Here is a 57,671-nt window from a genome sequence, read left to right as displayed (position 1 = left end):
AGGTGGTCCGGTCGAACCACGTCGTCGGCACCGTTCCACATGAAGTAGGGGGCTCGGGCCTTCGCGAGCACCCGGTTCCAGTTCCAGGGGACTCCACGGTTCTCGGTGCTGCGCAGGACGACGAACCGTGGGTCGTCCTGCGCGAACTTCTCGGCGATCGTCAGAGTGCCGTCGGTCGAGCCGTTGTCGGACACGATGACCTCGATGTCAGCGAGGTTCTGCTCCTGCAACGCGACGAGAGTCCGCTCCAGGAAGCGTTCGCCATTGTAGACGGGGACTCCCACGGAGACGGACGGCACAGCGTGCAGCCGGGGGGACTCGGGATCCACGGAGAGCTCCATCGGTCGCGGGCAGGTGGTCGACACTCACGAGCCTAGGGCAGCGACCTCCTCCGGACACCACGGTGACCGGGCGAAATACCGACCGTCCGATGTTCTTCCGGGGCTCGCTCCGGCAGAATCGACAGGTGAACCGTCGTCGCCGCCCTCACCTTGGAGAGAGAGTGATCGAACATCCTCCCGGCGCATCCGTGACACCGCGCGTGAGCGTGGTCGTCGCGACGGACCGAGGAGGTCCCTACCTCGCCGAGGCGCTCGAGTCCATCGATCGGCAGACCTTTCGCGAGGTGGAGACGATCCTGGTGGACGACGGCTCGAAGGCACCCGACGAACTCCGGGCCATCACGGACCAGTTCCCCGACGTGCGAGTGCTCCGCCAGCAGAACGCCGGAGTCTCGGTCGCACGCAACTACGGGGTCTCCGTGTCCAAGGGCGACCTCCTCGTCTTCCTCGACGACGACGACCGCTGGGAACCCGAACGCATCGCGCGCCAGGTCACCGCCCTCGATGCCGATCCTGGAGCAGTGCTGTCGTACTGCGGGATGCGGACGATCGACGCGGACGGTCACGAGCTCCTCGCTGCCGACCAGCGCCAGGTCAGCGACATCCACGAGGTGCTTCGCCGCACGACCGGGATCATCCTCCCGAACGTCATGATCCGCCGGGAGACGTTCCTGCGGATCGGTGGCTTCCACCCATCGTTCCGTCGCGCCCAGGACCTCGACCTGGTCCTCAAGGCCGCGCTCGAGGGCGACTTCCTGTTCGTCGACGAGACGCTCGTGGACTACCGGTTCCACGGAGCGAACAACACACGGCGCCACCGTGAACTGTGCCGCAGCATCGACCACGTCGTCAGCCTGCACCTGTGGAACGCTCGGGAGCGAGGACGCGACGACCTCGTACCGGACTACGAGGCGAGCCTCGAGGCGAACGACCGGTTCGCGGCGTGGAGCTCGGCCCGGGCAGCCAGACGGCTCCTCGCCGAGCGCCGACCCGGTCCAGCACTCGGCGAACTCGCCTGGGCTGCCCGGTTCGCACCGGGCGCACCCGTGTCGTGGGTTCGTCAGAGGCTCGGGCGGACCGGGCGCCGGACACCGACTGTCTGACCTGACCGGCCGCCCGAACGGTCCCGGTTCCATCTCTCGAGGAGGTCGTCGAGCTCGCGAAGCTCGTCCTGGGCGCTCGCTTCGAACCGCAGCGTGGTCGAAGAGACCTTCGACCGCACTCCTTCCAGCTCCATGACGACGCGCTCGACGAGCGTCGTGAGCGCCTGCCCGTCCAAGCCACGCGCCTCGATGACCAGGTCGGACAGCTCCGCCTCGCCCATCAGGCTGCGGACCTTGACCCGGTCTGCCACCGCGACGACCCCCGTGCGGGCGAGAAACGCTGCAACCAGGCTGTGGAACCTCGAGCAGACGACCACGTCGACATCAACGAGCAGGTTGACCGTCTCGTGCAGTGCAGGGGTCCCCCAGACGTCCAGGCGACGTCGGGTCTCCTCCACGCCCACGCGCTCCTCCACGGCGTTGACGAGCGCATCCACGACCGGGCCGTCCGCACGGTCCCCCCCGAAGACCGCGACCGTCCCTGTCGGGATCAGTTGTGCGACGAGCGTCGCGAGCGCCTGCACGTACTCCGTCCCGGCGAGCTCCTCGGCGCCTCCTGGTCCGAGCCAGGGAAAGCGCATCACCCCGATCGCTACACGCGGCTGGTCCCGCTCGACAGGTGGGGCGTGGTCCGGCAGGGCCGTCGCGAAAACGAGGTCGGTGGTGACACGGTCGTCGTCCTGCGCACCGTGCATGCCGACGAGGGCATCCTTGCTCGCCGCGTCACGGAAGGAGCGATACTCCGCATGTCGCAGGGAGCGGACGACGAGAAATCGCTGTACGGAGCGGTCCATCGACGTACCACCGATCGCGACGGTCGCGAAATGGTGACGGCGATGGCTGCTGGTCAGGGCCAGGAGGTAGAAGCCCACGGCTCCGATCAACCCCCCGGCCGCGGCCGTCGCCTCCGCCTCGAAGATGCCCCCACCGGTGATGACCATGGCATCGAACTGCCGAGCGATCGTCCAGTCGTGGCCGAGCTGACGCACCGACTGCCAGCGTCGATGGACAGCGCGACCGACCCTCGTCCGCCCGCGCTCCTCGACGGGCTCTCCGAGCGTCATGAGCGGCAGGTGATCAATGGAGGTCGACGGAGTGGTCTCGTCGGCGTACGACACGAGTACGACCTCGACGTCGTCGTGATGGCTGCGTACGTGCTCCGCCACGACACGTGCCGTCGCGTCGTTCCCGATGTTCCCGGTGCCGAAACCTCCATAGAGCCCGACCTTCAGCGGTTCGTTCCCGCCGACCTTCGACCGTCGTGCCATCGCATCACTCTCCGAGGGTGAGAACTGCCTTCCGGATGACGAAGCCCTCCGCGTACTGCTGGCGACACTCGACGCCACGCAGACGCATCAGGCCGAGAAAGGTCTCGGCGTCCCACCAGTCGCGGTCCACCTGGGACGGGTACGACGTGGTGAGGAGGGAGACCTTGCGCCGTGCGTTCTCCGCACTGACGGGCACGTAGTGGGTGACACGGCCGAGGTCGCCGTCCCACTTGGGGATCTCGTACTCGAGGACGAGCGCGTCGCGCCACGCGGTAGGAACGAGCTCGGCCACGAGCCGATGGTCCTGGTGCGAGTCGGTCTTGCTGGGACACAGGACGAGGTCCGGCCGCAGCGACGACGCGAGCTCCTCGATCGCTGCCTTCACCTCGCCCCAGTGCGCGGGCAGGCGGCCGTCCGGCAGGTCCCAGAACCTGACCTCGGAACCGGGGACGAACGCCTCGGCGGCCGCTGCGGCCTCGAGTCGGCGTTCGGGCGATCCGGTGAGCATCACGAAGGTTGCACGGACGTCCCGGGTGGCGGCGAGCTCGAGGAGCGTGCCTCCGCACGCGATCTCGATGTCGTCCGGGTGCGCCCCGACGCACAGGACCTCCAACGGGCCCGCGGGGAGCGAGAGCTCGATCAACGCCGCCTCCCCGACCCGATCGTCGTGACGTCCCCGACCTCGACCACGGGCACGACTCGACCGGGCTCACGGTCCGTCCCGTCCCACACGGCCCAGGGACTCTCGCCCGTCCGATAGAGCTCTTCCAGGTGCGACCGTTCCTTGAGCGTGTCCATGGGGGCCCAGAAGCCGTCGTAGCGCACGGCACGGAAGCGACCGTCCTTGGCGGCGCGTACGCAGCCGTCCATGACCAGGTCCTCGCCCTCGTTCAGGTAGTCGAAGATCCCCTGACGCAGCACGAAGAAGCCACCGTTGATCCGCATCTCCATGTCGGCGACCGGCTCGATCCCGGTGAGGTTCCCCGTCAGGTCGATCTTCACGACGTGGAACGAGTCCTGAGGGTCGACCGCGAGGAGCGTCCCGACGGCGTCGGTCGTGAGGAAGTCGTCGACGATCTGGTCCATGGGGGCGTCCGTCAGGACGTCCCCATAGTTGGCCAGGAACACCTCGTCGTCGTCGAGGTACCTGCGCACGCGCCGCAGGCGCTCTCCGATCGCGGTGTCCATCCCGGTGTCCACGAACGTGATCCGCCAGTCGCTGATGTCGCTCGACAGCAGCTCGATCTCCTGCCCACCCTTCGAGAGCACGAAGTCGTTGGAGTGAGTCTCCTGGTAGTTGAGGAAGTAGTCCTTGACGGCCCGGGCGCCGTAGCCGAGACAGAGGATGAACTCGGTGTGACCGAAGTGCGCGTAGTACCGCATGATGTGCCAGAGCACCGGGCGCGAGCCGATGGGCATCATCGGCTTGGGCAGGGAGTCGGTCCCGGAACGCATGCGCATCCCGAGCCCTCCGCAGAACAGCACGACCTTCATGGCGTCACCCCTCCTGTCGGTCCGCGTCGCCCGCGGACGTGTCCGGCAGGCGCCGCGGTGCGGCGTACTCGCGCATCGCGGGCGCCACGGGACGTCCCCGCAGCAACCCGTCCGTCGTGCCGGCGTCGACGGCTCGTGCGTAGACGGCGAGCGCCCCGCGCGCCGCGTCGACCGTCAGGTCGAGGTCCTCGTCGGTGTGGGCCGCGGAGATGACGAGCGACTGTCCCAGCACGCCCCGCTCGAGCATCTCCTGGATGAAGAGGGTGCGGAACGCCTGCGAGGGGTTGCCCTCGTGGTCCCTCGTACCGAAGACGAGGCACGACGGGCGTCCCATGATCGTCACGTGGTCGGCGAGGCCCGCCTCCGAGGCAGCCGACACGAGCGCGTCGCGAAGCTTGGCTCCTTGCGACTCCATGAGCCCGACGACGTCACGCTCGGCGTAGGCGTCCGCAACGGCGAGATAGGCGGCGAGACCTGTCGTCTCGGCGCCGTGGGTCGTGGACAGGAGGAAGGGACGGGACCCGTCGGTGTTGAGGCCGCCCTGATCCATGAGGTCTCGGCGGCCGGCGAGCGCCGACACCGAGAAACCGTTGCCGAGCGCCTTGCCCCAGGTCGACAGGTCCGGACGGACTCCGTAGACGGACTGAGCGCCCCCGGCAGCCCATCGCATCCCCGTGATCATCTCGTCGAACACGAGCACGAACCCGTGGAGGTCGGCGAGCTGGCGCAGCCCCTCGAGAAATCCTGGTGCAGGTTCTGCGGTGGCGGTCGCCTGCTCGAGGATCAGTGCGGCGATCTGCCCGGGATGGGCGTCGAGCAGCGCACGGACCGAGTCGAGGTCGTTGTACCGGAAGGACACCGTGAGGTCGCGCTGGGCCTGCGGGATACCGGCCGTCATCTGGGTGGTGCCGATGAACCAGTCGTCGGTCGAGAAGAACGGCTGGGTGCCGCAGACCGCGACGAGGTCGCGCCCGGTCGCGGACCGTGCGAGCTTGATGGCCGCGGTCGTGACGTCGGAGCCGTTCTTCGCGAACTTGACCATGTCGGCGCCCGGCACCTGCTCGAGGAAGCGTTCGGCGGCCCGCAGCTCCCACACCGTGGGCCGCGAGAAGTTCACGCCGTCGCGCGCTGCTGCGGAGACCGCCTCGACGACGGGAGCGAAGCCGTACCCCAGCGTCACCGCACGCAGGCCCATGCCGTACTCGACGAACCAGTTCCCGTCGAGGTCCTCGACCCGGGCCCCCACGCCCCGGGCGATGACGGGTGCCATGTTCTCGGGGTACTGGTCAGACCCTCGCGCGTAGGTGTGCGCCCCGCCGGGAACGAGCTCGTGGAGCCTTCGCTGGGCCTCTGCGGACCGGACGAACGATCGACGAGATGCGGCACCGGACGGGGCGAGCGCGGCGTGGGCGGGGTAGGACATCTTTGGCTCTTCCTGAGGTTGCGGTCGTGCGGGCGTCTTCGGTGGAGGACCAGCTGACGGCGGTTGCGGCACCGCTCTCCGGTGGAGGGCTGTCCTGCGTGATGCGCCACGGCGTCGACGGTCCAAGTGTCCCCGCCCTGCGGCAGGCAGGGAAGCCGACCGGGCCGTTTTCATCCGCGCCCGATTCATCCGCTCCCCCTGTGCCGCACGGGACGCAGCAGCCCTACGCTGAGCGGATGGAGATCATCGAGACGTCAATCCCCGGCCTCATCGTGTTCCAACCGACCCCCCACCGCGATGCCCGCGGCTACTTCTCCCGGACCCTCGACGTGAACATCCTGGCCGACGCCGGGATCGACCCGGCAGGTTTCAAGCAGGAGAACCAGTCGCGCTCCTACCAGGGAGTCGTCCGTGGACTGCACGGTCGCACGAACAAGGGGGAGGCAAAGCTCGTCCGGTGCGCCCACGGCGCGGTCCTGGACATCGCGATCGACGCCCGGCCCGGGTCGCCGACGTTCGGCCGCATGGAGACGTTCCTGCTCGACGACCAGGTCTGCCGCCAGGTCTACATCCCTCGCGGGTTCCTGCACGGGTATCAGGCGCTCACCTCGGTGACCGACTTCGTCTACCGGATCGACGACTTCTACGGTCCCGACGAGGACGTCACGGTGAACTATCTCGACCCCGAGCTCGCCGTCCCGTGGCCCGCGCCGATCACCGTGGTGAGCGACCGGGACAAGGAGGGCATGTCCTGGGCCGCCTTCCAGGAGACGCTCGGCGTCTGAGGCACGTGCCCAGGCACGACGAGAGGGGCTCGACCCCGTTCCCGGTCGAGCCCCTCTCGTCGAAGGGATCGGACGTCACGCCACGGGTTCGACCTCACGCGGCATCGGGTCGAGGACGACCCATCGCCCGCAGTTCGCCTCGATCTCGGGGAGCGCCTTGCGGACCTCGTCGAGCAGGTCCGGCACGAAGAGCAGGACGCGATCGGGTCGCAGCCCGACCAGGTCGGCGGGCGAGACGATCGGGATGCGGTTGCCAGGCATGGTCCGCCCGTGCTTGGCGACCGACGCGTCGGCCACGGCCACGACCTGCTCCTTCTCTATGTGCGCCGAGCGGAGCAGCGCCGAGGTGCGTGAGGCCGCGCCGTACCCCGCGACGACCAGACCCTCGGCCGTCGTCCCGCGCAGGTACTCCTCGATCGCGGCGACCGACTCCGACAGTGCGGTCCCGAGCGTCGCGACGTACGCCGGGTCGGTGATCCCCTCCGCAAGCTCACGCTCGACCATCGCCGTCACGTCGGCCGTCTGGGCTCCGAAGCGGGACCCCTCCTTGGCGAAGGCGAGCATCACAGTCCCGCCGTAGAGCGGGTACTCCCACGCGCCCACGGCGACGAGGCCGACCTCCTTGCCCATCTCGACGAGGGCAGGCGTCGAGTAGTACGCGAAGTGCCCGTGCCGCAACGCGTTCCAGATCCCGGAGCGGACGATCGCCGCGACCGTGTGGTACTGCATGAGCAGCACCCCGTCGTCGGTCAGGTGCCCGGCGCGCTCGAGCAGCGCGGCCTTCTGGTCGGCGTCGTGCATCATGCCGAAGATGTCGACGAGCAGCTCGGCCTCACCCTCCGAGACCTCGACCATGTCGCGGGCCGCGAGCTGGTCCACCCAGGAGCCGCCGTGCGGGCTCGGGTACTCCAGGACGCGGGCCCCCGGCCGGACGAACCCCGCCGCCTCGGCCTGCGCCACCGCCGCCTCGGCCTGCGCCACGAGGGCTGCCGGCTCGACGCCGCGCGGCTCCTGCGGGGTCGTGGGGTCGGTCTCGAGCTGGACGAGGCCGGTGCCGGTCCCGATCACCATCCGCAGCGGGTGCTCGGGGTCCGGCGTGGGGTCGTCGGGCAGGGGGAAGAGGTCGGCAGGCGGCTGGTCACCCAGGTCGAGGACGACGTAGCCCCCCTCGGCCCCCGACCAACGGTCGCGCCAGGAAGGGTCGGGCAAGGGGAGGCTGGTGGCCTCTGCGGTGCTGGTCGCGTCACTCATGCGGGCTCCTCGATGGGTCGTCGTGTGCGGGATGTCAGGGGGTGCGCAGGGTCGCGAGGTCGAGGCGTCCCGCGGAGGCGAGCTCCTGGATCTTGCGCAGGCGGACGAAACGCGGTCCCTCGAAGTCGTCGGTCGTCAGCCCGCGCTCGCCGGCGTCGCGCCAGATCTCCCGGATGCCGTCGGGCACCGTCCACTGCGGGGCGAAGGCGGGCAGCACGGAGCGGATCTTCGTGAAGTCGACCTGATAGTTGCGGGCATCCGGACCGGCCCCGGCGGCGAAGGACACCGGCGCCCCGGTGATCTCGCTGACCTGCTCGGCGATGGTGCGGATCTGGACGACGTCCTCGTCCCGCCCGACGTTGAACGCCTGGTCGTGGACGGCCTCGCGCGGCGCCTCGAGCACCGCGAGGAAGGCTCGCGAGATGTCCTCGACGTGCACGAGCGGACGCCACGGCGACCCGTCGGACTGGAGCCGGACCTGGCCCTGGGTGAACGCCGTCCCGGTGAGGTTGTTCACCACGATGTCGGCCCGCAGGCGCGGCGACGAGCCGTAGGCCGTCGCGTTGCGCAGGTAGCTCGGGGAGAACGAGGCGTCCGCGAGCGGGGAGATCCCCTGCTCCGCCATGACCTTGCTCTCACCGTAGGGGGTGACCGGGTTGAAGTCGCCGTCCTCGGCGACGGGGGCATCGCCTCCTGCCCCGTAGAGGGAGCACGACGACGAGAAGAGGAACCGCTCGACACCCGCGGCCTTGGCCGCGCGCGCCATGTGCACCGCGCCCTCGGCGTTGACGGAGTACGTCGCCCCGGGGTTGAGGTGACCGATCGGGTCGTTGGAGATCGCCGCAAGGTGGACCACCGCGTCGAAGCCCTCGAGGTCGGCCGGGACCACGTCGCGGATGTCGCCGGTGCGTTGCTCGTACCCACCGGGCTGGGGGCCGAAGTCGCACCCGTCATACCACCCGGCATCGAGGCCGACGACCTCGTGCCCCGCCTCCTGGAGGAACGGGACGAGGACCGCTCCGATGTATCCACGGTCTCCGTCAACCAGTACGCGCATGATGGTCCTTCTCAGCCAGGGGCAGGGTGGGTAGGTTCGCTGTCGAAGATACTCGCTCCCCCGACGCCTCAGCACTGCAGGAGCGGGTGGAATCCGCCCCGGGTGATCTTCCGGCCATCGGTGCATCAACCGGCGGACCGTGCGGGAGAATCGCACGCATGAAGGTCCTCCGTGTCTCCCACAGCGCCGTCGTCGACGCCTGGCGCGGGCGGGAGCGTGGCCTGCGGGCTCGTGGGGTCGACGTCCACCTCCTGAGCGCCCGGACCTGGGACGAGGGCGGCGCACAGGTCGATCTGGTGCGCCGACCCGGCGAGAAGGTCCTGGGCCTGCGGACGATCGGCACCCACCCAGCGCTCTTCCTCTACGATCCCCTCCCGCTGTGGCGCGCGCTCGGCGAGACCTGGGACGTGGTCGACGTCCACGAGGAACCCTTCGCGCTCGCCACGGCCGAGTTCCTCGTCCTGCGAGCGCTGCGGCGGATGACGGGGACGCGTCCTGCGCCCTACGTCCTGTACTCGGCGCAGAACCTCACCAAGCGCTACCCCTGGCCGTTCAGATGGCTCGAGTCGCGCGCGCTGCGAGGGGCAGCCGCGATCTCGGTGTGCAACGAGGAGGCAGGACGCGTAGCTCGCGCCAAGGGCATGCGGGGAGCCGTCGAGGTGATCCCCCTCGGCGTCGACGTCGAGCACTTCTCGCCCGAGCCGGCGGACGAGCACGCACCTGGGCATGCCGACCACGGGACGCGCGCTCCGTCGTCGGGCCGTGTCGTGGTCGGATACGCCGGGCGGCTCGCCTCGCACAAGGGCGTCGACGTCCTCCTGCGCGCCGTCGCCGACGACGACCGCCTGGCGCTGCGCGTCGCCGGAGCGGGACCCGACGGCGACGCGCTCCGTGCGACGGCCGGCCGGCTGGGAGACCGGGTCACGTTCCTCGGGACGCTCGACGAAGCCGCGCTACCCGACTTCTACCGCGGGCTGGACGTGCTCGCGGTGCCCTCCCTCGACACACCCGGATGGATCGAGCAGTTCGGTCGCGTAGCCGTCGAGGCGATGGCGTGCGGGACTCCCGTCGTGGCGAGCGACTCCGGCGCGCTGCCGGACGTCGTCGGCGGCGCAGGTCTGCTCGTTCCCCCGGGCGACCCCGACGCCTTGCGTCGAGCCCTGCTCCGCGTGGGAACCGACCCGGAGCTCGCAACGACCCTGCGGGACGAGGGCCTCGGGCGGGCCGCTTCCTGCAGCTGGTCGGAGGTCGCCCACCGCTACCACCGGATGTACACCAACATCCTCGCCGAGGCCGCCCGGCCCGGCACGGTCACGGAGCAGACGACCGACGACGTCGCGCCGCCCGAGGTCGTGGTCGTCGCCTACGGCTCCCCCGAGCTGCTGGCCGACGCCTTGGCGCCGCTCGCCGGAAAGTTCGAGGTGACCGTCGTCGACAACTCCTCGATGCAGGAGATCCGCGAGATCACTGCGCTCGCCGGGGCGACCTACCTCGACCCCGGACGCAACGGTGGCTTCGCAGCAGGGGTCAACCATGCGCTCGAGCACCGGCGGTCGCCCGGGTCGGACGTGCTGCTGCTCAACCCCGACGCGGTGGTCACTCCCGAGGACGTCGCCGCGCTCCAGCTCGGGATGCACGCCGACCCGCGCGCCGCGAGCGCCGGCCCTCGACAGGTGGACGGCGACGGGACCGAGGCTCGTGTCACGTGGCCCTACCCCTCACCGCTCGCCACGTGGGTCGAGGCAGCAGGTCTCGGGAGGCTACGGCCGACGCCTCCCGACCGCTCGTTCGTCATCGGGTCCGTGCTCCTGCTCCGTGCTCAGGCCCTCGCGGAGGTCGGCGGCTTCGACGAACGGTTCTTCCTCTACGCCGAGGAGACGGACTGGGCCTATCGCGCGACGCTCGCCGGGTGGCGCCACCTCCTCGTCCCCGGTGCTCGCGCGCTGCACCTGGGAGGCGCGACGAGCAGCGACCCGGCCCGCCGCGAGACCCACTTCCACGCCTCCCAGGAGCGCTACCTGCGCAAGCACTTCGGTGTGCTCGGCTGGCAGACGGCCAGGGTCGCCGCACTGCTCGGGTCGGCGGGGCGTGCCCTCGTGCTCCAGGGCCCCGCACAGCACGCCGCACGCCGACGCGTGCGCCTCTACGCGCGCGGCCCGGTGCACTCCGAGTCCACGCTCCCGGCGGTCCCACGATGAGGCTCCGGCAGATACGGCACGGGTCGGCGGTCCTCGTCGGAGGATTGGCTCTCGTCGCAGTGCTGGCCATCGTCGGCGTCCTCGTCCCGGCCACGGGTCCTGTCGCGCTCGGCGCTGCGGTCGTCCTGCTCGCGATCGGGCTCACGGTGTACGAGCCCGTCGCGGTCCCCATCCTCGCGATGCCCGCGCTGGTGATCGTCGAGCGGGTCGGGGGCGGGGGGGTCGACCTCTCGCTCAGCGACTTCGCGCTCTTCGGCGCCTTCTGGTTCGCCCTGTTCTTCGCCCCACGCCCGTTCTCGGGCCCCATGCGGTCGCTGCTCTGGTTGTCGGCGCTCTACCAGGTCGCGACGCTCTTCACTGTCATCGCGAACCCCTATGTCGCCAACACCGTCGAGTGGTTCCACGCCTGGCTCTCGGTGGGTGGCGCCCTCGTGGTCGGCTGGGCGGTCGGCCGCGCCGGCAGGGCCCGAGTCGGCCTGACGCTGTTCCTCGTCCCGTGCCTGGGGATCGCCGTCCTCACGTGCATCACGGCGTTGCAGCAGCTCGCCGCGGGCAACACCGGAGCCGTCTATCTCGAGTGGCCCTTCGGGATGCACAAGAACTTCATCGGGTGCGTCCTCGCGTTCGCCGCCCTCGTCGCGTACGCCCGGCCGTGGTGGGTGGGCTGGCCCCGCTGGTTCGCGCTCGCGTCGTTCTGGCTGTGCAGCCTCGCCGTCCTCGCCTCCCAGGCGCGTCAGGCTCTGGTCGGGCTCGCGATCGGTCTGATCCTCGTGACCCTGCGGGCCGACCCGGACCGCAAGCGGTCCAAGCTGATCCTCCTCGCGGTGATCCCGGCGATCTACTTCGTCGTCCTCGTGGTGCGTGAGCAGCTCTCCGAGAACAACCAGTTCAACTCCGCCTACCAGCGGCTCGCCTGGTACCAGCAGGCGCTCGAGGTGTGGCGCCAGAACGAGGCCTTCGGCGTGGGCCTGAGGTGGTGGACCGCGGGACGGACCGAGTACTTCTTCCAACCGCCGAACGCCGAGCTCGAGGTGCTCTCCTCCGCCGGGCTCGTGGGGCTCGTCGGCTTCCTGGTGCTGTTCTTCGGGTCCTTCGTCGTCCTGTGGCGGATGAATCCCCGCTTCGGCACGTTGGCCTTCTCGATCCTCCTCATGCGTTTCATCCAGGGTCAGTTCGACCTCTTCTGGTCCTCGGTCGTCGTCTCGGTCCCCTTCCTGATCGTCGGGCTGTGCGTCGGGGCAGAGGCCTACGCCCGAAGACAGCAGGAAGCGCGGGACCTCACCGGGGACGCCCTTCCCAACCCGGACCACCTGCGGTCGGTCGAAGAGATGAGGAGCGTGTGAAGATCCTGCAGATCGCCCCGGTGATCGGTCCGGGCACGGGCGTCGGGGCCGTGGCCCACCACCTGGAGCAGGAGTGGCGCGCAGCCGGGCACCAGGTCGGGCGGTTCACCATGGACGACGCTCGTGGATCGTGGCTCCCCGAGCCTGGTCCTGGCCTGCGCGGGAAGCTGGCGCTCATGGCACGGGTGGTCTGGTTCTCGACGGTGGGCAGCGTCCTCGCGCACAGGGTGCTGCGCCGTCACCCGGACGCCGTCGCGCTCTGTCACAACGACGTCCTGGCGGGGGACGTCTACGTCAACCACGGCATCCTGCAGGCCGCGATGCGCTCACGGGGCAGCTACAGGCTCCGCATGCTCCGTAATCCCATGCACCTCTTCGTGGCGGCACGCGACACCTTGCGGTACCGGTCGGCGATCCACCGGGTCGTCGTCAACCTCGTCGACGAGGAGGACTCGGCGCTCCGGGCCACCTACCCGAGCCTGCGACCCCGGACCGTCACGATCGGCAACGGGGTCGACGTCGAGCGGTACCGGCCGCCGACGGCCGCGGGGCGCGCCGCGGCACGTCGTCACCTGGGTCTCGCGGACGACGACGTCGCACTGCTCTTCGTGGGGCACGAGTTCGAGCGCAAGGGCCTTCCCGCGGTGATGCACGCGCTGTGTCAACTGCCGTCACGGTTCCGCCTCGTCGTCGTCGGTGGTGCTGCGGACATGGTGGAGGACGCCGCGCGCGCGGCAGACCACCTGGGCCTCTCCGGCCGCGTCATCCTCCTCGGGCAGGTTCCCGATCCTCGCGAGGCCTTTCACGCGTGCGACGTCTTCACGTTCCCGAGCGCCTACGAGTCCTACGGGCTCGTGGTCCTCGAAGCGCTCGCCTGCGGGTTGCCGGTCGTCGCGACGCCCGTCGGCTGCGTGCCCGAGGTCGTTCACGACGGCGTCGACGGCTACGTGACCTCGCCCGCCCCGGAAGCGCTCGCTCGAGCGGTCGGTGACCTCGCCGGCCTGGACCGCGGTGCGCTCGCCGCCGCGGCGCGAGCGGTGGCAGAGGCGCACTCCTGGCACGAGGTGTCGCAGTCGTACCTCCGTCTGTTCGAGTCCCTCCGCACCTCGGGCATGGCGAGCGCGACCGTCAGTACCAGCCCCGCGCCGCGGCGCACGACGAAGGAGACTGCGTGAGGATCGTCCACGCCATCCGGTCCGACGGGTTCGCCGGGGTCGAGCGGCACGTGGCCCGCCTGGCCGGCGAGCAGGCTCGGCGGGGCGACACGGTGCTCGTCGTCGGAGGCAGACAGGAGGCCATGGCGGCCGCGCTGGAGCACACCGGGGTCCGCAGGCTCCCTGCCGCACGCACGATCGACGTTGCCCGGGCGATCCGTTCCGCGTGCCGCGCCGCCGATGTGGTCCATACCCACATGACCGCAGCCGAGGTCGGCGCGACCCTTGCTGGTGCATCCATCCGGCGGCTCCCCCCTGTCGTCACGACGCGCCACTTCGCCGGCCCGCGTGGCAGCGGTCCGAGCTCCGCGCTCGTCGCAGCGGTCGGCCGCCACCGGGTCGACGTGCAGATCGCCATCAGCCGCTACGTCGCGGAGTCGGTCGACGGCCCGAGCGTCGTCGTCCACCCCGGAGTCCTCGACCAGCCGGCGGGGCTGAGCGTGTCCGACCGGCGCCGCACGATCGTGATGCTCCAACGGCTCGAACCCGAGAAGCGGACCGGTGCAGGAATGCACGCGTTCGCCGCCTCGGGGCTCGCTGCGCACGGCTGGTCCCTCGAGATCGCGGGCGACGGCTCGGAGCGTGGGGAGCTCGAGGTCCTGGCGGGCCAGCTGGGGATCGCGACGGCTGTCACGTTCCTCGGCCATCAGCGCGACACCGAGCCGCTTCTCAGGACGGCCTCGATCCTGCTCGCTCCCTGCGACGTGGAAGGCCTCGGGCTGAGCGTCCTGGAGGCGATGTCCTACGGGCTCCCCGTCGTGGCCTCTGCGGCCGGTGGCCACCTCGAGACCCTCGAGGGTCTCGACCCGCTCGCGCTCTTCCCGCCCGGGGACGTGGAGTCCGCGGGGACACGGCTGCGGTCGCTCGCGCGGGACCCGAGCCGTCGCGAGGCCTACGCGAGCGCCGCCCGATCCGCCCAGCGCACCCGTTTCACCGTCGAGGCACAAGCCTCGGCGACCGCTGCTGTCTATCGGAGCGTCCTGTGAGTCGGTACCTGCCCCTCCGGCCGCACCGACCACGTGACCCGGACGGCAACGAGATCGTGGTGGTCTCGCTCGAGGCGTGGGACGACCACTGGCGGCGCAACCAGTACCTCGTCGCCGGTCTGCTCCGCGCGGACCCCACGCTCCGGGTGCTCTTCGTCGAGCCGGCCACGGACCCCCTGCACGAGCTCCGACGGGGGTTCCTCCCTCGCCCGGGCAAGGGCCTGCGCCGGGCCACGGATCTCGAGGGCGTGGACCCCGACCGCCTGTGGCTCTATCAGCCGACCAAGATCCTGCCTCGCAGGATCGACCCGGTGGTCGACGGCAGGCTCGCGGCGCTCACGCGTCGTGCCGCACGTCGCGCCGGCCTCACGCACCCTGTGCTGTGGATCAACGACCCGGCGGCGGCGAACCTGCTCGACCTGACCTCCTGGCCCGCGCTCTACGACGTGACGGACGACTGGCTGGCGGCGAACCGGACGTCCGAGGAACTTCGGCGGCTCGCAGCCGACGAGCGGACGCTGCTCGTCGGCTGCGGTGAGGTCGTCGTGTGCTCCGAGCACCTCGCACGGTCCAAGGGAGCAGATCGCGCGGTCACGCTCATCACCAACGCGGTGGACCTCGACCGCTACCGTCGCCCGGTCCCTCGACCGCCCGACCTGCCTGCCGGCCCCGTGGCCCTCTACCTCGGCACGGTCCACCACGACAGGTTCGACGTCCCGACGCTGCTGAGGACCGCACGAGAGCTCGACGGCACGGGGACGGTCGTCCTGGTCGGCCCGCTCGTCGACCTCAGCACGGAGGAGGTCCGTGCCCTGCGGGCTGCCGGGGTCCGGCTGCTCGGTTCACGGCCCTGGTCTGCCGTTCCCGGTTACCTGCAGCACGCGACGGTGCTCCTGGTCCCGCACCTCGTCAACGACTTCACCGACAGCCTGGACCCGATCAAGCTCTACGAGTACCGTGCCGTCGGGCGACCCGTAGTCGCGACGCCGGTCGCAGGCTTCCGGGACACGACCGATCCGCAGGTGACGGTCGCGGCTGCCGCCGACTTCGCCTCCGCCGTGCGAGAGATCCTCTCGGCCCCGGGGACCGGGGCCGAGGACCGGCTTGCGGACGTCGCAGAGGACGTCCCGACGTGGGAGGGACAGACCCGCCGCATGGCGGAGGTCATCGAACGCCTGCGGTCACCCGTTCCCACACGTCGCTGAGCGTGCCGGCCGTCGATGCCACGGAGAACCTGGTGGTCGCGGACAGGTGGGCTCGGTCAGCCCGACGTCCCGCAGCGACCGGGTCGTCGAGGACCGCGACGACGGCTGCCGCGAGTCCTGCAACGTCGCCCGGGGCCACGAGGAGGCCCAGATCGGACTCGTGGACCGTCCCAGGTGCCGGTACGTCCGTCACCGCGCCGTCCGGGTCGAGGATCTCAGGGACGCCGCCCGCAGCGGTGGCCACCACCGGCACACCCCGGACCATCGCCTCGACGACGACCTGTCCGAAGGGCTCGGGGACAGGAGACGCGTGCACGAGGACGGTCAGCCCGTCGATCTCGGCGCGAGGATCCTCCGCGAAGCCCGTCCAGGTCACTGCCTCGTCGACCCCGAGACGTCGTGCCTCGGCACACACGCTCTCCACATAGCCCTCGGCCCCGAAGAACGGTGCTCCGACGAACCTGAACCGCGCCTCGGGGTGCCGCTCGAGGACGGTCGCTGCGGCGCGGACGAGCTCGAGCTGCCCCTTGGTCGGCGCGTACCGGCCGACCAGGCCGACCACCGGGGGGCGCGGGGCGCGGTGCACCGCCTCGCCGGTCGCCTGGTCGGGCGTGAACCCCGGGTACGCGATCGTCACCGGACCCGGCAGCGTCGCCGCGGTGGCGCGCGAGTTCACCACGACGGCGTCCGCGAGGCGTGAGAGCGCCCGGACCGCTGTCACGAGGTGCCGGGCGAGGTAGTCCTCGCTGATGCGGTCGTGCACGTGCCAGACGAGGGGGCGTCGGGCCACGCGGGCAGGCACGATCCCGAGCAGGTCCGCCTTGAGCGACGTGGTGTGCACGACGTCGGGCCGCAGCTCCCGCACCCTGCGCGCCAGCCGCACCTCGAAGGCTAGGAGCCGCGCGACGCTCTTCGCGTGGGCCGGTGCGGCCCTCGCCACCGTGGCCCGGTCGAGCTCGTTGAGGTCCGGGTCGAGCGGCAGGACCTCGACACGTACCCCGAGGCTCTCGAGCCTGTCCCGCAGCGGACCGTCGGCGAAGAGGAGGACGCGGACGTCGACGTCGGGCCCGAGCGCCTCGCACGTCCTGACGAGGGCGAGCTCGGCTCCCCCCAGCGCCCCGGTGTGGTCGAGGACGAGGACTCTCAACGGCCTGGCCGGGGTCCCGGGAACGTCGGAGCGACGGCCCCTCGTCACCAGCGGAAAGGCAGCCGGCGGGTACCGCTCTGCTGCTCCTCGTCGGTCGCCGGGCGGTGCTCGGTCTGGTCGGCGACGACGGTCGGCACCTTGCTCCACTCGGGCGAGAGGAGCGGACGGCCCTGCCCTGGTGCCTGTCCTTGCCCGCCCGAGTGACTCGTCGGGGGGCTCGCCGAAGCCCCGGCGTCGACCGGGGGCGCGGCCCGCCGTGCACGTCGGTCGTCGGCGTCCGGTGTCGTGGCCTGAGCGTGGTCGCCGACCGTCGGGGCAACCGGCTCGTCCACGTCCAGGCCGGGCGAGGGGCGCGCGACGTCGATCGCGGCGGCGCGCTCGGCCGGACCTCGCAGGCCGGTGCGCGCTCTGTCATCCTGCGCCGAGCGGGCTGCGGGGCGGCCGTCGTCTGTGTCCACGGTCGAGGTCGGTACGGCAGAGGCCGACCCCTCGACCGCTCCAGCGGCGCGCCCGTGCGCCTCGGGGAGCGACTCCGGCAGGGTGGTCGCGCCCTCCTCGGCCGGATCGGAGGACCTCTGCGTCGTCCCGGCCTCGGGAGCGCTCTGGGTCTCCCGGGGAGCGGCCGCCGTGCGCTCGGCAGGAGACGCGTCGGGCGTCCCTGCCACCGCCGCAGAAGCCTCGACGCCGTAGGTCGACGCGTACAGCATCCGACGATCCCCCTTGACCCCCGCCAGGGCGAGGCCTGCGAGGGGGACGTTGTTGATCCGGAGCCTTTCCGCGGCCTCGGTCAGTACCGCACGGTCGGTCTGGCCGGCAGCCGCCAGCAGGACGACACCGTTCGCGTACCCACCCAGGATCGTCGCGTCGGCCGCGGCGAGGACAGGCGGCGCGTCGATGACGACCACGTCGGCCTGACCACGAAGGTCGTCGACGAGCTGCCTCGCTTCGGCCGTGGCCAGGTAGTCGGCGGGGTCGAGCTCCTCGACCGGCACCGGGAAGACGTGGAGATTGTGGACCGCAGTGGGACGCAGCTCGTTCTCGCCGCCGACCCAGTCGACGGGGGGCGGGAGGATCCGGTCGAGCTGGGGCCGACGCAGGTCGCCCGAGACCGCGATGGTCCGCCGCCCGCTGAGTGCGAACGACGCGGCGAGGTTGGCCGCGATGAAGGAGCGCGGAGCGTGGGGGTCCACGGCCGTGACGACCACGACGATCCGCGCCGTGTCACCGAGCGAGACCTGGACCGCCGTGCGGAGCTCTCGGATGGACTCGGTGAACGGCGTCGCGACGCGGCTGGAGATCGGCAGGGTGCCGGAACGGTGGAACTCCTTGTCTGCGGCACGCACCTCGTACAGCTCGGCGAGGACAGGAGCATCGGCGAGACGTGCGGCCTCCGGCGCCGTCCGGACACGGAGGTCGAGGCCCCGGCGGGCGAACGCGATACCGATCCCCGCGACGAGGCCTGCCAGCAAGGCGATCGCCAGGACGAGGGGGGTCCCGAGCCCGAGCGGCTCGGCCGACGTCGCAGGGGTCGCCACGACCCCAGGGGTTGCGATCGAGCTCAGGGTGTTGTTCTGGGTGATGAGGCTCTTGTACTCCGTGACGATCGCGTCCTGCTCGGCGAGGACGAGGGGATTGGTCGGATCTGGCCCAAGGCGTGCGGTGACGCTTGCGAGCTTCTCGCTGAGCGCTTGCATGCGGGTCGTGATCTCGGCGCTCTGCGCGTCCCTGAGGACCGAGAGCTGGGCGACGTAGGCTGTGGCGACAGCGTTCGCGAGCTCGATCGACTCGTCAGGGTCCAGGCTCTCGGCGTGGACCGCGACGAGCGTCCCGTCCTCAGAGGCGACCTCCGCCGTCACGGATCCTGCGACGCTCGCCGACGTGGCCGGGGGTCCCAGCTCGTCGGCCGCCTGCGTCACGACGGGCTCCGAGGTGACGTCGTCGAGCCCTGTCGCGACCGTGACCTGGACGGTCGTGTCCCCGCCCTGAGAGGACTGTACGGACGCGATCTGGACCGTCGCCGTCGCACGATAGACGGTCTCCTGGTTCTGCACGTAGAACGTCGCCGCGGCGACGACCACGAGCACGGCGGCCAGCACGTACCACTTGCCGGCCCACACGGTGCGGATGAACTCCCGGACGGTCATGGGTTCCTCTCCCCTGGCGTGCTGGGCTCCGTGTGCACGAACCCTCGTTGCGCGTCTACCACCTCGCGGAGCCGAGCGACGAAGCGCGGGAGCGCGAAGGTCTCGACGTGCGACGTCAGAGCGTCATCATCCCACGGGACGCCGAGGGCTTCCTGGACAGCCTGCGCCACGAGCGCGGGCTCGGGCGCGTCGAAGAACGTCCCGGTCACCCCGTCGACCACGGTGTCGAGGTAGCCGCCGTCCCGCAGCACGACCGAGGGCCGCCCGAACGCCCCCGCCTCGAGCGGCGAGAGCCCGTAGTCCTCGTACGAGGCCGCGACGAGCATCGAGCAGTGCCGGTAGAGCCACCGCAGCTCGGGGTCGTCGACGCGGCCCAGGAGCGTCGTCGCGCCGCCCGAGCCCCCCGTGCCCGACGGCGTGCCCCAGCGCCCGGTGGTCGCTCGCCCCCGCGCGGCGAGCCCTTCGAGGCGCGCCCGGTCCGGCCCGTCGCCGACGATCACGAGCTGCTTGCCCGCCAGCCGGGCGGCCTCGATCAGGACGTCGACGTTCTTGTACGGCAGGAGCCGCGCCACGCACAGCAGGAAGCCCGGCTCGAGCCCCGGCACCTCGCGCTCGAGGCCCGCCGGCATCATCGCGGGCGGCGGGGGCAGGATCTCCGCCTCGATGCCGTACGCGTCGCGGATCGCGCGCTGCGTGACGGTCGAGTTGGCGAGGTAGACGTCGGCGCGACCGGCGGCCCGCCGGTCCCAGGCCCGCAGGGCGGGGGTGAGCGCGGACAGCGCGGTCGAGGCGACCCCGCCGCGCAGGCGGTCGACCGCGCTCGCACCGTCACGGCCGCCCAGGTAGCGGTCCCGCTGGTAGAGCCACCGGGCCGGGGCGTGGCAGTAGACCACGGTGCGCCCGGCCCCCCGGTAGCCGTGGGCCCAGCCCGTCGAGCTCGCGAGCAGGACGTCGGCCTCGACGCGCTGCGCCGAGACGGCGGGCGCGAGGAACGGCAGCGCGAGCCGGTGGTGACGGCGCAACGGGCCGACACGGTCGAGAGCCGAGGTGCGCAGGTCGAGGTCCGCGAACTCCGGGAAGGTCCCGTCGGGGTCGTACAGCGTCGTGTACATCGGTGAGCCCGGGAACGCCTCGGCGAGCCAGAGCGCCACCCGTTCGGCGCCGCCGCGCTGCGTCGCGTAGTCGTGCGCCAGTGCCACACCCTCGGTCATCGTGCCTCCGTCGTGGGGCAGGACGTCGGAGACCCGCCCAGGAATGGATATCGATCCAGCCTAGGTGTCAGGTCCGGGCGAAACGGGGCGACAAGGACACCTCACCCGGGTGAAACGCCGCGGCTCCGCGCGCGAGAGCCGACGGAGAGCCGCTCACGCCTTGGTGTGGAACTTCCCCTGGGCCGCGAGGAGCCCCTCGGTCAGGACCATCTCGACCGCGTCGGCGGCGTCGTCGAGCAGGAACGGCAGCTCCTTGGCCTCGGCGCCCGAGAAGTTCTTGAGGACGAAGTCGGCTGTGTCCATGCGACCCGGGGGGCGTCCGACGCCCGCCCGCACGCGCAGGTAGTCACGGGTCCCGAGCGCCTTGGTGATGTCCCGCAGGCCGTTGTGGCCGCCCTCGCCACCGCCCGACTTGAGCTTGACGTCACCGAACGGGATGTCGACCTCGTCGTGCACGACGACCACGTGGTCGGGGTCGATCCCGAAGTACTGGGCGAGGCCCGCGACGGGGCCGCCCGAGGTGTTCATGTACGTCGAGGGCTTGGCCAGGATGACGCGCGGTCCCGGCGCTCCGCCGGGCAGCACGCCGAGGCGGGCCTCGGCGACGGCCGCGCGGGCCTTGTGCGCGCTGAAGGTCGAGCCGGAGCGGCCGGCCAGGACGTCGAGCACCATGTGCCCGACGTTGTGGCGGTTGCCCGCGTAGGTGGGGCCGGGGTTCCCCAGCCCGACGACGAGCCACGGCTGGTCGGTCATGTCACCTGTGTCCTTGGTCGAGGTCGGGGGAACGTCCGAGGCGTCCGGTGCAGTGCTGCACCGGACGCCTCGGGTCGTCAGGGTCCTGCCGCTCGAGGACCGGGTCCAGAGCGGTGGATCGGACCGTCAGGTCGATCAGACGAGCGGAGCGGCCTCTGCCTCGGCGGCGACCTCGGCGGCCGTGGCCTCGACGCGCGGCTCGGTGATGAGCACGACGTCGGCGGTCGGCTCCGTCACGAGGACGCTGCCCTCGGGCAGTGCGATGTCGCCCGCGAAGACGACGGTGCCGGCGGTGAGGCCGGTGATGTCGACCGAGATGACCTCGGGCAGGTTGGTCGCCAGGGCCTGGATCGAGAGCGTGAGCTGCTCGACGATGTGGATGGTGCCAGGAGCGGCCTCACCGATGACGTGGACGGGAACGTCGACGTCGACCTTCTCGCCCTTCTTCACGATGAGGAGGTCGATGTGCTCGACGACGTCCTTGACCGGGTCACGCTGGACGTCCTTGGCCAGGGCCAGGACCTCGGTGCCGTCGAAGGCGATCGTGAAGAGCGCGTTCGAGTGCTTGAGGGCGAGCGTGGTCTGGTGCGCGGGGAGCGCGACGTGGACCGGGTCCGTGCCGTGCCCGTACAGGACGGCGGGGATCTGGTTGTTGCGGCGGGTACGGCGGGCGGCACCCTTGCCGAACTCGGTGCGGGCCTCTGCGACAAGCTTGATATCGGACACGTGAGCTCCTGAAGAACGTTTGCGGGCCGACTACCAGTGGGAAGCAGTCGGCTGTCCGGCCGGCTGGTTGGTCACCGGAGGACGGGCGGCTGCGTCGGCGCGGGACACATGACGGGCGCACGAGGACGACCGCCCAGTCGATTACGGGGATCCTTCAGATCCTGCTGACCTTCCGGTGACTCACCGGCCGTCAGACGTCCCTCGCCGAGGCAACCGAACTACTGTACCTGGGCGCACGACGTCAAGGGAAACCCGCTCGTGTCGCGACACGAGCCGGATCGCCGGTCAGGCCGTCGCCCCCGCGATGACCACGGTCGTCGTGATCGCCGCGGTCGTGGCCGCGGTGATCTCCTCGACGTACTTCCGGGTCGCCCCGGCCGCCCAGCTCCCCTCCGCGAGCACCGTGGCCCGCTGGTCCACGGCCCGACGCTCGGAGGCGGTGAGCGGTGCACCGGCCGCCATGACGCGCCCCGCCTGGCGGGTCGCGGCGAGGATCGCGACGAGCGCCCCGGTCCGCTCGTCGGGCACTCCGCCGTCGAGGAGGACGCGTGCGAGCGTGCCCCGCAGCTCGCCCTCGTGACGCGAGTCCGCCGCGGGCCAGCGCGTCGTCGGGAAGATGCCGAGGATCCGCCCGTCCTCGCGGCGCAGCAGGCCGCGCGCGACCAGGTCGTCGAGCGCGGCGTCGGCCGGCTTGGTCCGCGAGAGCGCCTCGACGAGGCTCTTGGGCTTGGACCCCTCCCTCGACTTCACCACGGTGAGCGCGTCGTCGAGCAGCAGGCGCCCGGTGGGCGCCTGGTCACGGACCACGACGCGCCCCGAGCGCCAGCCCGAGGCGTCACCCGCGAGGTCGACCCGGCCCAGGAGCGCGAGCTCGACGAGGAGCGCCCCGCCGGCGATCTGCTGGAGGTACGAGCTGTCACCGACGGGCTTGCCCGTGACGTCGTCCAGCACGAGCAGGAGGTAGTCCTCGATGATGAGCATGCAGACAACGTAGCGGCCCCAGGGTGCCGACCCCCCTGAGATTTGTCACGCTCCACGGCAGGACCCGGTGGGCGTGCCCAACACCTCATCGGGCTCGCCGACAAGTTCACCCGCCTTCGACGGAAGCTTCATCCACCCCGCGCGGTCGATGTCTTCGAACCCGGTAGTAGCGTGAGCGATCTCTGCTTCCTTCGGGTCGCCCACCGTCACGAGCCTCCGAGGAGTTCACCGTGAGACTGTCGGTCATCGGCTGCGGGTACCTGGGCGCAGTCCACGCCGCGAGCATGGCCGTGCTCGGCCACGAGGTCGTCGGAGTCGATCTCGACGCGGACAAGGTCGACGCCCTCAACCGTGCACAGGCGCCCTTCTTCGAGCCGGGCCTGTCGGAGGTCCTCGCGCAGGGCATCGCCTCGGGCCGCCTGACCTTCACGACCGACATGAGCCACGCTCATGGTGCGCGCGTCCACTTCGTGTGCGTCGGCACCCCTCAGAAGCGCGGCGAGTATGCCGCCGACCTGGCCTACGTGAACGCAGCCGTCGAAGCGCTGCTCCGCTCGCTCGAACCGGGAGACCTCGTCGTCGGCAAGTCCACGGTGCCGGTCGGCACCGCGGGACGGCTCGCCGAGCGCGTCCGGGAGGTGAGCCCCGGAGCTCACCTCGTCTGGAACCCGGAGTTCCTCCGCGAGGGGCACGCGGTCGAGGACACGCTGCACCCCGACCGTCTGGTCTACGGGCTGCCTCCCGAGGACGTCGACCGCCGGAGCGAAGCGGTGCTCGACGAGGTCTACGCCTCGTTGCTCGCCGAGGGTATCCCCAAGGTCGCCACGGACTATGCGACAGCAGAGCTGGTGAAGGTCGCCGCGAACTCGTTCCTCGCGACCAAGATCTCGTTCATCAACGCCATGGCGGAGATGTGCGAGGCCACGGGCGGTGACGTCACGGTCCTCGCGGACGCGATCGGCCACGATGCGCGGATCGGTCGCCGGTTCCTCAACGCCGGGCTCGGGTTCGGTGGCGGCTGCCTGCCCAAGGACATCCGGGCCTTCATGGCGCGCGCAGGTGAGCTCGGAGTGGACCAGGCTCTGTCGTTCCTCCGGGAGGTCGACTCGATCAACATGCGCCGACGGGTCCGCATGGTGGACCTGGCCCGCGAGGTCTGCGGAGGTTCGATCGTCGGACGCAACATCGCGGTGCTGGGAGCGGCCTTCAAGCCCGACAGCGACGACACGCGCGACTCGCCCGCGCTCAACGTCGCGACCCAGATGCATCTTCAGGGGGCACGCGTCGTCCTGACCGACCCCCAGGCCATCGAGAACGCCCGCCGGATGGTTCCCGACCTGAAGTTCGCAGCCACAGCGCAGGAGGCCGCCGCGGACGCAGACGTCGTGGTGCTGCTCACCGAGTGGGAGGAGTATCGGACGCTCGATCCTGCGGCGTTCGGCGAGCTCGTCGCGCACCGACGCATCCTCGACGGGCGCAATGCCCTGGACCCTGCGGCCTGGCGGGCCGCCGGCTGGACGTACCGGGCCCTCGGGCGCCCCTGAGCGCGTCTGCGGAGAGGCCCGTCAGTCCGCCCACGCCCAGCGCACGGTCACGCTCGCGTCGACCTGCTCGCGCCCGGGGTCCACGGCCAGCGCGTCGTGGACGACCGCGGCCTTGGCCGACATCATGCGGGGCGCCGGTGCGGACCCGCCGCCCTGCTCGCTGACCTCCACGACCGCGCCCAGCCGCCGACCCGCGAGGGCTGCGTACTGCTCGGCCTTGGTCCGGGCGTCGGCGAACGCCTCCTCGCGGGCTGCGACCGCGAGGGGTCCGGGGGCGCTCACCGCGAAGCGCATCGAGTCGAGCCGGGCGACGGGCCCGGCTGCGCCCAGCGCGGCCCGCACGAGCTCTCCCGACGCCGCGACGTCGCGCACCGTGACCCGCAGCGTGAGGCGGGCCGTGACGCTGAGGCTCGTGGCGCCGTCGGGCTGCTGGGACTGCTGCGTCCACGTGGACGTCTGCGCGGTGCGCAGGTCCTCGTCCGCGACCCCGCCTGCGAGGAGCGCCTCGCGCGCGGCGCGGACCCCCTCGTTGGCGGAGTCGAGCGCGACCTGGACGTCGTCGCCGCTCGCCTCGGCGCCGAGCTCGACCACGACGACGTCGGGCACCGCGGTGGCCGCACCCTGCCCCGTGGTGGTCACGCCGGCGGACAGGTCCTGGGTCTGCGTCTGGGTCACAGCAGGCATCCTGCCAGCCCGACGACGGAGCCGCCCGTCCGCCTCGTCGCACCCCGCCGCTCGGCTCAGGCCGGGAACGACGACGGCCCGGCCTCTCGAACGAGTCGAGGGGCCGGGCCGTCGGACGGCGCCGGGCTCAGCTGTTGCCGTCGAACAGCGACGTGACCGAGCCGTCGTCGAAGACCTCGCGGATCGCGCGGGCGAGGAGCGGTGCGATCGAGAGCACCGTGAGCTGCGGGAAGTGCTTGTCCGCGGCGATCGGCAGCGTGTCGGTCACGACGACCTCGCTCGCACCGCACTCGGACAGGCGCTGGGCCGCCGGGTCGGACAGCACGCCGTGCGTCGCCGCGACGATGACCGACTTGGCACCGGCCGCGAGGCACACCTTGACGGCCTCCGCGATGGTGCCGCCCGTGTCGATCAGGTCGTCGACCAGGACGCAGTCGCGGCCCTCGACGTCACCCACGACGCGGTTGGCCACGGACTGGTTGGGACGCGTGATGTCGCGCGTCTTGTGGACGAACGCGAGCGGGCCCCCACCGAGCTTCGCGGCCCACTGCTCGGCCACGCGGATACGGCCCGCGTCGGGCGAGACGACCGTGACGTTCGTCGTGTCGACGCGCGTGCGGACGTAGTCCGTGAGGATCGGCATGGCCCACAGGTGGTCCACCGGGCCGTCGAAGAAGCCCTGGGTCTGTGCGGCGTGCAGGTCGACGCTCATGAGGCGGTCGGCGCCGGCGGTCCGGAAGAGGTCCGCCATGAGGCGGGCCGAGATGGGCTCGCGCCCACGGTGCTTCTTGTCCTGGCGCCCGTAGCCGTAGAAGGGCTGGACGACCGTGATGGTCTTGGCCGAGGCGCGCTTGGCCGCGTCGACCATGAGCAGCTGCTCCATGATCCACTGGTTGATCGGCGCGGTGTGGCTCTGCAGGAGGAAGATGTCCGCGCCGCGGACGCTCTCCCCGAAGCGCACGTAGATCTCGCCGTTGGCGAAGTCGTACGCGGTCGTGGGGAGCAGGTCGATGCCCAGCTCCCGCGCGACGTCCTTGGCGAGCTCGGGGTGCGCGCGCCCGGAGGCGAGGACGAGGGACTTGTCCCCGGTGCCGGCGATCGTGCTGCTCATCGTGGGGAAGACCCTTCGTTCGTGCTGCTGGTCGTGGTGCTGGATCCGTCGGGGACGGTGGGGACGCCCGGGCTGGCAGGCACGGGGGTCGGGCGGGGGGCCGGAGGCGTCGCGGAGGCCTCGGCGAGCTGCGCCTGGGCCTGGGCACCCAGCGGCGGGGGCGTCTCGTCGTCGGTCTCGTGCGCACGGGCCGCGGCCTCTGCCGCGGCCGTGCCGGGACGGCGGCGGGCGACCCAGCCGTCGACGTTGCGCTGCGGTGCGCCGCTCACGCCGAGCGCGCCGGCCGGCACGTCGCGGCGGATCACGGAGCCGGCGGCCGTGTAGGCCCCGTCGCCCACCGTGACCGGGGCGACGAACATGTTGTCCGCGCCGGTCCGGGCGTGCGAGCCGATGACCGTGCGGTGCTTGGAGACGCCGTCGTAGTTGACCGTGATGCTCGCGGCGCCGATGTTGGTGTGCTCGCCGATCGTCGCGTCGCCCACGTAGGACAGGTGCGGCACCTTGGAACCGGTCCCGATCGTCGAGTTCTTGGTCTCGACGAACGTGCCGATCTTGCCCTTCTCGCCCAGGACCGTGCCGGGGCGCAGGTAGGCGAAGGGGCCGACGCTCGCGCCGTCGCCGATGACCGAGAGGCTGCCGTGCGTGCGGACCACGGTGGCCCCCGCGCCGATCTCCATGTCGGTGAGCGTCGTGTCGGGGCCGATCGTCGAGCCCGCGCCGATCGTGGTCGCGCCGTGGAGCTGGGTACCCGGCAGCAGCGTCACGTCGTGGCCCAGGTCCACGTCGACGTCGACCCAGGTCGTGGCCGGGTCGATCACGGTCACGCCCCCGAGCATCCAGCGCGTGAGGATGCGGCGGTTGAGCTCGGCGCGCAGCGTCGCGAGCTGGGCGCGGTCGTTGGCGCCCTCGACGAGCAGCGGGTCGGCCACGCGCAGCGCGCCGACACGTCCGCCGCCCTCGCGGGCGATCTGCAGGACGTCGGTCAGGTAGACCTCGCCCTGCGAGTTGTCCTGCGTGACCTGGCGCAGCGCACCGCGCAGGATCCCGGCGTCGAACACGTACACCGACGAGTTGATCTCGCGGATGGCGCGCTGCTCGGGGGTCGCGTCCTTGTGCTCGACGATGCTCAGGACACCGCCCTGCTCGTCGCGCACGATCCGGCCGTAGCCCGTGGCGTCGTCGACCTCGGTCGTCAGGACCGTGACCGCGTTGCCGCCCGAGTGGTGCACGGCCAGCAGCTCGGAGAGCGTCGCGGCGTCCAGGAGCGGGATGTCGCCCGCGAGGACCACGACCGACCCCTCGAGCCCCTCGACCGGGCCGCGGCCCTCGTGCCCGATCGGGACACCGTGGACGGCTGCCTCGGCCTGCGCACGCACGTCGAGCGCCTCGACCGCGCACTGGACGGCTCGCCCGGTCCCGGGTACCTCGTCCTGGTCGACCACGAGGGCCGTCGGGACGACCTCGAGCGCGGCGGCGGCCACGAGGTCACGCTCGTGGCGGACCACGACGGCGATCCGCTGCGGCGACAGGTCGCGCGCTGCGACCATCGCGTGGCCGAGCATGCTGCGCCCGGCGAGCGGGTGGAGCACCTTGGGGGTTGCGGACTTCATCCGCGTCCCCGCACCAGCGGCGAGGACGATGACTGCGGCTGGCACTGGCGGTGCGTCGGGCACAGCGTCGGTCACTGGGGCTCCCATCGGGTTGGTTGCACGAGCTCCGCCCCCAGGACTCGAACCTGGACTAAAGGCACCAAAAACCCTTGTGCTGCCGATTACACCAAGGCGGAACGGACCAGACACACGCGCACACCCGCGGGGCGACCCCCGACCGCGCGCGCCATCGCTCGTCCGGAGAACAGTCTGCCAGGTCCCGCGCCGTGCTCCACGCCCGAACGGGTCCTGGACGTGGGGAGAACGTGTGAGGAGCACATCACTCGCGCGTGCTGCGCCCCGTCCCAGCACAGCGCGCGCCCCGACCCCGCGAGCACCGGCACGGCATGATGGACCCGTGGCTGCAGACTCCAGACGACCTCCCAGATCCCGCATGACGGCGAGCCAGCGCCGCGAACAGCTGCTGCAGGTGAGCCGCGTCCTGTTCGCCGAGAAGGGCTTCGAGGGCACGAGCGTCGAGGAGATCGCCGCGCGCGCCGAGGTGTCCAAGCCCGTGGTCTACGAGCACTTCGGGGGCAAGGAGGGCATCTACGCGGTCATCGTCGACCGCGAGATCCAGGGCCTGACCTCGGCGCTCACGGGCGCACTCTCGTCGGGTGGGCACCCCAAGGTCCTGCTCGAGCGCACGGCCCTGGCCCTGCTGACGTACATCGAGACGTCGGAGGACGGGTTCCGCATCCTCGTGCGCGACTCGCCCGTCGCCCAGGCGACGGGGACGTTCTCGAGCCTCATCGGCGACGTCGCGACACAGGTCGAGCACCTGCTCGCGGACCAGTTCAAGCGACGCGGCCTGGACCCCCGGGTCTCCCCCATCTACGCGCAGATGCTCGTGGGCATGGTCGCCCTGACGGGCCAGTACTGGCTCGACGTCCGCAGCCCCAAGAAGACCGACGTCGCGGCGCACCTCGTGAACCTCGCGTGGAACGGCCTGTCCGGCATGGAGAAGAACCCCGCGCTCACGAGCAAGCCGCGCCCCGAGGCCTGAGCGCCGGCGCACGCCTCGGACCTCGCGCCCCGGCCGGGGCACAGGCACGAACTCATGACATTCCGCCCGTGACGGCTCGCGCCGTCCGTGGTTTCGTAGGTCCATGGCGACTCTCGAGATCGACAGGTTGAACAAGACGTACGGGACGGTGCGTGCGCTGCGCGACATGTCCTTCACGGTGGGGGCCGGGGAGATCTTCGGTTTCGTCGGGTCGAACGGGGCGGGCAAGACGACGACCATGCGCATCGCGCTCGGGGTGCTCGCGCCCGACTCGGGCGAGGTCCGGTGGGACGGCCGACCGCTCGACCTGGCCATGCGCCGTCGGATCGGCTACATGCCCGAGGAGCGTGGGCTCTACCCCAAGATGAAGGTCGGCGACCAGCTCGTCTACCTGGCCCGGCTGCACGGGCTGGGCACCGTCGCGGCCCGCACCGCGATGGAGCACTGGACGCAGGTGCTCGGGATCGACGCCCGGCGCGGTGACGAGGTCCAGAAGCTCTCGCTCGGCAACCAGCAGCGCGTCCAGCTCGCGGCCGCCCTCGTCCACGACCCCGACATCCTGGTGCTCGACGAGCCCTTCTCCGGTCTGGACCCCGTCGCGGTCGACGTCATGAGCGGTGTCCTGCGCGACCGCGCCGCCGCGGGCGTGCCCGTCGTCTTCTCGTCGCACCAGCTCGACCTGGTCGAGCGGCTGTGCGACCGCGTGGGGATCGTCAAGGCGGGCGAGATGGTCGAGGTCGGCGGGATCGAGGAGCTGCGCGCGACGCAGCGCCCGCAGTGGGTCGTCGACGCCCCGGCCGCGCCGCCCGGCTGGGCGTCCGAGCTCCCGGGCGTCCGTGTCCTGCGGTACGACGGCGCCAGGACCTTCCTCGAGGTCGACTCGCCGCAGGACGGGGCCGAGCAGGCGGTGCTGCGCGCGGCCCTGGCCACGGGGCCCGTGCGCGAGTTCACGCCGCAGCGCCCGTCGCTGACCGAGCTGTTCCGCCACGTCGTGAGCAGCGACGAGGCCCCCGTGCCGGACAGCACGACCGGCTCCCGCACGACCCCCTCGACCCGACAGGAGGCCTCGGCATGAGCGCCGTGCGACAGCCGACGACGACCCGCCACTCGCCCGTGAGCACCTGGGGCGCGGTCTCGCTCGTGGCCGGCCGGGAGATCTCGACGCGCATCCGGTCCAAGGCGTTCGTCTGGACCACGGTCGCCCTGCTCGTGGGCGTCGTGCTCGGCGGGTTCCTGCTGAGCGTCGTGGGCGGCCAGGAGCCCGCGGCCCAGAAGGTCGGCGTCACGTCGGGCGCCGAGGCCCTGGGCCCCCAGCTCGAGGCCGCCGGAGGCGCGGTCGGCACCGAGATCCAGGTCAGCGAGGTCTCGGAGACCGACGGCCGGGAGCAGGTCGCCGACGGCAGCCTCGACGCGCTCGTGACCGGCACGCCCGGTTCCTTCACGGTCGTGGTCAAGGAGGAGCTGGGCACGACCCTGACCCCCGTCTTCACGGGGCTGGCCCAGCAGGCCGCGCTGTCCGGTGCCATCACCGACCTGGGCGGCGACCCGTCCGCGGTCGCGCAGGAGATCGCGTCCGCGGCCCCCACGGTCGAGTCGCTCGAACCCGCCGAGGAGCGCGACCCCGCCCAGATCGTCACGGGCATGGTCGGCGGCATCCTCATCTTCATCGCGCTCATGACGTGCGGCCAGCTCGTGGCGCAGGGCGTCGTGGAGGAGAAGACCAGCCGCGTGGTCGAGCTGCTGCTCGCGACGATCCGCCCGTGGCAGCTCATGGCGGGCAAGGTCCTGGGCATCGGAGCGATCGGGCTCCTCCAGCTCGTCGTGGTCGTCGGGGGCGGCGTCGGGACGGCGTTCGCGCTCGGGCTCGTCGACGCGAGCAGCGTGAACCTGGGCGCGACCGCGGCCTGGGTGCTCGTGTGGTTCGTGATCGGGTTCGTCATGTACTCGCTCGCGCTGGCGGCGCTCGCGGCGCTGGTCTCGCGCCAGGAGGACGTGGGCTCGGTCATCACCCCGGTCCTGATGCTCATGATGATCCCGTACATCATCGGGATCTCGATCGGCCCGTGGGACCCCGAGAACCCGCTGGTCGTGTGGCTCTCGTACATCCCGTTCTGCTCGCCGCTGCTCATGCCCATCCGCATCGCGCTGGGCACTGTCGAGACGTGGGAGATCCTGCTCGCGGTCGGCCTGTCGCTGGCCCTCGTGCCGGTCCTGGTGTGGCTCGCGGGCAAGATCTACTCGAACGCGGTGCTCCGTACCGGGGGCCGGATCAAGCTCAAGGACGCCCTGCGCGCGAGCTGACGGGTCCCCGTCCGGGGCGGGAGCTCCCGTCAAGACTCTTGATGTCGAGGAATGTCGAGTAGCCTCACGTCATGCAGCACCCGCACCCGGACGAGGTCGACCGCATCGTCGACGCCTGGCAGCGCGAGCGTCCGGACCTGGACGTCGAGCCGCTCACCGTGTTCTCCCGCGTCAGCCGGCTGGCCCGGCACCTGGACCTCGCGCGCCGCAGCGCGTTCGCGCGCGGGCACCTGGAGACCTGGGAGTTCGACGTGCTGTCCGCGCTGCGCCGGGCGGGCGAGCCGTACCGCCTGTCCCCCGGCGCGCTCATCACGCAGACGCTCGTCACGAGCGGCACCATGACCAACCGGATCGACCGCCTCGAGGCCCGCGGCCTGGTGCAGCGTCACCGCTCCCCCGACGACCGGCGCGGCGTGCTCGTCGAGCTCACGCCCGAGGGCCTCGAGCGTGTCGACGCCGCCATGTCCGACCTGCTGGCGGTCGAGCGCGAGGTCCTCGCGGCGCTCGAGCCGGCAGACCGGCTCGGCCTGGCGAACCTGCTGCGCACGGTCGTGGGCCAGTTCGAGGCGTGACCGCCTCCCGCTGAGCGCGGAGCCCGTGCGAGGGACGCCGGGCGCGTCTCGCACGGGCTCCGCGGTGCGCGAGGTCAGTCGAGCAGCTCGGCCGCTTCCATCCACTCGGTCTCGAGCGTCTCCTTCTCGTCCGCGAGCTCCCGGAGCTGCTTGTCGAGGTCGAGGATCGCCGCGTGGTCGGTCGCCTGGGCCGCCATTTTGTCGTGCAGGCGTGCCTCCAGCTCGGCGATCTTGGACAGGCGTCGCTCGATGCGACCGATCTCCTTCTTCGCGGCGCGCACGTCCGCGCCTGAGGGGGCGGGCTGGGCGTCCGTCGCGTCGCCGCTGCTCCCCGTGCCCGACGACGACGCACCGCCCTCGCCGGCCGTCGCGCCCGCGCGCGTGCCTCCCACCCGAGACGATCCCGCTGCCGCGGCGATCATGGCCTTGCGCAGCGCGAGGTACTCCTCGACACCACCCGGCAGGTCGCGGATGGTCCCGTCGCCCAGCAGCGCGACCTCGCGGTCGCAGACCCGCTCGAGCAGGTAGCGGTCGTGCGAGACCACGACGAGCGTCCCGGGCCAGCCGTCGAGGAGGTCCTCGATGGCAGCCAGGGTGTCGGTGTCGAGGTCGTTGGTGGGCTCGTCGAGCAGCAGCACGTTGGGCTCGCCGACGAGCAGGCGCAGGAGCTGCAGGCGCCGACGCTCACCTCCGGACAGGTCGCGGACCAGGGTCTGCGAGCGCTCGCGCGTGAACCCGAGCCGCTCGACGAGCTGCGCGGCAGTGAGCTCCTTGCCGTCGACCGCGACCGTGCGCTTCTCCTGCTCGATGACCTCCACGACCCGCAGGCCGCCGATCGCGTCGAGCTCGTCGATGTCCTGCGTGAGCTCGGCGACGTGGATCGTCTTGCCGCGCTTGACCGTGCCCTCGTTCGGCGCGAGGCGTCCGGCGAGCAGGCGCAGGAGCGTCGTCTTGCCCGCACCGTTGACCCCGACCACGCCGTAGCGGTCGCCGGGGCCCAGGCGCCAGGTCACGTCGTCGAACAGGACCTTCTCCGCAGCATCGGGATCCCCGTCGCGAGCCGGCATGCGGACCGTGACGTCCTCGAGGTCCAGCACGTCCTTGCCCAGGCGGCGCGTGGCCATGCGCGTGAGCTCGAGCGTGTCACGCGGGTTCGGCTCGTCGGCGATGAGCGCGGCGGCCGCGTCGAGCCGGAACTTGGGCTTGGACGTGCGCGCGGGGGCGCCGCGGCGCAGCCAGGCCAGCTCCTTGCGGAGCAGGTTGTTGCGCTTCTCGGCCGTCACCGCGGCGGTGCGGGCCCGCTCGGCGCGAGCCAGGACGTAGGCCGCGTACCCGCCCTCGTACCCCTCGACCGCGCCCGACCCGTCGCCCGTGACCTCCCACATGCGCGTGCACACCGCGTCGAGGAACCAGCGGTCGTGCGTCACGACCACGAGCGCCCCCCGGGCACCGGGGCGCGCGTACCGCGCCTGCAGGTGCTCGGCGAGCCACGCGACGCCCTCGACGTCGAGGTGGTTGGTGGGCTCGTCGAGGAACAGCACGTCGTGGTCGGCGACCAGCAGGGCCGCGAGGGCCACGCGGCGACGCTGCCCGCCCGAGAGCGTGTTCGCCGGGGCGTCGAGGTCCAGGTCGCCGAGGAGGCCCGCGTGGACCGCACGGATGCCCGCGTCCCCCGCCCAGGTGTGCTCGGCCGACTCGCCGTGGACCAGGTCGCGGATGCTCGTCCCCGCGGGCGACTCGTCGCGCTGGTCGAGCATGCCGATCCGCAGCCCGCCCACCCGGGTGACGCGTCCGGCGTCGGGCACGGCGGTCCCCGCGAGGAGACGCAGCAGCGTCGACTTCCCGGCCCCGTTGGGGCCGACGACGCCCACGCGGTCGCCGTCGTCGAGGCCCAGGCTCACGCCGTCGAGCAGGGTGCGGGTGCCGACGACGAGACGGATGTCGTCGGCGCCGAGGAGGTGTGCCATGAGTTCCTTCGAGAGGGTGGAAGTGCCTTAGCGAGGATACGCGCCGGGCATCGGGGGCCGGGACGCCGGGGAGGCACCGACGCGTACCGGCCACCGCGCCCCGGGACGGGCCGCCGGCCGAGGACTGCCTCCGGTCGCACCGAGCGACCGGCTGCGCCGAGCGCGAGCCGTCAGGAAGCCAGGACGCGCGCGCCCGACGTCGGACCCGTGGCGCAGTGCACCGAGTCGGCGACGCCCGCGGCCGTCCAGGAGGCCGCGATCGCGAGCGCGTGCTGCCTGCTGCGGGCCAGCGCCGCGACCGTGGGGCCCGAGCCCGAGACGATCACGCCGAGCGCTCCCACCTCGTGCGCGACCTCGAGCGTCCGGCCGAGCTCGGGGGCCATGGCGAGCGCCGCGGCCTCGAGGTCGTTGTGCAGCGCGCGGCCCAGCCCCACGGGGTCCCCCGCGCGCAGTGCCTGCATGAGCTCGGTGTCGTCCGACAGCTCGACGTCGGGGGTCCCACCCACGACCTCGTCGAACGTCTGGAACACCTTGGCGGTCGACAGGCCCTCGTCCCGGACCGCGAACGCCCAGTGGAACTCGCCCCGGGCCATCGCGGGGGTCAGCAGGTGCCCTCGCCCGGTCCCGACGGCCGTGTGCCCCACGAGCCCGAACGGCACGTCCGAGCCGAGCCCGGCCGCGAGGTCCGACAGCTCGGCCCGCGACAGCCCCGTCTCCCAGAGCAGGTCGCACGCCACGAGCGCCGCTGCGGCGTCGGCCGAACCGCCGGCCATGCCGCCCGCGACGGGGACCCCCTTGTGGATGTGGAGCCGGACGTCCGCGTCCACGCCCGTGTACCGGGCCAGGGACTCGGCGGCCCGCCACGCCAGGTTGGTCTCGTCGACCGGGACCCGCTCGGCCTGCGCCCCCGAGACCGTCAGGGACAGTCCCGCACCGGGGGTCTCGAGCGTCGCCGTGACCTCCTCGACGAGCGAGACCGCCTGGAAGATCGTCACGAGCGGGTGGTAGCCGTCCTCCTGACGTGCCCCGACGCGCAGCGACAGGTTGACCTTCCCGGGCGCCCGGACCCGGACGGACACCGGAGGCGCGGCGGACAGGTGGGGGCTCACGCGTCCACTGTGCCAGGTCGTTCCGGGTGCTCGCCTGCGGAAGCGGCGGCCTCGGCCTGCACGAGCGGGAGCTGCTCCGCGATGCGCGCGAACTCCTCGACCGTGAGCCGCTCGCCGCGCGCCGTGGGGTCGACGCCCGCGCGCTCGAGAGCCTCGACCGCCGCGGCCGACGAGCCCGCGATCCCCGCGAGGGCCGAGCGGAGCATCTTGCGACGCTGCGCGAAGGCCGCGTCGACGACCGCGAAGACCTCCTCGCGCGTCGCCGTCGTGGTCGGAGGCTCACGGCGGTCGAGCGCCACGAGCGCGGAGTCGACGTTCGGTACGGGCCAGAACACGCTGCGCCCCACGGTCCCGGCACGGTGGGCCGAGGCGTACCAGGCGGCCTTGACCGACGGCACGCCGTACGTGCGGCTCCCGGGCGGGGCGGCGAGCCGGTCCGCGACCTCGGCCTGGACCATGACCAGGACGCGCTCGAGCGAGTCGAAGCGCTCGAGGAAGGTCAGCAGGACAGGGACGGCCACGTTGTAGGGCAGGTTCGCGACGAGCGCCGTAGGCGCCTCGCCCGGCAGCTCCGTGACCTCGAGCGCGTCCGCGGCCACGACCGTCAGGCGCTCGGCGGCGTCGGGCTGGTGCACGGCCACGGTCGCGGCGAGCTGCTGCGCCAGGGGTGGGTCGATCTCGACCGCGACGACGCTCGCCCCTACCTCGAGCAGGCCCAGCGTGAGCGAACCGAGGCCCGGACCGACCTCGACCACCCGGTCCCCCGCGCCGATGCCGGCGGTCCGGACGATCTTGCGGACGGTCCCGCCGTCGTGCACGAAGTTCTGCCCGAGGGTCTTGGTGGGCCGCACGCCCAGACGCCCCGCCAGGTCGCGGATCTGTGCCGGACCGAGCAGGGCGTTGGGGGTGTCGTTCATGCGGGGAAGCCTACCGGTTGGACCGGTGCCGGCCGCCGCGAGCGGTGCTCGCGGCTCAGCGCCTTGACGGTCGCCAGGGCAGGCTCAGCGCTTGACGATCGCCAGGGCAGCCTCAGTACCAGTTGCTCGCCTGCGAGTGGCCCCACGCAGCGCACGGCGTGCCGTAGCTGCCTGCGATGTAGTTGAGGCCCCAGGTGATCTGGGTCGCGGGGTTGGTCCGCCAGTCGGCCCCGGCGCTCGCCATCTTGGAGGCGGGCAGGGACTGCGGGATCCCGAACGCGCCCGACGACGGGTTCGTGGCCGAGGAGTTCCAGTTGCTCTCCTTGGTCCAGAGCTTGTCGAGGCACGCGAACTGGTCGCTGCCCCAGCCACGGGCTGCGACGAGCTGTCGCCCGACCTCGCGCGCGGAACCGGCCGCTGCCGGGCCGCTGGGACGCTCCTTGGTGCCCTGCACCACGATCTTGGCGACCGGCTCGGACGTGACGCCGTCCGAGACGACCTCGCGGGACTCCTCGACGCCGTCGACCGTGGTCACGCGCTCGACGAGCGTGTGCACGCCCTCGACGCCCTCCTGGGCGACGGTCGGGGCTTCGTCCTTGTAGACGTTGCCGTCCTCCTGGACCGTGGTCTCGAACGCGATCGGGGTCGCGGTCGGCAGGTCCGTGACGACCACGCGGTGGACGACGAGGGACACCGCAGGGTCCGCCGTGGCGTCGCGGGCGACCGAGACGCGGTCGTGCTCGCCCAGGACGATGCCCTGCTGCTCGAGGATCGCGTCCACACCGATGGACCCGTCAGGGGCCGTCCTGGTCACGCCGTCCGCCACGACGGCGACGGGCCCGTCCGCGTCGAGGCGGACGCCGAGCTCGGCGCGGCCGTCAGCCGCAGAGCGCGACGCGACCAGGCGCACGTCGCCGCCGCGCGCGGCGAGCGTCTCGAGCGCCTCGTCGGCGTCGAGCGCGGTGAGCCACACGTCGCTCTGGGCACCGTCGGTCTGCACGGTCACCTGACGCCCGTAGCGCACGACGACGTCGGCACCGTTCTTGAGGGGCGCGTCGGCGGCCGGTGCGATCAGGTCGCGATCGGTCACGCGCACGCCCTCCTCGGCGAGGAGGCCCTCGACCGAGCCTGCGTACGTGCTGACCGTGGTCGTGTTGCCGTCGACGTCGAGCTCGACGGTCTTCTTGGCGCTGCCGTAGGCGACTGCTCCGGTCGCGACGAGCGCGACGGCCGTCGCGCCCGCGACGAGGGGCCAGCGGCGGCGCTTGGTGGCTGTGGGGGCGGAGGCCTGCGCCTCGACGCCGTGGGAGGAGAGGCTGTCGGGGGACGTCACGTCGGAGGCGGCGGGGCGCGCGCTGCGCGCGCCGGTGATGCTGCGGAAGGGGTTCTTCACTCGGGTCCAGTCGTCGTGCTGTCCGGGCACGGGGGGTCGAGGCGCGCGCTGCGGCGCCACCCTGGTCAGCGCACGGCGCGAGGCGACGGGGTGCTCCAGGGGTTCGACCAGCCGATCCGGCGGTCCAGGGTGTCGGGTCCTGGGTGTGCACCCTGCCGACACGGCGCCCGCGCTCCGATCACACCGAGGTGACTTCTGCACGCGGGACACTCGACCGTAACCGACTCGTTATCGATCACCAAGTCGGTTCCGCCCGCTCGCGACCCACGTCACAGGACGATCCGAGCACACCCGGACAGACCCGGACGTCGCGCCCGACGCGCGTCTCTCGTCCGCGCAGACACCGGGTGGGCAGCCGGCGGGCAACCGGCGGGCACAGGAAAAGGGTGTGGCCCACGGCTCGCGCCGTGGGCCACACCCCTCGTTCGTCCGACCTCAGCCCGTGGCCGCGGTCAGGATGCCAGGGCCGCTCAGAGCAGGCCGAGCTTCCGGGCGCACCCGGGCCACTGACCCCAGCCCGAGCGGGCCTGGAGCGCCTGCGCACGCTGCGTCTGCTCCGCGGCCGACGCGTCGGACGGGAGGCCGGAGCCACCCATCGCACGCCAGGTGGTGGCCGAGAACTGGTAGAGGCCGTAGTAGCCGTTGCCCGTGTTCGTCGCGGGGTTGCCGCCCGACTCGCACTTGGCCAGCGCGGCCCAGACGTCGCCGCCGACCGTGCTCGGTGCCGCCGCGGCCGGTGCGCTCGCCTTGGGGGCAGGGGCAGCGGCAGCGGCCTTCGGGGCAGCCGCAGCAGCCTTCGGGGCAGCCTTGGGCCGCTCCTTGGTGCCCTGCACGACGATCTTGGCGACCGGCTCGGACGTGACGCCGTCCGAGACGACCTCGCGGGACTCCTCGACGCCGTCGACCGTGGTCACGTTCTCGACCTTGGTCGAGGCGCCCTCGACGCCCTCCTGCTTGACGACCGGGGCGAGGTCCGCGAAACGGTTCGCGTCCTGCTCGGTGACCGTCTCGAACGGGATGGGCGTGACGGTCGGCGCCTCGGTCACGGCGACACGCTGGACGACCAGCGAGACCGCAGGCACGTCCGACGTCTCCTCGGCCGTGCGGGCCACGGAGACGCGGTCGAGCTCGCCCAGGGCCACGCCCTGCTGGTCGAGGATCGCGTTCACGCCGATGCTGCCGTCGGGGGCCGTCCTGGTCTCGCCGTCCGCGACGACGTTGACGGGTCCGTCCGCGTCGAGACGCAGCGAGAGCGCGGCACGGCCGTCGGCTCCTGAGCGCGAGGCGACGAGACGCACGTCGCTCCCGCGGTCCGCGAGGGTCTCGAGCGCCTCGTCGGCGTCGAGCGCGGTGAGCCACACGTCGCTCTGGGCACCGTCGGTCTGGACGGTCACCTGACGCCCGTAGCGCACGACGACGTCGGCGCCGTTCTTGAGGGGCGCGTCGGCCCCGGGGGCGATCAGGTCGCGGTCGGTCACGCGCACGTCCTGCTCGTCGAGGAGGCCCTCGATCGAGCCCGCGAACGTCGAGACCGTGGTGATGTTGCCGTCGACGTCGAGCTGGACGGTCTTCTTGGCGCTGCCGTAGGCGACTGCTCCGGTCGCGACGAGCGCGATGGCCGTCGCACCGGCGATCAGGGGCCAGCGGCGGCGCTTGGTGGCTGTGGGGGCGGAGGCCTGTGCCTCGACGCCGTCGAGAGGAGAAGGGGTCTGGGGGGTGTTGGCTGCGCTGTCGGCGCTGGCCGCGTGAGCGGTCCGGTCAATGGGGTTGGTCACTCGAGTCCAGTCGTCGAGCCTCCCGGGCACGGACTTCGGACGGCGCAGCGCGCCACCGACGGCCCTGGGCTCAAAGGAGCGTCGGGGCGGGCGTCCGAGGACGTCCTACCGCTGGTTCCGAACGACCGATCCGGCTGTCGTCTACCACCGACGGACCACTTCTCGGGCCGACAGCAGGACGCGCACCCTCCGTCCGTCTCGCCCCCGGTGATGAGCGGGTGGCGGCAGGGCGGGCTGCAGTGCGCGACAGTTGACCGTAACCGATCCGTTATCGAGTGCCAACCCCGTCCGGGCCCGACGCCGCCGTCCTGTCCGGTTTTCTCCACCTATGTCGGGGCCCGGAACGACCCAGCGGAGAGAACCCTCACAGGGTCTTCGCACGGCCCGTGCTCAGTACCAGCCCTTGGCCTGCGAGTGGCTCCAGGCGCCGCACGGGGTGCCGTAGCGACCCTCGATGTACCCGAGCCCCCACGTGATCTGGGTGGCCGGGTTGGTCCGCCAGTCGGCTCCGGCGCTGGCCATCTTGGAGCCCGGGAGCGCCTGCGGGATCCCGTAGGCGCCGCTCGACCTGTTCTCCGCGGTCGCGTTCCACCTGCTCTCCTTCATCCAGAGCAGGTCGAGGCACGCGAACTGGTCGTCGCCCCAGCCGCGCTGCGCCGCGAGGGACTTGGCGATCGCCTTGGACGACCCCGGGTCGACCTTGATGGTCGACGGGTCGAGCGAACCGACCACGACGACCTCGGTCCGCGGCTCGCGCGTCACCGTCCGGTCGACCACGGTCCGCGAGACCTCGGTGCCACCGACGGTCTGGATGGCGTAGGTCGTCACGGCCTCGCCGACCTTGCCCGACGTACGGACCTTGCGCTGCCCCTGCGGGAGGTAGGGGTCCTTGACCTCCTCGGTCTCGAACGGGAGGGTCTCCGTGACCGTCGCCGCACCGCTCGCTGCGCGCGTGACGAGCACGAGCATGCCGTCGACCGCGGCGGCGCCGAGCGGGACCGACGCCGCGTCGCCCACCGACAGGGTGATCCCCGCGTGCTCCAGGACCCCCTCGACCGACGCCTCGGAGGTCGTGGCGGTCACGATCGCCCCGTCCACGGCGACGTGGACGGTCTTGAGGGTCGAGACCCGGATCTGCTCGCGACCGAGCGACTGCGAGCGCGACGCCGAGGTCATGGCCCCCTCGGCACGTGGACCGAGGGCCGTGAGCAGCTCACCGACCGTGCGGGCCGTCGTGACGAACGTCTGCGGCTTCCCGTCGAGCTCGAGCGAGATCTCGCGGCTCGTGCGGACGACGATGGTGCCGCCGTCGGTCGCCCGCTCGTCCGCCGCGGGTTCCACGAGGTCGGAGTCCTTGATCGCGACGTCCTGGAAGTCGAGCAGGTCGCCGACGGTCGAGCCGTACGCGCTGACCGTGCGGACCTCGCCGTCGACGTCGAGGACCACGGACTTGTGGGCGAGCGCGAAGACTCCGGTCGTCCCGACCACGGTCGCCAGGATCGCCGCCTGCGCGACCAGGCGCCACCTACCCGTCAGGGAGCTCCTGCGCACCCCGTCGCCACCGACCACGTGACCTTCCGTTCCTGTCTCGACCTGCGTCCGGTGACGCTTCCGGCATCACGGACAAGCAGACCGTAGTGGAAACGTGACCTTCGGGGGAAGCCCGTCCGGCGCGTCGGCCACGACGCACCGCACGGCGGGGGGAACGGGGACTCGTCAGGCCGTCGCCCGAGCCGTCACCAGGGGCCGTAGACCTGCTCGGCGGTCTCGCTCAGCCGCGCGCAGACCTGCTCGATCCCGGTCCCGGTCACCTCGGCCACCTTCCGCACGGTGTGGGGCAGGAGGTAGGGCGCGTTGGGCCGTCCTCGGTAGGGGTGCGGCGTCAGGTAGGGCGCGTCGGTCTCGACCAGCACCTGGCCCAGGGGCACGGCCGCGAGAGCCGCGCGCAGCTCGTCGTTGGCACCGAACGTCACGGGTCCCGCGAACGACAGGTACCAGCCCTGCGCGGCGCACAGCCTCGCCATCTCGGCGTCGCCCGAGAAGCAGTGGAAGACCGTCCGCTCGGGGGCGCCGTCGGCGAGGAGGACCTCGATGACCTCCGCGTGCGCGTCGCGGTCGTGGATCTGGAGCGGGAGCCCGAGCTCCTTGGCGAGCGCGACGTGCGCGCGGAACGACTCCCGCTGGACGGCCGCGCCCTGCGGGCCGGTGCGGAAGAGGTCCATGCCCGTCTCGCCGATCGCCCGGATGCGGTCGTTGCCGCGCGCGATCGCGGCGATCTCCGCGATCGCGTCGTCGAGCCCGACGGCGTGACGCGCCTCGGGGGTCGGGGTCAGCCCGTCGGGGCCCACCTCGGTCACGCCCGCGTGCAGGGTCGCCTCGTTGGGGTGGATCGCGATCGCCCCGAGGAGCGCCCGGTGCTCACGCACCAGGGCGCCCGTCAGCCGGGCCGAGGGCAGGTCGCAGCCGACCTGGACCATGCGGTCCACGCCGACCCGGGCCGCGTCCTCGATGTGCTGCGCGACCGTCGGGACCGGGAGGGGGCGCCCCTCCTCGTCGACGTCGGGCAGGACGCCGGCGATCGACTCGAGGTGCGTGTGGTCGTCGACCACGGGCAGCGGCAACGCCTCGGGGGCGGGCGGCCACCCGCGCTCGCGCTTGCGAGCCATGGTCAGGCGCCCTCGACGACCGGGTCCTCGAGCCGCGGGAACAGCGACGCGCCCTTGGTGACCGTGGTCCCCGCGGGCAGCATGCCGAAACGTGCGGCGCCGTCGACCGGCTGGACCGCGAGCGCACCGAGCGGCGCCTCGGCGCCCAGCGACTCCCACAGCGCCTGGGCGGCCTTCGGGGTGATCGGGTGCAGCAGCACCGCGAGCGAGCGCAGGGCCTCGGCGGCCGTGACGAGCACCGTGGCGAGGCGCCCCTCCTGGATCCAGGTGGCATCGGGCGCCGTGCCGTCACGTTCCTCGTCGAGCTTGGCGACCTTCCAGGGCTCCTGCTCGGTGAGGTACAGGTTCGTGGCGTCCACGAGCGTCCACACCGCGTTGATGGCCTCGTGGATCGCGAGCGCGTCGATCGCCTTCTCGGCGGCCTCGACCGCCTGCGCGGCGACCTGCTCGAGCGCCTGCTCGGCCGGCCCGGCGGGGCCCGCCTGCGGGAGCACGCCGCCGTAGTACTTGCCGACCATGGCCGCGACGCGCGAGGCCAGGTTGCCGAACCCGTTCGCGAGCTCGGCGTTGTAGCGCGCCGAGAGGTCCTCCCACGAGAACGACCCGTCCTGGCCGAACGCGATCGCGCGCATGAAGTAGTAGCGGAACGCGTCGGAACCGAAGTGGTCGATGATCTGGCTCGGCGCGATGCCCGTGAGCTTCGACTTGCTCATCTTCTCGCCGCCGACCAGGAGCCAGCCGTGCGCGAACACGGTCTTGGGCAGGGGCAGGCCCGCGGCCATGAGCATCGCGGGCCAGATCACCGCGTGGAAGCGCAGGATGTCCTTGCCGACCAGGTGCACGCTCGCGGGCCACGTGGCCGCGAACTTGGCCTGCTGCTCGGGGTCGTCGCTGTCCAGCCCGACGGCGGTCGCGTAGTTGAGCAGCGCGTCGAACCACACGTAGAGCACGTGCGTGGTGTCCCACGGGATGGGGATGCCCCAGTCGAACGTGTTGCGCGAGATCGAGAGGTCCTGCAGGCCGCCCTTGACGAACGCGAGCACCTCGTTGCGGGCGCTGGCCGGCTGGACGAACTCGGGGTGCGCCTCGTAGAGCGCGAGCAGGCGGTCCTGGTACGCGCTCATCTTGAAGAAGTAGTTCTGCTCGGAGAGCATCTCCACGGGCTTGCTGTGGATGGGGCAGAGCTTCTGGCCCTCGTACTCGCCCGTGCCGTCGATCAGGTCGCCCGGGAGCTTGTACTCCTCGCAGCCCACGCAGTACGGGCCCTCGTACGAGCCCGCGTAGATCTCGCCCTTGGTGTACAAGTCCTGGATGAAGGCCTGTACACGCTCGGTGTGGCGGGGCTGCGTGGTGCGGATGAAGTCGTCGTTGAGCGCGTCGAGCGTGTGCAGCACGGGCTTCCACGAGCTCTCGACCAGGCGGTCCGCCCACTCCTGGGGGGTCACGCCGTTGGCCTCGGCCGTGCGCATGACCTTCTGCCCGTGCTCGTCCGTCCCCGTCAGGAACCAGACCGGCTCCTGGCGCTGGCGGTGCCAGCGGGTGACGACGTCGGCCGCGACCGTCGTGTACGCGTGCCCGATGTGCGGGGCGTCGTTCACGTAGTAGATCGGGGTGGTGAGGTAGAAGGTCTCCGGGGCTGCGTCAGGCATGGTCCTCATGGTAGTTGGCCGGACCCCGCCGGTGCGCCGCCGTCCGAGCAGCCTGCCGAGGGCGACCGGACCGGGCCGCCGTCAGCCCGTCGTCAGGTCGACGCGCAGCAGATGGTCGTCGCCCGGGACGGGACTCCCCCGCCCGTCGGTCTCGTTCGTCAGGACGAGCAGCGACGTCCCGCCCTCGGTGTCGCCGGCGCTCTCGGGAGCCACGACGACCGCACGCAGCCGCCCCCACTCCCCCGTGAGCAGCGCCTGGGGCGCGCCGAACGCGGCGGGCGAGGCTCCGCCGTCGGGCACCGGGCTCGCCTCGCCCTCCCCCGCCGCGCCGCCCGCGAACGGGACGCGCCACAGGCGCTCCCCGCGCAGCCCCGCGACGTACACGGCGTCCGCGGCGACCGCGAGGCCGCTGGGGCTCGCGTCCGACGTGGGCCACGTCGCGACCGGGTCGACGAACGCCGTGCCGTCCGCGGCGGCCGCCTCGCCGAGCGTCCCCTCGCGGTCCGGCCAGCCGTAGTTGCCGCCCGGGACGATCACGTTGAGCTCGTCGAGCGTGCTCTGGCCGAACTCGCTCGCGAACATCCGGCCCGAGGCGTCCCATCCCAGGCCCTGGACGTTGCGGTGCCCCAGGCTCCACACGCGCGAGCCGTCAGGGTTGCCGGGCGCGGCCTCGCCGTCGAGCCCGACCCGCAGGATCTTTCCCGCGAGCGAGCCCGGGTCCTGCGCGGCCCCCGACGTGGTCGCGTCCCCGGTCGCGACGTAGAGGAAGCCGTCGGGGCCGAACGAGACCTGGCCGCCGTTGTGGTTGCTCCCCTTCGGGATGCCCTCGAGCACGGTCGTGAGCGCACCCAGGCGAGCCTCGTCCACGTCGAGGCGTCCCCGCAGCACCTCGTTGCCGGCCTCGCCCGTCCGGTAGACCACGACGGTCCCGTCCTCGGCGAACGTCGGCGCGACCGCGACGCCCAGCAGACCCCCCTCGCCACCGTGGTCGGTCCCCGACGCGAGCTCGTCGGCCCCCTCGCCCGTGATCGCCGTGACGCCGGCGGTCCCCGGGTCGAGGAGGCTGACCGTCCCCTCGTCGCGCGACGTGCTCAGGAGACGGCCGTCCGGGAGCGCCGCGAGCCCCCACGGCGAGGGCAGGTCGTCGATCAGGGACGTCGCGTTCGCGCGGACGGTCGGGACGTCCGGGGCGGGCTCGACGACCTGGCCGTCGGCGGCGGGGCTCGGGGTGGGGACGGGCCCGTCTGAGCATGCCCCCGCGAGCAGCACCGCGAGGACGACGAGCGTCCCTGGCAGCGAGCGCGCTGTGCGCATCGGAACCTCCCTGAACCCGAAGATGCTCAGGCTCATCGTCGCAGCGATCGCCCACGGCGTCACGCTGGTTATCGCGCGCGTCGACCGCTACCAGCAGCCCCCGGGGACACGCCCCTGCCCCCGCCGCACCCGGCAGAGCCGCCGGAGGACGCACCGGCCTGACAAGCCTCCGGCCCGCAGGCCCGATACTCAGGGCATGACGATGCAGGAGGGCTTCCACAACCAGCGCCTGAGCGTCCTTCCCCGGTCGGTCGTGAAGGACGCCCTGGGGCGACGGCTGCTCCGGCACCTGGTCGTGACCCACGCGGGCTACTACCCGCGGGCCGAGACGCACCTCATGGAGCGCCCCGGCGGCGCTCCCGAGACGATCCTGCTCGTGTGCACGGACGGGACGGGGTTCGTCGAGATGCTCGGGCAGCAGCACCGGCTCGGCGCAGGGCACGCGGTCGTGATCCCGAGCGGCGTCCCGCACGTCTACGGCACGGCGCCCGACCGCCCGTGGTCCATCTGGTGGTGCCACCTCCAGGGCTCCGACGTCGGCGAGCTCCTGTCGGCGGGAGAGCTCGACGCCCTGCGCCCGCTCGTGGTGCTGCGCAACGTCGAGCGGGTCGTGGCGCTGCTCGACGAGATCCTCACCACCCTGGAGCGCGACCACGCGCCCGTCCGGCTCCTCGCGACGACCGCTGCCGCGTGGCGGTTGCTCGCCCAGCTCGCGGTCGACCGGCTCGAACCGGCGCCGGGCGACCCGCTGGAACGGGCCATGGACTACGTGAAGGACCGGGTCGACGGCCCCCTGCGCGTCCCCGAGCTGGCCGCGATGGTCGGGGTCTCGCCCTCACGCCTGGGCGCGCTCTTCCGTCGGGCGACCGGAGGTGGCGTCATCGCGTACCAGACCTCGCTGCGGATGGCGCGGGCCCGGCACCTGCTCGACACGACCGCCGCCCCGGTCAAGGCGGTCGCGGACGAGATCGGCTACGACGACCCCTACTACTTCTCGCGCCTGTTCCGGCGGATCCACGACGTGAGCCCGACCGAGTACCGGCGGCGCGTCAAGGGCTGACCCGGGCACCGTCGCGAGCGGTCACCCCGCGGGGACGCGCTCCTCGTCCTCGATCCCCCAGCGCACGGTCCAGCTCTCGCCGGCGGCGATCCACCGCAGGCCGTGCCCCGAGCGCAGGGCGTCGGGCGGCGCGGTCATCGGCTCGATCGCGATCGCCGCGGGGCGCCCGGGCATCAGGTCGGTGACGTAGAGCTGGACGTAGCCGAACACCTCGTCCGCCCAGAGCACCGTGCGCCGGCCCGTCGCGTCGGCCAGGACGTGCCGGGCACGCCCGCCCCGCGTCGCGAGCCCCGTCAGGCACGCGTGCGGCACGGCGTCCCGGACGACGACGCCGTCGCGCAGGTCGTGCGGGGTCCCCGCGGTCCCGAAGGCCCCTCGCGGGATGCCGTCGCCGTCGAGGGCGAGAGCCGCGCCCGCGTCGATCGTGACGACCAGGTCCTCGACCGGGGTCTCGCCGCAGCGCAGGTACGGGTGCGCCCCGATCGCGACGGGCGCGCGGCCCGACGGCGCCACGTTCGTCGTCGTGCACCTCACCTCGACCCCGGCCGGGGTCAGCGAGTACGCCACCTCGACGTCGAGGTCGAACGGGTACCCGGGAGCGTGCCGGATCCCCGACGTGAGCGACACGGCGGTCGCGCTCTGCCGAGCGACGTCCCACCGGACGCCGCTCAGCAGACCGTGGAGCGCGTGTCCCGTCGCGGGCTCGCTCACCTCGAGCCGCTCGACCACTCCGCCGTTGGTCCACGTCGCACCCTCGACCCTGTTGGGCCAGGGGACGAGCGTCGCCCCCGCGGCGAGCGGCGGGCGGGCCGCACCCGCGACCGGCTCCACGAGGTGGTGGCCGCCGACGTCGAGCCCGACGAGGCTCGCACCCCACACCGACACCGCACCGCCGACCGCCCCCCGCGAGAGCCGCAGGGTGCCGTGGTCGAGCAGATCGGTCACTCGGCCACCAGGTGCCACAGGACCCCGCGGTCCGGGTCGAGCGACGGGGCCTCGAGCCCGACCTGGGCCAGCACGACGCCCGGGAGGACGACGCCCTCCTCGGCCGCGGTCCACGGAGGCAGCACCCCCGTACCGGACCGTTCGACGGGGCTGACCTGGCGGACCCGGTAGCGGCGCCCCGGGTCGAGCCCCGGCACGGTGACGCGTCCGGGGGGCCAGGTGATCGGCCGGTCGACCACCGCGAGCTGGAAGATCGCCTCGCGACGGTCGATCGCGACGACGCCCTCCAGGCGCAGCGCGGGGTCCCCGAGGTCCGCGTGGACCACGTCGCCCGAGTGCAGCAGGGCCCGGTGCGCCGTGTGGAACGCCACCCAGGCCCGGACCTCGTCGAGCTCGTCCGGGGAGGCCTCGAGAAGGTTCACCTCGAGCCCCAGGTGCCCCCACAGCGCGACCTGCGCCCGGAAGTCGAGCGGGTGGACACGGTGCGTGGTGTGCGACTCGCGCGCGCCGATGTGCGTCCCCTGGAGCTCCGGCGGCACGAGCAGCCGGGTCCAGCGCTGGATCTCGAGCCGGTCGTGCGGGTCGTTGCAGTCCGAGGCCCAGACCCGGTCGGTGAGCTGGAGCACCCCGAGGTCCACGCGGCCGCCGCCGCTCGCGCAGGACTCGATCTCCAGGTCCGGGTGCCGCTCCTTGAGCTCGGCCATCAGCGCGTAGGCGGCCAGGGTCTGCCCCCGGACCCCCGCCACGCCCGTGGGCGTGTGCCCGGCGTCGAGCAGGTACCGGTTGTGGTCCCACTTCACGTACGCGACGCCCAGGCGGTCGACGACCTCGGACATCGCGTCCCGGACGTGGCGGTAGGCCCCGGGGTGGGTCAGGTCGAGGACGTGCTGGTAGCGCGAGGCCATGCCCGGGCCGTGCCCGGCGTCGAAGAGCCACTCGGGGTGGTTCCGCGCGAGGTCGGAGTCGAGGTTGACCATCTCGGGCTCGAACCAGATCCCGAAGTCCATGCCCAGCTCGCGCACACGCTCGGCGAGCGCGTCGATCCCGTCGGGCCAGACCGTCGAGTCCACCGTCCAGTCGCCGAGCGACGTGGTGTCGTCGCGGCGACCGGTGAACCAGCCGTCGTCGAGGACGAACCGTTCCACGCCGACCGCCGCACCGGCCTCGGCCAGGCGTTCGAGCGTCGCGAGGTCGTGCTGGAAGTAGACGGCCTCCCAGGTGTTGAGCACCACGGGCCGCGGGGAGCGGGGATGCGTCGGACGCGACCGCATCCAGCGGTGCACCCGGTGCGAGAGGTCGTCGAGGCCCTCGCCCCACGAGCCGTAGAGCCACGGGGTCGTGCTCGTCGCTCCCGGTTCGACGACCAGCTCACCCGGCCACGGGAGCTCACCTCCCGAGAGCCGGCGGCTCCCGGCCGGGGTGCGCTCCGCGGCGAGCGCGTGGTTGCCGCTCCAGCCCAGGTGGACGCCCCACACCCGCCCTGCCCGGTTGGCGAAGCCCTGCTCGCCCGCGAGCATCATGAAGGCGTGCTCGAGCCCCGGCTTGCCGCCCCGGGCCTCGCGCACCCAGGAACCGACGTCGAAGGGACGTCGCTGCGGGACCCGCTCGAGCGCCCAGCGTCCGGCCAGGTCGCACAGCTCGGTCGCGGTCGACGGGACCGGCAGGCCCAGCTCGAGCGCGCGGACCTCGTAGGGCTCGTCGCCCACGTTCCCCACCTCGGCCCGGACGCGGACCAGCCCCGACGCGAGGACCTCGAGCTCGACGCCCAGCGTGAGGGCGTAGGCGACGTCGGACGAGGCGACCCGCAGGCGCTCGGCGTCGTCCGCCCGCTCGACCACGACGTCGTCGACCACGAACACCGGCGCCCAGTGGGCGCCCGCACGGTCGCCCACGACGCCCGGCCTCCCGAGCCACCCCTCGGCGAGCTGCGCCACGACCGGCACCGGCTGGGGGTACGTCACGGCCGAGTCGCCGATCGCGGGCGACGCCGTGGTCTCCATGGTCGCGAGGTCGGCGTCGGTCAGGTCGCCGAGGTCGGGCCCCCAGTGGAGGATGCGCGGCAGCCGCGCGCCGCTCGTCGTCACGACGAGGCTCGTCCCGCCTCCTCGGAGGTGGACGACTGAGGTCTCGACGGTCATCTGCACTTTCCCTTCACACCGCTGGTCGGGGTCATCCTGCCCCCACGCTAGGTGGGGGGCGAGGAGTGCCTGCTGGAGGATTCCGCCGTGCTCATGGACGATTCGACCGGCCTTGCCACCACCGGGTCCAGCAGGCGGCCAGGGCCGTGCAGGGACAGTCGAATCGTCCATCCCCGCGAGCGAAACGGTCATTCTGGCGCGCACGTCGTCGGCCTACCGTGAATCGTATGGTCAACGCATCGCGCATCGAGCTCCCCGACGCCCCGACCCAGCAGCGCGCGGACGCCGTGCGCGCCTGGCGCGAGGACGTCGCCATCGACACCTACCTGCCCCGCGCTCCCGACCGCTACCCCGCCTACCTCGACGACCGCGTCTACCAGGGGTCCTCGGGACAGGTCTACCCGCTGCCGTTCCACGAACGGATCAGCCAGGAGAAGGTCTCGCGCTCGTGGGACGCGATCCACCTCGAGAACGAGTGGGTGCGGCTGATGATCCTGCCCGAGCTGGGCGGGCGCGTGCACGTCGGGATCGACAAGACGAGGGACTACGACTTCTTCTACCGCAACAACGTCATCAAGCCGGCCCTCGTCGGGCTCGCGGGCCCGTGGGTCTCGGGCGGCGTCGAGCTGAACTGGCCCCAGCACCACCGTCCGGCGACCTTCCTCCCGACCGCGGCGTCGATCGAGCACGAGCCCGACGGCGCGGTGACGGTCTGGTGCTCCGACCACGACCCCTTCGCCCGCATGAAGGGCATGCACGGGTTCCGTCTGCGCCCCGACTCGTCCGTGATCGAGCTCCGTGCGCGCCTCTACAACCGCTCGGAGCACGAGCAGACGTTCATGTGGTGGGCCAACGTCGCGGCGCACGCCAACGACGACTACCAGTCGTTCTTCCCGACCGACGTCCACCACGTCGCCGACCACGCGAAGCGCGCCGTCTCCACCTTCCCCTCCGCGGACGGCCGCTACTACGGCGTCGACTACCCCGCGCAGGTCACCCCCGGGACCCCCGACGGAGACCGGATCGACTGGTACCGCAACGTGCCGGTCCCCACGTCGTACATGTGCCTCGGGACGTCGGACGACTTCTTCGGTGGGTACGACCACGGCGTCGGAGCCGGGTTCGTCCACTGGGCCGACCACCGGGTCGCCCCGGGGAAGAAGCAGTGGACCTGGGGCAACGCCCCGTTCGGCCTGGCATGGGACGCGCACCTGACCGACGGCGACGGCCCCTACGTCGAGCTCATGGCCGGTGTCTACACCGACAACCAGCCCGACTTCACGTTCCTGCGCCCTGGCGAGACCCGCGCGTTCAGCCAGTACTGGTTCCCGATCCAGGACATCGGTCCGGCGCACCAGGCGTCGCTCGACGCAGCGGTGCACCTCGACGTCGTCCGGTCCGCGTCCGGCGGCGAGGTGCGCCTCGGGGTCGCGGTGACCGCGCCCCGCGACGGGGTGACCGTGACGGTCACCGGCCCCGGCGGCGCCCGGCTCGCGACGATGGACGCCGACCTCGGCCCGGGGCGTTCCCTCGTGCGCACGATCAGCACGGACCTGCCCCTCGACCCCACCGAGGTAGAGGTCCTCGTCGAGCACCGGGGGACGACGCTCGTCCGGTGGCGGCCACGTCGCGTCGCGGGCGACGCCGTCCTCCCGGACCCTGCGACCGAGCCTCCCGCTCCCGCCGAGATCGGCTCGGCCGACGAGCTCCACGCCACGGGTCTGCACCTGAGCCAGTACCGGCACGCGACCCGCTCGCCCGAGCCCTACTGGGAGGAGGCGCTGCGGCGCGACCCCGACGACGCGCGCGCCCACGTGGCGCTCGCCGCCCGCTCCTGTCGCGCCGGGCGCTACGCCGACGCCCGGACCCACCTCGAGGCAGCCCTCGGACGCCTGACCCTGCGCAACCCCAACCCCCGGGACGGCGAGGCCCACTACCTCCTGGGCCAGGTCCTGGCCCGCACGGGGCACGAGGAGGCCGCACGCGACGCGTTCGGCAAGGCCGCGTGGGACGCGTCCTGGAGGTCCCCGGGGCACCTCGCGCTCGCCCGTCTGGAGGCCCATGACGGGAACGACGCCGCGGCCCTCGCCGAGACGGCCGAGGTGCTGGCCGTCGATCCGCAGAACCTGCAGGCCCGGGCCGTGCGCGTCCTCGTCCTGCGCCGCGCGGGTCAGCACGGGGAGGCCGCGGTCCTGCTCGACGAGTCCCGGCGCCTCGACGGCCTGGACTGGTGGCTCCGGTTCCTCGACGACGGTGTGCTGCCGACCCATCCGCCGACCGCCCTCGACGTCGCGCTCGAGCTCGTCTCGGTCGGCGAGCTCGCCGCGGCCGCTCGCGTCCTCGACCACACCGCGTCTCTCCCGGTCCACGTGGGGGACGTCAACGTCGCCCCGCTGGCCCTGCTCCATCTCGCGGACGTCGCGCTGCGGCGAGGGGACGTGGTGGCCGCCGCGGCCGCCGTCGAGCGCGCTCAGCAGGCCCGAGCCCGCTGGTGCCTGGCCTCCCGGCTCGACGACGCGGACATGCTCGCCCGCATCGTGGAGGCGTTCCCGTGGGCGGCCCGCGCCTGGGCCCTGCTCGGGCACTGGGGATACGCCGTGGGGCGGCGCGACGAGGCCGTCACGTGGTGGGAGACGTCCGTCGCGCTCGACGGCACGGACCCGGTCGTCCACCGGAACCTGGCGGTCGCGGCGTACAACGTGCTCGGGGACGCGCAGGCCGCCGCGGCCCGCTACGAGCGGGCGATCGCGCTCGCTCCCGACGACGCGCGGCTCCGGTACGAGCGCGACCAGCTCGCCGGCCGGACCGGTGCCCCGGCCGCGAGCCGCATCGAGGCGCTGCTCGCGCGCCCCGACCTGGTGCGCGAGCGCGACGACCTGACGATCGCGCTGATCGAGCTCCTCGTGAGCGTCGGGAGGCTCGACGAGGCGCTCGCCCTGTTCGACGAGCGGCTGTTCCAGCCGTGGGAGGGCGGCGAGGGGCAGGCGCTGGGCGCGTGGGAGCACGTCCGGGCCGCGCTCGCGCGTCGTGCACTGGCCACCGGAGACCTCGACGGCGCGCTGACGCACGTCGAGGCCGCGCTCGAGGTGCCGGCTGCGCTCGGCGAGGCACGTCACCCGCTCGCGAACGCGTCGGACCTGCACCTGCTGCTGGGCGACGTGCGTTCCGCCCGGGGCGAGCACGGGGCCGCGCGCGCAGCCTGGGAGGAGGCCGCGCGGTTCGAGGGCGACTTCCAGACGATGGAGGTGCGGGCGTACTCCGAGAAGACGTACGCGTCGGTCCTGGCGTGGCGGCGGCTCGGCCGGGAGGACCGGGCCGACGCGTTGACCGAGGGCCTCGCCGCGCACGTCGCTCACCTGGCGGCCACCCCTGCGCAGGTCGACTACTTCGCGACGTCGTTGCCCACCATGCTCCTCTTCACGGACGACCCGCAGGTGCGCCAGGACGGGACCGTCCTGCTCCTGCGCGCACAGCTCGCGGCGCTGGCGGGCGCCGACGCCGAGGCGCGCACGCTGCTCCGGACCGTGCTGGACGCCGACCCGCTCGACGCGGCCGGCCGCGACCTGCGGGACGGCCTCTCCCCGGAGCGCGTGGCCTGACCCCGGCGGCACGTGCCGTCCGATCGACGCCGCCCGACGGCGGAGCGCACCTGCGCGCCCAGGTGCGCTCCGTCGTCGGGCCCGCTGGGCCAAGTCGTCAGACGTGGCCCGGGCTTGCGCCCGGCTCACTTCTGACAACTACGCCGTGGGCGCTCGGGGCCCCGCTACTGCAGCCGCGTCAGCCCCTTCTTGAGGTTCCGGATCGCCTGCCCCGTACGCTGCTCGTTCTCGATGAGCGCGAACCGCACGAACCCGTCGCCGCCCGGCCCGAACCCGACGCCCGGCGAGACCGCGACGTCGCAGCTCTCGATCACGTGCGTCGCGAACTCGATCGAGCCCATCTCGCGGTACGGCTCGGGGATGCGCGCCCACGCGAACATGGTGCCCTTCGGCCGGTGGATGTCCCAGCCGATGCGGTCCAGGCCGTCGCACAGCGTGTTGCGCCGCGACTCGTAGACCGCCGAGACCTCCGTGGGGAAGTCGAGGGCCTCGTTGAGCGTCACGGTCGCCGCGATCTGGATGGGCTGGAACGTGCCGTAGTCGAGGTACGACTTGAGCTTGGCGAGCGCCCCCACGACGTCCGGCCGCCCCACGAGGAACGCGACGCGCCACCCAGCCATGGAGTACGACTTGGTCATCGAGTAGAGCTCGACCGCGACCTCCTTGGCCCCGTCGCACTCCATGATCGAGGGCGGGCGCCAGCCGTCGAACGTCATGTCGGCGTAGGCGAGGTCGTGCACCAGGACCACGTCGCGCTCGCGCGCCCAGTCGACCAGGCGCTGGAGGTCCTCCTTGGTCGCAATGGTCGTGGTCGGGTTGTGCGGGAACGAGAGCACCACGACGCGCGGCTTGGGCCACCCGTACTCCCACGCCTCCATGACGCGGTCGATGTACCCCGAGGCGTCCGTGCCGTCACCGATCGCGACCTGGCGGGCGTCGGCCCCCGCGAAGTAGGGACCCCAGATGTGGATGGGGTAGCTCGGCGTGGGGACGATCGCCGCGTCGCCCGGCTGCAGCAGCACCCACATGAGGTGGCTGAAGCCCTCCTTGGCCCCGATCGTCGAGATGATCTCGGTGTCCGGGTCGAGCGTCACCCCGAACCGGCGCTGGTACATGTCCGCGGCCGCCTGCCGGAGCTTGGGGATGCCGCGAGACGCCGAGTACCGGTGGTTGCGCGTGTTGTGGACCGCCTCCGCGAGCTTGTCGACCGCGACCTGCGGGCTCGGCAGGTCGGGGTTGCCGAAGCCCAGGTCGATCACGTCGCGCCCGGCGCGACGCGCCTCGAGCTTGAGCGAGTCGATGATCGTGAAGACGTACGGGGGCAGGCCGGGGATCCGGCGGAACTCCATCTCGCGTGGCATGGAGGCAGGGTACGCCTGCCGTGCGCGGGCCGTCGCCCGGTCCAGGGGCATGGTCCGTCGCCCGGTCCGGGGGCTCGAGCAGCGCTCGGTCGGCGCCGTCAGACGGCCGTGCCCTCGATCGCCTGCACGAGCGACTGCGCGTCGCTCCAGTCCCCGGCCCACCGCTCGCCGTCGATCACGATCGTCGGCGTGCCGAAGCCTCGCGGACCCGCGAGCGCCGGGTCGCTCGTCGCGGCCTGCGTGGCCGTGGCGACCCAGGGCGCGAACTCGGCCGCCCCGCCGTCGGCCAGCTCGGCGACGACGTCCGCCGGGACGCCGGCCGCGCGCGCGACGTCCGCGATCTGCGCGTCGCTCAGGCCCTCCGTCCCCTCCTGGGGCTGGTGCGCGAGCAGCCCTGCGTGGAAGTCCTGGAACGCGTCGGGGGCGCGGTCGGCCACGAGCGCGGCCGACGACGCGGCGCGCGTCGAGTACTGCGAGCCCTGCGAGTACCGGTCGAGGATCGCGATGGGGTGGAAGACGACGCGCACGCTCCCCGCCTCGCGCAGCGCCGCGAGGCTCTCGCCGTTGACGGCCTCGAACTGCCCGCAGATCGGGCACATGTAGTCGACGTAGACCTCGACCGTCACGGGGGCCGACTCGTCGCCCGCGCCCGCGAGCAGCCCGTGGTTCGGCGTCGCGCTCCCGGGGGCACCAGCGTCTGATGCCTGGCCCTCGGACGGGTCTGCGACCCCCGGTCCGGCGGGCTCTGCGGACGGGGACCCGCCGCCGGCCGCGAGGAACGCGGCGACACCCACGAGGAGCACCAGGACGAGTCCCGCGAGCACCGAGATCAGGGTCACGCGCGCGCGCCGCTGCGCGGAGGAGCGCGTGCCCACGGCGACCTGCGGCCCGACGGCGTAGCCCGCCCCGGGAGCGTACGGCGAGTACGGCGCGGTGGGGTGCGGGTACGGCGGGGCCGGCTGGGGCTGGGGCACCGCGTGGCCGCCGGGGGCGTAGGGCTGGTGGTCGGTGGGCTGCTGGGCGTACGGCGGGGCTGCGTACGGAGGGGTGGGGTGGGCCGCCGCAGGAGGTGCCGGCGTGTACGGCTGCGGCTGCGGCGCGTACGGCGGGGTCGGGGCGCCGTACCCCGCAGGGGCGGCCCGGCGGGCCGCGAGCGCCGCGTCGACCGCGGGGTCGCCCCCGGCGGCGAGCCACGAGAGCAGCCCAGGATAGGCACCGGGGTGCGCGGCGACCTGGGGGCGCAGGTCGGGGAACTCGCCGGCGACCTGGGCGAGCACGGTCGGCGGGGCGGCCGGGTCCTGCACGGCGCGGAGGGCCTCGTCACGGAGCATGGTCGTCGGTCCTCGGGTCGCGCGGCAGGGTCTGGTGGCGCGGGCGACCCGCCGCCGGGCTGACGACCGGCACCGCGAGGGCTCGCGCACGCCAGGGTACGCGGCTCCTGGGCAGCCGGTGCCGCCCCGCCTCGCTCCTCGGACGGGCTCAGGTCCCCGGCGACCACCCGAGGTTGCGCGCCATCTGCTCGAGCGTCGCGATCGTCCGGTCGTACTGCTCGCGCGTGATCCCCTCGGCCAGGCGCTCGCGCGAGAGCGAGACCGCGTCGAGGAGGTCGTGGTACGCGTGCTGCCCTGCGACGGTCACCTCCCACCCGGCCCCTCCCTGGGTCACCCACCCCCGGGCCTGGAGGTCCGAGATCTCCGCGCTGACCGCGGGTGCGTGCCCGCCGGGCCGGGCCGCGCCCCCGGTCGTGAACGGCGACAGGACGCTGTCGACCGTCGTGACGTCCGAGACGCCGTCCCGGACCATGTTGAGGACCTGCCAGTGACGCCGTGTCAGGCCCGTCCGCAGGAACACCTCGTCGACGTCCTGGTCGATCAGCCGGTCGACGAGCTTGAGCCAGTAGCCGATGGGCCGCTCGCCCGGGTCACGGTCGGTCGTCGTGCCCGCCGCGCTCACGCCGCCCACAGACCCCTCGCTGCCTGCCGGGCTGTCGATCCCCTCGGACGCGCTCATGGACGGCTCCTTCGCTCGGCCTCCCGGCGTGCGGGCTGCCCGCCGGCGGTTGCTTCGTCTGGTCCCCCAGCGTACGAACGACCGGGCCCGGGCGCTCCACGAACGAACGCCTCGGTGGCAGAGTGGGGTCATGACCAGCACCGACACGACCGCCACCGGTCGCGCCCTGATCGTCGTCGACGTCCAGCCCACGTTCTGCGAGGGCGGTGAGCTCGCGGTCGAGGGCGGCAACGCCGTCGCGGAGGCCATCGCGGTCTTCGCCGCCGAGCGGCGCGCGGACTACGACCTCGTGGTGACCACGCAGGACTGGCACGTCGACCCGGGGCACCACTTCGCGACGGCCCCGGCGGTCCCCGACTTCGTCGACACGTGGCCCCCGCACGGCCTGGCCGGCACGCCCAACGCCGAGCTGCACCCGGCGCTCGCGGACCTCGCACCCGACGCGAGCGTCAAGAAGGGCGAGTACCAGGCCGCGTACTCGGGCTTCGAGGGGGTCGACGGCGAGGGCCGCACCCTCGCGGAGCTGCTCCGAGACGCGGGGGTGTCGTCGACCGACGTGGTCGGGATCGCTGAGTCCCACTGCGTCCGGGCGACCGCGCTCGACGCGCACGCGCTGGGGCTCGCGACGCGTGTCCTGACCGACCTGACCGTGCCGGTCTCCGAGGACCTCGGTGCGGCGGCACGGGTCGAGCTCGCGGCGGCCGGCGTCGAGCTGGCACGGTCGACCGAGGTCTAGCGGCGCGTCGGAGCGCGCACGGCCCGTCCGCTCCGACCCGGCCGCGCCGGGATCAGCCCTTGCGCGCCGCCAGTGCTGCGGCGTACAGCTCGCGCTTGGGCACCCCCGTGGCGGTCGCGACCTCGGCGACGGCCTCCTTGAGGCGCTCTCCGGCGTCGACCCGGGCGAGGACCTCGCTCACGAGCTCCTCGACGGACACGGCCTCGCGCGCGGGCGCCCCGGCCACGACGATGCAGATCTCGCCGCGCAGCTGCCGCTCGGCGGCCTCGGCCGCGAGCTCGCCGAGCGTGCCGCGCAGCACCTCCTCGTAGGTCTTGGTGAGCTCGCGGCACACAGCCGCGGGCCGGTCGGCACCGAACCCCTGGGCCATCGCGGCGAGCGTGTCGTCGATGCGGTGGGGGGCCTCGAAGAAGACCATGGTGCGGGCCTCGCGCGCGAGCGCCTCGAACGTGCGCGCACGCTCGCCGGGCTTGCGGGGCGGGAAGCCCTCGAAGCAGAAGCGGTCGGTCGGCAGCCCGGACAGCGCGAGCGCGGTGAGGACCGCGCTGGGGCCGGGGGCCGAGGTGATCGGCAGGTCGCGCTCGACGGCCCGGGTCACGACGCGGTAGCCGGGGTCCGAAACGGACGGCATGCCGGCGTCGGTCACGATCACGACGGTCCCGCCGCCCTCGACGACGTCGAGCAGCTCGTCGGCGCGCTCGACCTCGTTGTGCTCGTGGTAGCTCACGACGCGCCCGCCGATCGGCACGCCCATGCGCGCGGCGAGGGCGTGCAGGCGGCGCGTGTCCTCGGCCGCGACGACCGCGGACTCGGCCAGGAGGCGTCGCAGCCGCGGGCTGGCGTCCTCGACGTTGCCGATGGGGGTCGCGGCGAGGACGAGGTGCCCGTCGTCGCGCGGCCGGCGACCTGCGGGCGCGTCGTCGTGCTCGTCGGGGGCGTCCTCGCTCTCCTGCCCGACGGCGTCGCTCACCTCGCGCGCCACGTCCTCGCCTTCCGCAGGGGCCTCGAACGGGTCGGGAACGGGGGTGGGGTGCGCGTGGCTCATACCCCCTAGCGTTCCACGTCCTACGATGGCCGACGTGCCCCAGCCCTCCGCCGACCCCCTGCCCGCAGCCCCCGGTCCCGTCGCGGGGAGCGACTCCCCGTTCCCGGTGGCCAGGGTCGAGGCCGAGGAGGAGGCCGGGCTGTCGGTGCGCGACCGCCTCCTGCTCAAGCTCCTGGGGGCACGCCGCCTCGCGCTGGGATCGACGCCCCAGGACCGCCTGTGGGGGTGGCTCGGACCCGCGCTGGTCGCGCTGCTGGCCGGTGGCCTGCGCCTGTGGGACCTGGGTCGCCCCGGCAACCTCGTGTTCGACGAGACGTACTACGTCAAGCAGGCCTACACGCTCCTGCGGGTGGGCTTCGAGGCCAAGTGGCCCGAGGACCCCAACCCCGCGTTCGAGGCCGGGAACGTCGACACGTTCCTGAACCTCCCCGACTACGTGGTCCACCCGCCGCTCGGCAAGTGGATGATCGCGGGCGGCATGCAGCTCTTC

The 57,671-nt window shown here is 72.6% G+C and carries 47 protein-coding genes and 1 tRNA gene (2 of these 48 only partly in view); 16 read left to right on the top strand and 32 right to left on the bottom strand.

Annotated elements, in window-relative coordinates; genetic code table 11:
- Positions 1-341: the 5' end (the start) of a glycosyltransferase family 2 protein gene (locus ASE27_RS03185; RefSeq protein ID WP_056645670.1), read on the bottom strand. 640 nt of this gene lie to the left of the window's left edge; 341 of the gene's 981 nt are visible here — the first part of the coding sequence; it begins with the start codon at positions 339-341; the stop codon falls past the left edge of the window.
- A gap of 161 nt (positions 342-502) precedes the next feature.
- Here ASE27_RS03185 and ASE27_RS03180 point away from each other — a divergent pair, with 161 nt between their 5' ends.
- A complete protein-coding gene (locus ASE27_RS03180; RefSeq protein WP_162259210.1) occupies positions 503-1,444 on the top strand; it encodes a glycosyltransferase in 942 nt (313 codons plus the stop codon).
- On the opposite strand, the gene ASE27_RS03175 is transcribed toward ASE27_RS03180, so the two are convergent.
- The 4 genes from ASE27_RS03175 to ASE27_RS03160 are packed head-to-tail and all read right to left on the bottom strand — an operon-like array spanning position 1,402 to position 5,629.
- Positions 1,402-2,712 carry a polysaccharide pyruvyl transferase family protein gene (locus tag ASE27_RS03175; protein WP_082608438.1) on the bottom strand — a complete coding sequence of 437 codons (1,311 nt, stop codon included), beginning with the start codon at positions 2,710-2,712 and terminating at the stop codon, positions 1,402-1,404. The two genes, ASE27_RS03180 and ASE27_RS03175, sit on opposite strands and share 43 nt — an antisense overlap.
- Before the next feature lie 4 nt (positions 2,713-2,716).
- Complete coding sequence (locus tag ASE27_RS03170; RefSeq protein ID WP_082608437.1) at positions 2,717-3,355, bottom strand: PIG-L deacetylase family protein; 639 nt, start codon at positions 3,353-3,355, stop codon at positions 2,717-2,719.
- Positions 3,352-4,206, bottom strand: a complete 855-nt coding sequence (locus ASE27_RS03165) for a sugar phosphate nucleotidyltransferase (RefSeq protein WP_056645662.1) — start codon at positions 4,204-4,206, stop codon at positions 3,352-3,354. Before ASE27_RS03165 ends, ASE27_RS03170 begins: the two co-directional genes overlap by 4 nt.
- A gap of 4 nt (positions 4,207-4,210) precedes the next feature.
- The gene (locus tag ASE27_RS03160; protein WP_056645659.1) at positions 4,211-5,629 is read right to left on the bottom strand and encodes a glutamate-1-semialdehyde 2,1-aminomutase; all 1,419 of its coding nucleotides are present in this window, start codon (positions 5,627-5,629) and stop codon (positions 4,211-4,213) included.
- 236 nt (positions 5,630-5,865) lie between these two features.
- Here ASE27_RS03160 and rfbC point away from each other — a divergent pair, with 236 nt between their 5' ends.
- Positions 5,866-6,414: a dTDP-4-dehydrorhamnose 3,5-epimerase gene (gene rfbC, locus ASE27_RS03155; protein ID WP_056646631.1), complete on the top strand. Its 549-nt coding sequence runs from the start codon at positions 5,866-5,868 to the stop codon at positions 6,412-6,414.
- Between the two features lie 75 nt (positions 6,415-6,489).
- Here the strand turns inward: rfbC and ASE27_RS03150 are convergent, their stop codons facing one another.
- Entirely contained in the window at positions 6,490-7,665 is a 1,176-nt protein-coding gene (locus ASE27_RS03150) for a hypothetical protein (RefSeq protein WP_056645656.1), read from the bottom strand.
- 34 nt (positions 7,666-7,699) lie between these two features.
- Positions 7,700-8,722, bottom strand: a complete 1,023-nt coding sequence (locus ASE27_RS03145; RefSeq protein WP_056645653.1) for an NAD(P)-dependent oxidoreductase — start codon at positions 8,720-8,722, stop codon at positions 7,700-7,702.
- A 158-nt stretch (positions 8,723-8,880) separates the two neighbouring features.
- Between ASE27_RS03145 and ASE27_RS03140 the strand changes: the two genes are divergently transcribed.
- From ASE27_RS03140 to ASE27_RS03120, 5 genes are read left to right on the top strand one after another with little or no spacing between them, the layout of a single operon-like run.
- A complete protein-coding gene (locus ASE27_RS03140; RefSeq protein ID WP_056645649.1) occupies positions 8,881-10,920 on the top strand; it encodes a glycosyltransferase in 2,040 nt (679 codons plus the stop codon).
- Between the two features lie 44 nt (positions 10,921-10,964).
- Positions 10,965-12,263: an O-antigen ligase gene (locus ASE27_RS03135; RefSeq protein ID WP_162259209.1), complete on the top strand. Its 1,299-nt coding sequence runs from the start codon at positions 10,965-10,967 to the stop codon at positions 12,261-12,263.
- Positions 12,260-13,438 carry a glycosyltransferase family 4 protein gene (locus tag ASE27_RS03130; protein WP_056645643.1) on the top strand — a complete coding sequence of 393 codons (1,179 nt, stop codon included), beginning with the start codon at positions 12,260-12,262 and terminating at the stop codon, positions 13,436-13,438. Before ASE27_RS03135 ends, ASE27_RS03130 begins: the two co-directional genes overlap by 4 nt.
- A complete protein-coding gene (locus tag ASE27_RS03125) occupies positions 13,435-14,463 on the top strand; it encodes a glycosyltransferase family 4 protein (protein ID WP_056645642.1) in 1,029 nt (342 codons plus the stop codon). Before ASE27_RS03130 ends, ASE27_RS03125 begins: the two co-directional genes overlap by 4 nt.
- Positions 14,460-15,668, top strand: a complete 1,209-nt coding sequence (locus tag ASE27_RS03120) for a glycosyltransferase (RefSeq protein WP_235535332.1) — start codon at positions 14,460-14,462, stop codon at positions 15,666-15,668. The genes ASE27_RS03125 and ASE27_RS03120 overlap by 4 nt, the downstream gene beginning before the upstream one ends.
- Here ASE27_RS03120 and ASE27_RS03115 read toward each other — a convergent pair.
- From ASE27_RS03115 to ASE27_RS03090, 6 genes are all read right to left on the bottom strand, one after another.
- Positions 15,628-16,815 (bottom strand): glycosyltransferase, encoded by a 1,188-nt coding sequence (locus tag ASE27_RS03115; RefSeq protein WP_056645635.1) that lies wholly within the window; start codon positions 16,813-16,815, stop codon positions 15,628-15,630. The two genes, ASE27_RS03120 and ASE27_RS03115, sit on opposite strands and share 41 nt — an antisense overlap.
- A 44-nt stretch (positions 16,816-16,859) precedes the next feature.
- On the bottom strand, positions 16,860-18,959 hold the full coding sequence (locus ASE27_RS03110) for a polysaccharide biosynthesis tyrosine autokinase (protein WP_056645633.1): 2,100 nt from the start codon (positions 18,957-18,959) through the stop codon (positions 16,860-16,862).
- Positions 18,956-20,170, bottom strand: coding sequence for a glycosyltransferase (locus tag ASE27_RS03105; protein ID WP_056645630.1), 1,215 nt, complete (start codon positions 20,168-20,170; stop codon positions 18,956-18,958). Before ASE27_RS03105 ends, ASE27_RS03110 begins: the two co-directional genes overlap by 4 nt.
- 153 nt (positions 20,171-20,323) lie before the next feature.
- Positions 20,324-20,923 carry an aminoacyl-tRNA hydrolase gene (pth, locus tag ASE27_RS03100; protein WP_056645627.1) on the bottom strand — a complete coding sequence of 200 codons (600 nt, stop codon included), beginning with the start codon at positions 20,921-20,923 and terminating at the stop codon, positions 20,324-20,326.
- Between the two features lie 135 nt (positions 20,924-21,058).
- Positions 21,059-21,649, bottom strand: coding sequence for a 50S ribosomal protein L25/general stress protein Ctc (locus ASE27_RS03095; protein WP_056645624.1), 591 nt, complete (start codon positions 21,647-21,649; stop codon positions 21,059-21,061).
- Between the two features lie 285 nt (positions 21,650-21,934).
- A complete protein-coding gene (locus ASE27_RS03090) occupies positions 21,935-22,630 on the bottom strand; it encodes a GPP34 family phosphoprotein (RefSeq protein WP_056645621.1) in 696 nt (231 codons plus the stop codon).
- 230 nt (positions 22,631-22,860) lie between these two features.
- Between ASE27_RS03090 and ASE27_RS03085 the strand changes: the two genes are divergently transcribed.
- Positions 22,861-24,174 (top strand): UDP-glucose/GDP-mannose dehydrogenase family protein, encoded by a 1,314-nt coding sequence (locus ASE27_RS03085; RefSeq protein ID WP_056645617.1) that lies wholly within the window; start codon positions 22,861-22,863, stop codon positions 24,172-24,174.
- A 21-nt stretch (positions 24,175-24,195) separates the two neighbouring features.
- On the opposite strand, the gene ASE27_RS03080 is transcribed toward ASE27_RS03085, so the two are convergent.
- From ASE27_RS03080 to ASE27_RS03065, 4 genes are all read right to left on the bottom strand, one after another.
- Positions 24,196-24,849 carry an SIMPL domain-containing protein gene (locus ASE27_RS03080; RefSeq protein ID WP_235534031.1) on the bottom strand — a complete coding sequence of 218 codons (654 nt, stop codon included), beginning with the start codon at positions 24,847-24,849 and terminating at the stop codon, positions 24,196-24,198.
- Positions 24,850-24,985: 136 nt separating this feature from the next.
- Positions 24,986-25,969: a ribose-phosphate diphosphokinase gene (locus tag ASE27_RS03075; protein ID WP_056645611.1), complete on the bottom strand. Its 984-nt coding sequence runs from the start codon at positions 25,967-25,969 to the stop codon at positions 24,986-24,988.
- Positions 25,966-27,579 (bottom strand): bifunctional UDP-N-acetylglucosamine diphosphorylase/glucosamine-1-phosphate N-acetyltransferase GlmU, encoded by a 1,614-nt coding sequence (gene glmU / locus ASE27_RS03070; protein ID WP_235534033.1) that lies wholly within the window; start codon positions 27,577-27,579, stop codon positions 25,966-25,968. The genes ASE27_RS03075 and glmU overlap by 4 nt, the downstream gene beginning before the upstream one ends.
- Before the next feature lie 104 nt (positions 27,580-27,683).
- Positions 27,684-27,755 (bottom strand) — tRNA-Gln (locus ASE27_RS03065).
- A gap of 257 nt (positions 27,756-28,012) precedes the next feature.
- On the opposite strand from ASE27_RS03065, the gene ASE27_RS03060 reads away from it, so the two are divergent.
- The 4 genes from ASE27_RS03060 to ASE27_RS03045 all read left to right on the top strand — a co-directional run bounded on the left by ASE27_RS03060 (position 28,013) and on the right by ASE27_RS03045 (position 31,497).
- Positions 28,013-28,624, top strand: coding sequence for a TetR/AcrR family transcriptional regulator (locus tag ASE27_RS03060; protein ID WP_056645605.1), 612 nt, complete (start codon positions 28,013-28,015; stop codon positions 28,622-28,624).
- Between the two features lie 103 nt (positions 28,625-28,727).
- On the top strand, positions 28,728-29,699 hold the full coding sequence (locus tag ASE27_RS03055; RefSeq protein WP_056645602.1) for an ABC transporter ATP-binding protein: 972 nt from the start codon (positions 28,728-28,730) through the stop codon (positions 29,697-29,699).
- On the top strand, positions 29,696-30,925 hold the full coding sequence (locus ASE27_RS03050; protein ID WP_056645599.1) for an ABC transporter permease: 1,230 nt from the start codon (positions 29,696-29,698) through the stop codon (positions 30,923-30,925). The genes ASE27_RS03055 and ASE27_RS03050 overlap by 4 nt, the downstream gene beginning before the upstream one ends.
- Positions 30,926-30,996: 71 nt before the next feature.
- Positions 30,997-31,497, top strand: a complete 501-nt coding sequence (locus ASE27_RS03045; RefSeq protein WP_056645596.1) for a MarR family winged helix-turn-helix transcriptional regulator — start codon at positions 30,997-30,999, stop codon at positions 31,495-31,497.
- A 74-nt stretch (positions 31,498-31,571) separates the two neighbouring features.
- Here the strand turns inward: ASE27_RS03045 and ASE27_RS03040 are convergent, their stop codons facing one another.
- The 9 genes from ASE27_RS03040 to ASE27_RS03000 all read right to left on the bottom strand — a co-directional run bounded on the left by ASE27_RS03040 (position 31,572) and on the right by ASE27_RS03000 (position 44,287).
- Positions 31,572-33,464 carry an ABC-F family ATP-binding cassette domain-containing protein gene (locus tag ASE27_RS03040; protein WP_056645594.1) on the bottom strand — a complete coding sequence of 631 codons (1,893 nt, stop codon included), beginning with the start codon at positions 33,462-33,464 and terminating at the stop codon, positions 31,572-31,574.
- 170 nt (positions 33,465-33,634) lie between these two features.
- A complete protein-coding gene (locus tag ASE27_RS03035; RefSeq protein ID WP_056645590.1) occupies positions 33,635-34,573 on the bottom strand; it encodes a 4-(cytidine 5'-diphospho)-2-C-methyl-D-erythritol kinase in 939 nt (312 codons plus the stop codon).
- The gene (rsmA, locus tag ASE27_RS03030) at positions 34,570-35,490 is read right to left on the bottom strand and encodes a 16S rRNA (adenine(1518)-N(6)/adenine(1519)-N(6))-dimethyltransferase RsmA (RefSeq protein ID WP_056645587.1); all 921 of its coding nucleotides are present in this window, start codon (positions 35,488-35,490) and stop codon (positions 34,570-34,572) included. Before rsmA ends, ASE27_RS03035 begins: the two co-directional genes overlap by 4 nt.
- A gap of 112 nt (positions 35,491-35,602) precedes the next feature.
- A complete protein-coding gene (locus tag ASE27_RS03025; protein WP_235535331.1) occupies positions 35,603-36,913 on the bottom strand; it encodes a ubiquitin-like domain-containing protein in 1,311 nt (436 codons plus the stop codon).
- Positions 36,914-37,353: 440 nt separating this feature from the next.
- A complete protein-coding gene (locus ASE27_RS03020) occupies positions 37,354-38,658 on the bottom strand; it encodes a resuscitation-promoting factor (protein ID WP_304438311.1) in 1,305 nt (434 codons plus the stop codon).
- Positions 38,659-39,048: 390 nt separating this feature from the next.
- On the bottom strand, positions 39,049-40,209 hold the full coding sequence (locus ASE27_RS03015) for a ubiquitin-like domain-containing protein (protein WP_082608536.1): 1,161 nt from the start codon (positions 40,207-40,209) through the stop codon (positions 39,049-39,051).
- 185 nt (positions 40,210-40,394) lie between these two features.
- Entirely contained in the window at positions 40,395-41,324 is a 930-nt protein-coding gene (locus ASE27_RS03010) for a TatD family hydrolase (RefSeq protein ID WP_056645579.1), read from the bottom strand.
- A gap of 2 nt (positions 41,325-41,326) precedes the next feature.
- The gene (gene metG, locus ASE27_RS03005) at positions 41,327-42,973 is read right to left on the bottom strand and encodes a methionine--tRNA ligase (RefSeq protein WP_157257353.1); all 1,647 of its coding nucleotides are present in this window, start codon (positions 42,971-42,973) and stop codon (positions 41,327-41,329) included.
- Between the two features lie 81 nt (positions 42,974-43,054).
- The gene (locus tag ASE27_RS03000) at positions 43,055-44,287 is read right to left on the bottom strand and encodes a sorbosone dehydrogenase family protein (protein WP_056646623.1); all 1,233 of its coding nucleotides are present in this window, start codon (positions 44,285-44,287) and stop codon (positions 43,055-43,057) included.
- Between the two features lie 196 nt (positions 44,288-44,483).
- Between ASE27_RS03000 and ASE27_RS02995 the strand changes: the two genes are divergently transcribed.
- Complete coding sequence (locus ASE27_RS02995; RefSeq protein ID WP_056645572.1) at positions 44,484-45,347, top strand: helix-turn-helix domain-containing protein; 864 nt, start codon at positions 44,484-44,486, stop codon at positions 45,345-45,347.
- 21 nt (positions 45,348-45,368) lie between these two features.
- Here ASE27_RS02995 and ASE27_RS02990 read toward each other — a convergent pair whose 3' ends face one another.
- Both ASE27_RS02990 and ASE27_RS02985 read right to left on the bottom strand, forming a co-directional pair.
- Entirely contained in the window at positions 45,369-46,292 is a 924-nt protein-coding gene (locus ASE27_RS02990; RefSeq protein ID WP_056645569.1) for a hypothetical protein, read from the bottom strand.
- Entirely contained in the window at positions 46,289-48,430 is a 2,142-nt protein-coding gene (locus ASE27_RS02985) for an alpha-galactosidase (RefSeq protein WP_056645566.1), read from the bottom strand. Before ASE27_RS02985 ends, ASE27_RS02990 begins: the two co-directional genes overlap by 4 nt.
- Positions 48,431-48,657: 227 nt before the next feature.
- Here ASE27_RS02985 and ASE27_RS02980 point away from each other — a divergent pair, with 227 nt between their 5' ends.
- Positions 48,658-52,029 carry a DUF5107 domain-containing protein gene (locus ASE27_RS02980; protein ID WP_056645563.1) on the top strand — a complete coding sequence of 1,124 codons (3,372 nt, stop codon included), beginning with the start codon at positions 48,658-48,660 and terminating at the stop codon, positions 52,027-52,029.
- Between the two features lie 164 nt (positions 52,030-52,193).
- Here the strand turns inward: ASE27_RS02980 and ASE27_RS02975 are convergent, their stop codons facing one another.
- The 3 genes from ASE27_RS02975 to ASE27_RS02965 all read right to left on the bottom strand — a co-directional run bounded on the left by ASE27_RS02975 (position 52,194) and on the right by ASE27_RS02965 (position 55,400).
- A complete protein-coding gene (locus ASE27_RS02975; protein WP_056646620.1) occupies positions 52,194-53,390 on the bottom strand; it encodes an aminotransferase class I/II-fold pyridoxal phosphate-dependent enzyme in 1,197 nt (398 codons plus the stop codon).
- 98 nt (positions 53,391-53,488) lie between these two features.
- A complete protein-coding gene (locus ASE27_RS19645) occupies positions 53,489-54,721 on the bottom strand; it encodes a thioredoxin domain-containing protein (protein ID WP_082608434.1) in 1,233 nt (410 codons plus the stop codon).
- A gap of 148 nt (positions 54,722-54,869) precedes the next feature.
- Positions 54,870-55,400: a hypothetical protein gene (locus tag ASE27_RS02965; RefSeq protein ID WP_056645560.1), complete on the bottom strand. Its 531-nt coding sequence runs from the start codon at positions 55,398-55,400 to the stop codon at positions 54,870-54,872.
- A gap of 130 nt (positions 55,401-55,530) precedes the next feature.
- Between ASE27_RS02965 and ASE27_RS02960 the strand changes: the two genes are divergently transcribed.
- Positions 55,531-56,136 (top strand): isochorismatase family protein, encoded by a 606-nt coding sequence (locus tag ASE27_RS02960; RefSeq protein ID WP_056645557.1) that lies wholly within the window; start codon positions 55,531-55,533, stop codon positions 56,134-56,136.
- A 52-nt stretch (positions 56,137-56,188) separates the two neighbouring features.
- Here ASE27_RS02960 and rsmI read toward each other — a convergent pair whose 3' ends face one another.
- Positions 56,189-57,181 carry a 16S rRNA (cytidine(1402)-2'-O)-methyltransferase gene (rsmI, locus tag ASE27_RS02955; RefSeq protein WP_082608433.1) on the bottom strand — a complete coding sequence of 331 codons (993 nt, stop codon included), beginning with the start codon at positions 57,179-57,181 and terminating at the stop codon, positions 56,189-56,191.
- Positions 57,182-57,206: 25 nt separating this feature from the next.
- Between rsmI and ASE27_RS02950 the strand changes: the two genes are divergently transcribed.
- Positions 57,207-57,671, top strand: the start of a protein-coding gene (locus ASE27_RS02950; protein ID WP_082608432.1) for a phospholipid carrier-dependent glycosyltransferase. 1,224 nt of this gene lie beyond the right edge of the window; 465 of the gene's 1,689 nt are visible here — the first part of the coding sequence; its start codon is at positions 57,207-57,209; its stop codon lies off the right edge, out of view.

The organism is Oerskovia sp. Root918, from assembly GCF_001428945.1.
Classification (GTDB): Bacteria; Actinomycetota; Actinomycetes; order Actinomycetales; family Cellulomonadaceae; genus Oerskovia; species Oerskovia enterophila.
Note: the sequence above shows the minus strand (reverse complement) of the source record. Positions and strands in the feature narration are given on the sequence as shown.

Excerpts from the sequence above, each read along its gene's own strand:
- ASE27_RS02995 (WP_056645572.1), top strand. The coding sequence starts at position 44,484 with ATGACGATGCAGGAGGGCTTCCACAACCAGCGCCTGAGCGTCCTTCCC.
- ASE27_RS03010 (WP_056645579.1), bottom strand. The coding sequence starts at position 41,324 with ATGGCTCGCAAGCGCGAGCGCGGGTGGCCGCCCGCCCCCGAGGCGTTG.
- ASE27_RS03165 (WP_056645662.1), bottom strand. The coding sequence starts at position 4,206 with ATGAAGGTCGTGCTGTTCTGCGGAGGGCTCGGGATGCGCATGCGTTCC.
- rsmI (WP_082608433.1), bottom strand. The coding sequence starts at position 57,181 with ATGAGCCACGCGCACCCCACCCCCGTTCCCGACCCGTTCGAGGCCCCT.
- ASE27_RS03075 (WP_056645611.1), bottom strand. The coding sequence starts at position 25,969 with ATGAGCAGCACGATCGCCGGCACCGGGGACAAGTCCCTCGTCCTCGCC.
- ASE27_RS03110 (WP_056645633.1), bottom strand. The coding sequence starts at position 18,959 with ATGACCGTCCGGGAGTTCATCCGCACCGTGTGGGCCGGCAAGTGGTAC.
- ASE27_RS03145 (WP_056645653.1), bottom strand. The coding sequence starts at position 8,722 with ATGCGCGTACTGGTTGACGGAGACCGTGGATACATCGGAGCGGTCCTC.
- ASE27_RS03105 (WP_056645630.1), bottom strand. The coding sequence starts at position 20,170 with ATGACCGAGGGTGTGGCACTGGCGCACGACTACGCGACGCAGCGCGGC.
- ASE27_RS03060 (WP_056645605.1), top strand. The coding sequence starts at position 28,013 with ATGACGGCGAGCCAGCGCCGCGAACAGCTGCTGCAGGTGAGCCGCGTC.
- ASE27_RS02965 (WP_056645560.1), bottom strand. The coding sequence starts at position 55,400 with ATGAGCGCGTCCGAGGGGATCGACAGCCCGGCAGGCAGCGAGGGGTCT.
- ASE27_RS03090 (WP_056645621.1), bottom strand. The coding sequence starts at position 22,630 with ATGCTCATCATCGAGGACTACCTCCTGCTCGTGCTGGACGACGTCACG.
- ASE27_RS03150 (WP_056645656.1), bottom strand. The coding sequence starts at position 7,665 with ATGAGTGACGCGACCAGCACCGCAGAGGCCACCAGCCTCCCCTTGCCC.
- glmU (WP_235534033.1), bottom strand. The coding sequence starts at position 27,579 with ATGAAGTCCGCAACCCCCAAGGTGCTCCACCCGCTCGCCGGGCGCAGC.
- ASE27_RS02960 (WP_056645557.1), top strand. The coding sequence starts at position 55,531 with ATGACCAGCACCGACACGACCGCCACCGGTCGCGCCCTGATCGTCGTC.
- ASE27_RS03040 (WP_056645594.1), bottom strand. The coding sequence starts at position 33,464 with ATGGCACACCTCCTCGGCGCCGACGACATCCGTCTCGTCGTCGGCACC.
- ASE27_RS19645 (WP_082608434.1), bottom strand. The coding sequence starts at position 54,721 with ATGCTCCGTGACGAGGCCCTCCGCGCCGTGCAGGACCCGGCCGCCCCG.
- metG (WP_157257353.1), bottom strand. The coding sequence starts at position 42,973 with ATGCCTGACGCAGCCCCGGAGACCTTCTACCTCACCACCCCGATCTAC.
- ASE27_RS02975 (WP_056646620.1), bottom strand. The coding sequence starts at position 53,390 with ATGCCACGCGAGATGGAGTTCCGCCGGATCCCCGGCCTGCCCCCGTAC.
- rfbC (WP_056646631.1), top strand. The coding sequence starts at position 5,866 with ATGGAGATCATCGAGACGTCAATCCCCGGCCTCATCGTGTTCCAACCG.
- ASE27_RS03140 (WP_056645649.1), top strand. The coding sequence starts at position 8,881 with ATGAAGGTCCTCCGTGTCTCCCACAGCGCCGTCGTCGACGCCTGGCGC.
- ASE27_RS03000 (WP_056646623.1), bottom strand. The coding sequence starts at position 44,287 with ATGCGCACAGCGCGCTCGCTGCCAGGGACGCTCGTCGTCCTCGCGGTG.
- rsmA (WP_056645587.1), bottom strand. The coding sequence starts at position 35,490 with ATGAACGACACCCCCAACGCCCTGCTCGGTCCGGCACAGATCCGCGAC.
- ASE27_RS03045 (WP_056645596.1), top strand. The coding sequence starts at position 30,997 with ATGCAGCACCCGCACCCGGACGAGGTCGACCGCATCGTCGACGCCTGG.
- pth (WP_056645627.1), bottom strand. The coding sequence starts at position 20,923 with ATGACCGACCAGCCGTGGCTCGTCGTCGGGCTGGGGAACCCCGGCCCC.
- ASE27_RS02980 (WP_056645563.1), top strand. The coding sequence starts at position 48,658 with ATGGTCAACGCATCGCGCATCGAGCTCCCCGACGCCCCGACCCAGCAG.
- ASE27_RS03175 (WP_082608438.1), bottom strand. The coding sequence starts at position 2,712 with ATGGCACGACGGTCGAAGGTCGGCGGGAACGAACCGCTGAAGGTCGGG.
- ASE27_RS03160 (WP_056645659.1), bottom strand. The coding sequence starts at position 5,629 with ATGTCCTACCCCGCCCACGCCGCGCTCGCCCCGTCCGGTGCCGCATCT.
- ASE27_RS02985 (WP_056645566.1), bottom strand. The coding sequence starts at position 48,430 with ATGACCGTCGAGACCTCAGTCGTCCACCTCCGAGGAGGCGGGACGAGC.
- ASE27_RS03055 (WP_056645602.1), top strand. The coding sequence starts at position 28,728 with ATGGCGACTCTCGAGATCGACAGGTTGAACAAGACGTACGGGACGGTG.
- ASE27_RS03050 (WP_056645599.1), top strand. The coding sequence starts at position 29,696 with ATGAGCGCCGTGCGACAGCCGACGACGACCCGCCACTCGCCCGTGAGC.